The sequence below is a fragment of the Roseateles sp. DAIF2 genome, assembly GCF_015624425.1.
GTDB lineage: Bacteria > Pseudomonadota > Gammaproteobacteria > Burkholderiales > Burkholderiaceae_C > Kinneretia.
In genome coordinates this window covers 3,797,060-3,852,252 of record NZ_CP049919.1, presented here as the reverse complement: position 1 = coordinate 3,852,252, position 55,193 = coordinate 3,797,060, and the positions used below count along the sequence as shown (strand labels likewise).

At 70.1% G+C, this 55,193-nt stretch carries 54 protein-coding genes (2 of these 54 running past the window's edge); 26 read left to right on the top strand and 28 right to left on the bottom strand.

Annotated elements, in window-relative coordinates:
• From G8A07_RS17950 to G8A07_RS17915, 8 genes are all read left to right on the top strand, one after another.
• Positions 1–411, top strand: partial view of an AMP-binding protein gene (locus tag G8A07_RS17950; RefSeq protein ID WP_195793369.1) — the 3' portion only. The gene continues 1,221 nt to the left of window position 1, outside the view; only the last 411 of its 1,632 coding nucleotides appear in the window; its start codon lies beyond the left edge, outside the window; the stop codon is at positions 409–411.
• Between the two features lie 56 nt (positions 412–467).
• Positions 468–1,667, top strand: a complete 1,200-nt coding sequence (locus tag G8A07_RS17945; protein WP_195793368.1) for an ABC transporter substrate-binding protein — start codon at positions 468–470, stop codon at positions 1,665–1,667.
• A gap of 10 nt (positions 1,668–1,677) precedes the next feature.
• Positions 1,678–2,598 carry a branched-chain amino acid ABC transporter permease gene (locus tag G8A07_RS17940; RefSeq protein ID WP_195793367.1) on the top strand — a complete coding sequence of 307 codons (921 nt, stop codon included), beginning with the start codon at positions 1,678–1,680 and terminating at the stop codon, positions 2,596–2,598.
• Between the two features lie 2 nt (positions 2,599–2,600).
• Positions 2,601–3,557: a branched-chain amino acid ABC transporter permease gene (locus G8A07_RS17935; protein WP_195797836.1), complete on the top strand. Its 957-nt coding sequence runs from the start codon at positions 2,601–2,603 to the stop codon at positions 3,555–3,557.
• On the top strand, positions 3,550–4,326 hold the full coding sequence (locus tag G8A07_RS17930; protein WP_195793366.1) for an ABC transporter ATP-binding protein: 777 nt from the start codon (positions 3,550–3,552) through the stop codon (positions 4,324–4,326). Before G8A07_RS17935 ends, G8A07_RS17930 begins: the two co-directional genes overlap by 8 nt.
• A gap of 82 nt (positions 4,327–4,408) precedes the next feature.
• A complete protein-coding gene (locus G8A07_RS17925; protein WP_371816379.1) occupies positions 4,409–5,116 on the top strand; it encodes an ABC transporter ATP-binding protein in 708 nt (235 codons plus the stop codon).
• Between the two features lie 4 nt (positions 5,117–5,120).
• Positions 5,121–5,555, top strand: coding sequence for a thioesterase family protein (locus G8A07_RS17920; RefSeq protein ID WP_195793365.1), 435 nt, complete (start codon positions 5,121–5,123; stop codon positions 5,553–5,555).
• Between the two features lie 18 nt (positions 5,556–5,573).
• Positions 5,574–5,981 (top strand): RidA family protein, encoded by a 408-nt coding sequence (locus G8A07_RS17915; protein ID WP_195793364.1) that lies wholly within the window; start codon positions 5,574–5,576, stop codon positions 5,979–5,981.
• Between the two features lie 7 nt (positions 5,982–5,988).
• Here G8A07_RS17915 and G8A07_RS17910 read toward each other — a convergent pair whose 3' ends face one another.
• Positions 5,989–6,879, bottom strand: a complete 891-nt coding sequence (locus G8A07_RS17910; protein ID WP_195797834.1) for a LysR family transcriptional regulator — start codon at positions 6,877–6,879, stop codon at positions 5,989–5,991.
• 146 nt (positions 6,880–7,025) lie between these two features.
• On the opposite strand from G8A07_RS17910, the gene G8A07_RS17905 reads away from it, so the two are divergent.
• Together G8A07_RS17905 and G8A07_RS17900 are read left to right on the top strand one after the other, a co-directional pair.
• On the top strand, positions 7,026–8,210 hold the full coding sequence (locus G8A07_RS17905; protein ID WP_195793363.1) for an acyl-CoA dehydrogenase: 1,185 nt from the start codon (positions 7,026–7,028) through the stop codon (positions 8,208–8,210).
• Between the two features lie 142 nt (positions 8,211–8,352).
• The gene (locus tag G8A07_RS17900) at positions 8,353–8,814 is read left to right on the top strand and encodes a GNAT family N-acetyltransferase (protein ID WP_195793362.1); all 462 of its coding nucleotides are present in this window, start codon (positions 8,353–8,355) and stop codon (positions 8,812–8,814) included.
• Here the strand turns inward: G8A07_RS17900 and G8A07_RS17895 are convergent.
• Positions 8,811–9,086 (bottom strand): helix-turn-helix domain-containing protein, encoded by a 276-nt coding sequence (locus G8A07_RS17895; RefSeq protein WP_195797833.1) that lies wholly within the window; start codon positions 9,084–9,086, stop codon positions 8,811–8,813. The two genes, G8A07_RS17900 and G8A07_RS17895, sit on opposite strands and share 4 nt — an antisense overlap.
• Before the next feature lie 145 nt (positions 9,087–9,231).
• Between G8A07_RS17895 and G8A07_RS17890 the strand changes: the two genes are divergently transcribed.
• On the top strand, positions 9,232–9,780 hold the full coding sequence (locus G8A07_RS17890) for a carboxymuconolactone decarboxylase family protein (RefSeq protein ID WP_195793361.1): 549 nt from the start codon (positions 9,232–9,234) through the stop codon (positions 9,778–9,780).
• 19 nt (positions 9,781–9,799) lie between these two features.
• Here G8A07_RS17890 and G8A07_RS17885 read toward each other — a convergent pair whose 3' ends face one another.
• Positions 9,800–10,414, bottom strand: a complete 615-nt coding sequence (locus G8A07_RS17885) for a C40 family peptidase (RefSeq protein WP_371816378.1) — start codon at positions 10,412–10,414, stop codon at positions 9,800–9,802.
• 424 nt (positions 10,415–10,838) lie between these two features.
• Here G8A07_RS17885 and G8A07_RS17880 point away from each other — a divergent pair, with 424 nt between their 5' ends.
• The 3 genes from G8A07_RS17880 to G8A07_RS17870 all read left to right on the top strand — a co-directional run bounded on the left by G8A07_RS17880 (position 10,839) and on the right by G8A07_RS17870 (position 14,874).
• Positions 10,839–12,821, top strand: coding sequence for a M3 family metallopeptidase (locus G8A07_RS17880; RefSeq protein WP_249937041.1), 1,983 nt, complete (start codon positions 10,839–10,841; stop codon positions 12,819–12,821).
• A gap of 115 nt (positions 12,822–12,936) precedes the next feature.
• The gene (gene mdtD, locus G8A07_RS17875; RefSeq protein WP_195793359.1) at positions 12,937–14,373 is read left to right on the top strand and encodes a multidrug transporter subunit MdtD; all 1,437 of its coding nucleotides are present in this window, start codon (positions 12,937–12,939) and stop codon (positions 14,371–14,373) included.
• 57 nt (positions 14,374–14,430) lie between these two features.
• Positions 14,431–14,874, top strand: a complete 444-nt coding sequence (locus tag G8A07_RS17870) for a YidB family protein (protein ID WP_195793358.1) — start codon at positions 14,431–14,433, stop codon at positions 14,872–14,874.
• 9 nt (positions 14,875–14,883) lie between these two features.
• Here G8A07_RS17870 and G8A07_RS17865 read toward each other — a convergent pair whose 3' ends face one another.
• From G8A07_RS17865 to G8A07_RS17850, 4 genes are all read right to left on the bottom strand, one after another.
• The gene (locus tag G8A07_RS17865; RefSeq protein ID WP_195793357.1) at positions 14,884–15,723 is read right to left on the bottom strand and encodes an HAD family hydrolase; all 840 of its coding nucleotides are present in this window, start codon (positions 15,721–15,723) and stop codon (positions 14,884–14,886) included.
• A 4-nt stretch (positions 15,724–15,727) separates the two neighbouring features.
• Entirely contained in the window at positions 15,728–17,440 is a 1,713-nt protein-coding gene (locus G8A07_RS17860) for a PhoH family protein (protein ID WP_195793356.1), read from the bottom strand.
• 282 nt (positions 17,441–17,722) lie between these two features.
• Positions 17,723–18,202 carry a peroxiredoxin gene (locus G8A07_RS17855; protein ID WP_195793355.1) on the bottom strand — a complete coding sequence of 160 codons (480 nt, stop codon included), beginning with the start codon at positions 18,200–18,202 and terminating at the stop codon, positions 17,723–17,725.
• 117 nt (positions 18,203–18,319) lie between these two features.
• Complete coding sequence (locus tag G8A07_RS17850) at positions 18,320–18,697, bottom strand: Mth938-like domain-containing protein (protein WP_195793354.1); 378 nt, start codon at positions 18,695–18,697, stop codon at positions 18,320–18,322.
• Positions 18,698–18,796: 99 nt separating this feature from the next.
• Between G8A07_RS17850 and G8A07_RS17845 the strand changes: the two genes are divergently transcribed.
• The 6 genes from G8A07_RS17845 (at position 18,797) to speD (ending at position 24,712) form a co-directional block, all read left to right on the top strand.
• Positions 18,797–20,023, top strand: a complete 1,227-nt coding sequence (locus tag G8A07_RS17845) for a pyridoxal phosphate-dependent aminotransferase (protein ID WP_195793353.1) — start codon at positions 18,797–18,799, stop codon at positions 20,021–20,023.
• Positions 20,024–20,054: 31 nt separating this feature from the next.
• Positions 20,055–21,365: a homoserine dehydrogenase gene (locus tag G8A07_RS17840; RefSeq protein ID WP_195793352.1), complete on the top strand. Its 1,311-nt coding sequence runs from the start codon at positions 20,055–20,057 to the stop codon at positions 21,363–21,365.
• Between the two features lie 73 nt (positions 21,366–21,438).
• Positions 21,439–22,833, top strand: coding sequence for a threonine synthase (gene thrC, locus G8A07_RS17835; protein WP_195793351.1), 1,395 nt, complete (start codon positions 21,439–21,441; stop codon positions 22,831–22,833).
• The gene (gene glp, locus G8A07_RS17830) at positions 22,826–24,046 is read left to right on the top strand and encodes a gephyrin-like molybdotransferase Glp (protein WP_195793350.1); all 1,221 of its coding nucleotides are present in this window, start codon (positions 22,826–22,828) and stop codon (positions 24,044–24,046) included. Before thrC ends, glp begins: the two co-directional genes overlap by 8 nt.
• Positions 24,043–24,300, top strand: coding sequence for a MoaD/ThiS family protein (locus tag G8A07_RS17825; RefSeq protein ID WP_195793349.1), 258 nt, complete (start codon positions 24,043–24,045; stop codon positions 24,298–24,300). Before glp ends, G8A07_RS17825 begins: the two co-directional genes overlap by 4 nt.
• A 13-nt stretch (positions 24,301–24,313) precedes the next feature.
• Positions 24,314–24,712: an adenosylmethionine decarboxylase gene (speD, locus tag G8A07_RS17820; protein WP_195793348.1), complete on the top strand. Its 399-nt coding sequence runs from the start codon at positions 24,314–24,316 to the stop codon at positions 24,710–24,712.
• On the opposite strand, the gene G8A07_RS17815 is transcribed toward speD, so the two are convergent.
• From G8A07_RS17815 to G8A07_RS17780, 8 genes are all read right to left on the bottom strand, one after another.
• Complete coding sequence (locus G8A07_RS17815) at positions 24,660–26,276, bottom strand: FAD-dependent oxidoreductase (protein ID WP_195793347.1); 1,617 nt, start codon at positions 26,274–26,276, stop codon at positions 24,660–24,662. The genes speD and G8A07_RS17815 overlap by 53 nt on opposite strands.
• A gap of 4 nt (positions 26,277–26,280) precedes the next feature.
• Entirely contained in the window at positions 26,281–27,879 is a 1,599-nt protein-coding gene (locus G8A07_RS17810) for a polyamine aminopropyltransferase (RefSeq protein ID WP_195793346.1), read from the bottom strand.
• 42 nt (positions 27,880–27,921) lie between these two features.
• Positions 27,922–28,899 carry a DUF3014 domain-containing protein gene (locus G8A07_RS17805; RefSeq protein WP_195793345.1) on the bottom strand — a complete coding sequence of 326 codons (978 nt, stop codon included), beginning with the start codon at positions 28,897–28,899 and terminating at the stop codon, positions 27,922–27,924.
• A gap of 127 nt (positions 28,900–29,026) precedes the next feature.
• On the bottom strand, positions 29,027–29,998 hold the full coding sequence (locus G8A07_RS17800) for a PA2778 family cysteine peptidase (protein ID WP_195793344.1): 972 nt from the start codon (positions 29,996–29,998) through the stop codon (positions 29,027–29,029).
• Positions 29,995–30,426 carry a PA2779 family protein gene (locus G8A07_RS17795; RefSeq protein ID WP_195793343.1) on the bottom strand — a complete coding sequence of 144 codons (432 nt, stop codon included), beginning with the start codon at positions 30,424–30,426 and terminating at the stop codon, positions 29,995–29,997. The genes G8A07_RS17800 and G8A07_RS17795 overlap by 4 nt, the downstream gene beginning before the upstream one ends.
• 201 nt (positions 30,427–30,627) lie before the next feature.
• Positions 30,628–30,849 (bottom strand): DUF350 domain-containing protein, encoded by a 222-nt coding sequence (locus G8A07_RS17790; RefSeq protein WP_195793342.1) that lies wholly within the window; start codon positions 30,847–30,849, stop codon positions 30,628–30,630.
• Between the two features lie 135 nt (positions 30,850–30,984).
• Positions 30,985–32,583: a DUF4178 domain-containing protein gene (locus G8A07_RS17785; RefSeq protein ID WP_195793341.1), complete on the bottom strand. Its 1,599-nt coding sequence runs from the start codon at positions 32,581–32,583 to the stop codon at positions 30,985–30,987.
• 143 nt (positions 32,584–32,726) lie between these two features.
• A complete protein-coding gene (locus G8A07_RS17780) occupies positions 32,727–33,767 on the bottom strand; it encodes an SPFH domain-containing protein (protein ID WP_195793340.1) in 1,041 nt (346 codons plus the stop codon).
• Between the two features lie 128 nt (positions 33,768–33,895).
• Between G8A07_RS17780 and G8A07_RS28290 the strand changes: the two genes are divergently transcribed.
• Positions 33,896–34,807: a DUF6265 family protein gene (locus tag G8A07_RS28290; protein ID WP_371816377.1), complete on the top strand. Its 912-nt coding sequence runs from the start codon at positions 33,896–33,898 to the stop codon at positions 34,805–34,807.
• Positions 34,808–34,966: 159 nt separating this feature from the next.
• On the opposite strand, the gene G8A07_RS17770 is transcribed toward G8A07_RS28290, so the two are convergent.
• The 5 genes from G8A07_RS17770 to G8A07_RS17750 form a co-directional block, all read right to left on the bottom strand.
• The gene (locus tag G8A07_RS17770; RefSeq protein WP_195793339.1) at positions 34,967–35,884 is read right to left on the bottom strand and encodes a Fe-Mn family superoxide dismutase; all 918 of its coding nucleotides are present in this window, start codon (positions 35,882–35,884) and stop codon (positions 34,967–34,969) included.
• Between the two features lie 11 nt (positions 35,885–35,895).
• Positions 35,896–37,257, bottom strand: coding sequence for a chromate efflux transporter (chrA, locus tag G8A07_RS17765; RefSeq protein ID WP_195793338.1), 1,362 nt, complete (start codon positions 37,255–37,257; stop codon positions 35,896–35,898).
• Entirely contained in the window at positions 37,254–38,189 is a 936-nt protein-coding gene (locus G8A07_RS17760; protein ID WP_195793337.1) for a chromate resistance protein ChrB domain-containing protein, read from the bottom strand. Before G8A07_RS17760 ends, chrA begins: the two co-directional genes overlap by 4 nt.
• 104 nt (positions 38,190–38,293) lie before the next feature.
• The gene (locus tag G8A07_RS17755; RefSeq protein WP_195793336.1) at positions 38,294–39,424 is read right to left on the bottom strand and encodes an MFS transporter; all 1,131 of its coding nucleotides are present in this window, start codon (positions 39,422–39,424) and stop codon (positions 38,294–38,296) included.
• An 87-nt stretch (positions 39,425–39,511) separates the two neighbouring features.
• Positions 39,512–40,087 (bottom strand): GGDEF domain-containing protein, encoded by a 576-nt coding sequence (locus G8A07_RS17750; RefSeq protein WP_195793335.1) that lies wholly within the window; start codon positions 40,085–40,087, stop codon positions 39,512–39,514.
• A 146-nt stretch (positions 40,088–40,233) separates the two neighbouring features.
• Here G8A07_RS17750 and G8A07_RS17745 point away from each other — a divergent pair, with 146 nt between their 5' ends.
• Both G8A07_RS17745 and glk read left to right on the top strand, forming a co-directional pair.
• A complete protein-coding gene (locus tag G8A07_RS17745) occupies positions 40,234–41,376 on the top strand; it encodes a TIGR03364 family FAD-dependent oxidoreductase (protein ID WP_195793334.1) in 1,143 nt (380 codons plus the stop codon).
• An 81-nt stretch (positions 41,377–41,457) separates the two neighbouring features.
• Positions 41,458–42,456 (top strand): glucokinase, encoded by a 999-nt coding sequence (gene glk / locus G8A07_RS17740; RefSeq protein WP_195793333.1) that lies wholly within the window; start codon positions 41,458–41,460, stop codon positions 42,454–42,456.
• Here the strand turns inward: glk and G8A07_RS17735 are convergent.
• From G8A07_RS17735 to G8A07_RS17710, 6 genes are all read right to left on the bottom strand, one after another.
• A complete protein-coding gene (locus tag G8A07_RS17735; RefSeq protein WP_195793332.1) occupies positions 42,453–43,394 on the bottom strand; it encodes a glycosyl hydrolase family 43 in 942 nt (313 codons plus the stop codon). The genes glk and G8A07_RS17735 overlap by 4 nt on opposite strands.
• Positions 43,387–44,451, bottom strand: coding sequence for a glycosyltransferase (locus G8A07_RS17730; protein ID WP_195793331.1), 1,065 nt, complete (start codon positions 44,449–44,451; stop codon positions 43,387–43,389). The genes G8A07_RS17735 and G8A07_RS17730 overlap by 8 nt, the downstream gene beginning before the upstream one ends.
• Positions 44,452–44,502: 51 nt before the next feature.
• Positions 44,503–45,753 carry a sterol desaturase family protein gene (locus tag G8A07_RS17725; protein ID WP_213086172.1) on the bottom strand — a complete coding sequence of 417 codons (1,251 nt, stop codon included), beginning with the start codon at positions 45,751–45,753 and terminating at the stop codon, positions 44,503–44,505.
• A 78-nt stretch (positions 45,754–45,831) separates the two neighbouring features.
• Positions 45,832–46,836, bottom strand: coding sequence for a tripartite tricarboxylate transporter substrate binding protein (locus G8A07_RS17720; RefSeq protein WP_195793330.1), 1,005 nt, complete (start codon positions 46,834–46,836; stop codon positions 45,832–45,834).
• Between the two features lie 42 nt (positions 46,837–46,878).
• The gene (locus tag G8A07_RS17715; protein ID WP_195793329.1) at positions 46,879–47,625 is read right to left on the bottom strand and encodes a fumarylacetoacetate hydrolase family protein; all 747 of its coding nucleotides are present in this window, start codon (positions 47,623–47,625) and stop codon (positions 46,879–46,881) included.
• Positions 47,626–47,628: 3 nt separating this feature from the next.
• On the bottom strand, positions 47,629–48,870 hold the full coding sequence (locus G8A07_RS17710) for an alanine--glyoxylate aminotransferase family protein (RefSeq protein WP_195793328.1): 1,242 nt from the start codon (positions 48,868–48,870) through the stop codon (positions 47,629–47,631).
• Positions 48,871–49,010: 140 nt separating this feature from the next.
• Between G8A07_RS17710 and G8A07_RS17705 the strand changes: the two genes are divergently transcribed.
• From G8A07_RS17705 to G8A07_RS17695, 3 genes are all read left to right on the top strand, one after another.
• Positions 49,011–49,706 carry a GntR family transcriptional regulator gene (locus tag G8A07_RS17705; protein ID WP_195793327.1) on the top strand — a complete coding sequence of 232 codons (696 nt, stop codon included), beginning with the start codon at positions 49,011–49,013 and terminating at the stop codon, positions 49,704–49,706.
• 5 nt (positions 49,707–49,711) lie between these two features.
• Positions 49,712–52,705 (top strand): FAD-binding and (Fe-S)-binding domain-containing protein, encoded by a 2,994-nt coding sequence (locus G8A07_RS17700; protein WP_195793326.1) that lies wholly within the window; start codon positions 49,712–49,714, stop codon positions 52,703–52,705.
• Positions 52,706–52,830: 125 nt separating this feature from the next.
• On the top strand, positions 52,831–54,027 hold the full coding sequence (locus G8A07_RS17695) for a hypothetical protein (RefSeq protein WP_195793325.1): 1,197 nt from the start codon (positions 52,831–52,833) through the stop codon (positions 54,025–54,027).
• Positions 54,028–54,030: 3 nt separating this feature from the next.
• Here the strand turns inward: G8A07_RS17695 and G8A07_RS17690 are convergent, their stop codons facing one another.
• Both G8A07_RS17690 and G8A07_RS17685 read right to left on the bottom strand, forming a co-directional pair.
• Entirely contained in the window at positions 54,031–54,366 is a 336-nt protein-coding gene (locus G8A07_RS17690) for a YkgJ family cysteine cluster protein (RefSeq protein ID WP_195793324.1), read from the bottom strand.
• Positions 54,367–54,400: 34 nt separating this feature from the next.
• Positions 54,401–55,193, bottom strand: partial view of a bifunctional serine/threonine-protein kinase/universal stress protein gene (locus G8A07_RS17685; RefSeq protein ID WP_195793323.1) — the 3' portion only. The gene runs 656 nt beyond the window's last position; only the last 793 of its 1,449 coding nucleotides appear in the window; its start codon lies beyond the right edge, outside the window — the gene reads right to left on this strand; the stop codon is at positions 54,401–54,403.

The window sequence follows — 55,193 nt, the reverse complement described above, 5'->3', positions numbered from 1 at the left end:
GCCGGCTATGTGAAGAACGGCTGGAATCTGACCGGCGACGCCTATCTGGTCGACGAGCAGGGCTACTACGTCTACCAGGCCCGTACCGACGACATGATCATCTCCGGCGGCTACAACATCGCCGGCCCCGAGGTGGAGAGCGCGCTGCTGGCCCATCCGAAGGTGGCGGAATGCGGCGTGGTCGGCGTGGCCGACGCCGAGCGCGGCCAGATCGTCAAGGCCTTCGTCGTGCTGCGCGAGGGCGTGCAGCCGCAGCTGGCGCAAGACCCGACCCTGATCCGGGAGCTGCAGGACCATGTGAAGGCGACGATCGCGCCCTACAAGTACCCGCGTGCGATAGAGTTCCGCGCCAGCCTGCCGCGCACCGAAACCGGCAAGCTGCAGCGCTTCCGCCTGCGCCGGCCGGACTGATGGCCCCCGCGCCGGCTTTCCTCCCCACAAGAACCCCGAACCCCATTGGAGAAGGTATGAAGAAGAACCCCGCCGTTCTGTGTGCCGCGATGTTGTTGTTGGGAATGGCCGCCACCGGCCAGCAGGCCTGGGCGGCCGACAAGGTCAAGGTCGGCATGCTGTCGACCCTGTCCGGCCCCGGTGCGGGTCTGGGCGTGGACATCCGCGACGGCTTCGCGCTGGGCGTCAAGCATCTGGGTGGCAAGTTCGGCGGTCTGCCGGTCGAGGTGGTCACGGCGGACGACCAGCAGAATCCCGATGTCGCCAAGCAGAGCGCGGATCGCCTGCTCAAGCGCGACAAGGTCGACTTCATGACCGGCATCGTGTTCTCCAACATCATGCTGGCGGTCGGCCCCAGCGTGTTCGACGCCAAGGTGCCCTATATCAGCGCCAACGCCGGCCCCTCGCAGTACGCCGGCGAGCAGTGCAACCCGTATTTCTTCAACATCGCCTGGCAGAACGACACCCTGCACGAGGTGGTCGGCAAGACGGTGATGGACAAGGGCTTCAAGAAGGTGGTGGTGCTGGCGCCCAACTACCCAGCCGGCAAGGATGCGATCACCGGCTTCAAGCGCTTCTACAAGGGCGCCAATGCCACGATTGCCGACGAGATCTACACCAAGCTGGGGCAGTTGGACTACTCGGCCGAGCTGGCCCAGGCGCGCGCCGCCAAGCCCGACGCGATGTACATCTTCCTGCCGGGCGGCATGGGCATCAACTTCATCAAGCAGTTCGTCGGCGCCGGCCTGTCCAAGGACATCACCCTGTTCGGCCCCGGCTTCTCGGCCGACGAGGACGTGATCAAGGCGGTCGGCGAGCCGATGCTGGGCATGTTCAACAGCTCGCAATGGGCGCATGACATGGACAACGCGGTCAACAAGAAGTTCGTCGCCGACTTCCAGAAGGACTATGGCCGCCTGCCTTCGCTGTACGCCAGCCAGGGCTATGACGCGGCGCTGTCGATGGCCGCCGCGGTGCGCGACGTCAAGGGCAAGATCGAGGACAGGCCGGCGCTGCTGAAGGCGCTGAAGGCCGCCAAGTTCGACTCGGTGCGCGGCGCCTTCAAGTACAACAACAACCAGTACCCGGTGCAGGACTATTACCTGCGCGTGATCACCAAGGACTCGCAGGGCCGCGTCACCAACAAGACCCTCTCCAAGGTCTTCAGCAACCATGCCGACGCCTATGCCGCGTCGTGCAAGATGAAGGCCAGCTGAGCCCGCGCGGATGGACTGGATCCTCGTTGCCGAGCAGGCCCTGAACGGCCTGCAGTTCGGGCTGATGCTGTTCCTGCTGGCCGCCGGGCTGACCCTGGTGTTCGGCATCATGGACATGATCAACCTGGCCCATGGCTCGCTGTACATGGTGGGGGCCTACCTGGCCGCGGCCGTGATGGCGGCGACCGGCTCCTTCCTGCTGGCGATCGGCGCGGCCCTGGTCGGCACCGCGGCCTTCGGCATGCTGCTGGAGACCACCCTGCTGCGGCGCCTGTACCAGCGCGACCACCTGAGCCAGGTGCTGGCGACCTTCGCGCTGATCCTGATCATCAACGAGGGCGTGCGCATGATCTGGGGCGCGCAGCCGGTGATGCTGAACACGCCGGCCGCGCTGTCGGGCCCGGTGGAGCTGCTGCCGGGGCTGATGTATCCGGCCTACCGGCTGCTGATCATCGGCGTGGGCCTGGCGGTGGCGGTGCTGCTCTATCTGCTGGTGACCCGCACCCGCTGGGGCATGTGGGTGCGCGCCGGCGCGTCGAACCGGGCGATGGCCACCGCGATGGGGGTGAACATCCGCTGGCTCTTCACCGCGGTGTTCGGCTTTGGTGCGGCGCTGTGCGCGCTGGCCGGCTCGCTGCTGGGGCCGCTCCTGGCGGTGCAGGTGGGCATGGGCGAGAGCATCCTGATCCTGGCCTTCGTCGTGATCGTGATCGGCGGCATCGGCTCGATCCGCGGCGCCCTGGTCGGCGCGCTGCTGGTGGGTCTGGTCGACACCTGCAGCCGCACCCTGCTGCCGGCGCTGCTGCGCCAGCTGGCCTCGCCCGAGGTGGCCTCGAACCTGGGGCCGGCGCTGGCCTCGATCCTGATCTATGTGCTGATGGCGGCCGTGCTGTTCTGGAAGCCCCAAGGCCTGTTCCCCGCGCGAGGCTGATGATGAGAACAAGCCTGCTTCACCATCGCGGCGCCGGCCGCTGGATCTGGCCGCTGCTCGCGCTGCTGGCGGCCCTGCCGCCGCTGCTGGCCGCCTTCGGCCTGGAGTTCTATGTCGGCGTCGCGAGCCGCATCCTGATCTTCGCGATCGCGGCCTCCAGCCTGAACCTGATCCTGGGCTTCGGCGGCCTGGTCAGCTTCGGCCATGCGGCCTTCGTCGGCCTGGGCGCCTACACGGTGGGCATCCTGATGGACGCGGGCGTGAGCTCGGCCTTCATCGCCTGGCCGGCCGCGATGCTGGTGTCGGGTCTTGCCGCCGCGCTGATCGGCGCGGTCAGCCTGCGCACCCGCGGCGTCTACTTCATCATGATCACCCTGGCCTTCGCCCAGATGTTCTATTACCTGATGGTGTCGCTGAAGGCTTATGGCGGCGAGGACGGCCTGCCGCTGCCGGCGCGCTGGGCCCTGGCAGGGCTGGACCTGAAGGACGACGCCAGCTTCTACTGGGTCGCGCTGGCGCTGTTCGCCGCGGTGACCCTGGGCCTGCAGCGCCTGATCAACTCGCCCTTCGGCTGGCTGCTGCAGGGCGCGAAGGAGAACGAGACCCGCATCGCCGCGGTGGGCGGCCGGGTGTTCGCGGTGCAATGGCAGGCCTTCGTGCTGGCCGGCGCGATCGCGGGCCTGGCCGGCGCGCTGCTGGCCAATCTGAACGGCCTGGTGACGCCGCACCTGATGCATTGGTCGCAGTCGGGCCAGCTGATGGTGATGGTGATCATCGGCGGCGCCGGCGCGCTGTGGGGCGGGGCGCTGGGCGCTGCGGTGCTGCTGCTGCTGGAGGAGATCCTGTCCGGCTACACCCTGCATTGGCAGCTGGCGCTGGGCCTGGCGCTGCTGCTGGTGGTGCTGTTCGCGCCGCGCGGGCTGGCGGGCCTGTGGCGCCGGAGGGCGAGCCATGGCTGATGGGCAAGCCCTGCTGCGGGTCGAGCAACTGGTCAAGCGCTTCGGCGCGCTGGCCGCCACCGACGACGCCAGCTTCGCGGTGCGCGCCGGCGAGGTGCATGCGCTGATCGGCCCGAACGGCGCCGGCAAGACCACCCTGATCCACCAGATCTCAGGCGCGCTGGCGCCGGACTCGGGCCGCATCCTGTTCGACGGGCAAGACCTGACCCGCCTGGGCATGGCTGAGCGTGTGCAGGCCGGGCTGGTGCGTTCCTACCAGATCACCAGCATCTTCAAGCGCTTCTCGGTGCTGGACAACCTGGCGCTGGCGCTGCAGGCGCGGCGGCCCGAGCGGCCGTCCTGGTGGCGCGCGGCGCTGCGGGATGAGGCGGTGTACGCGCAGGCGGAAGCCCTGCTGGTGCGCATCGGCCTGGGTGCGCAGGCCGACCGCGAGGCCGGCGGCCTGGCCCATGGCGAGCAGCGCCAGCTGGAGGTGGGGCTGGCGCTGGCCGCCCAGCCGCGCCTGCTGCTGCTGGACGAGCCGATGGCCGGCATGGGCCCGGACGAATCGGAGCGCATGGTGGCGCTGCTGCAGGATCTGAAGGCGCAAGGCCTGACCCTGCTGCTGGTGGAACACGACATGGACGCGGTGTTCCGTCTGGCGGACCGCATCTCGACCCTGGTGTTCGGCCGGGTCATCGCCAGCGGCGCGCCGGACGAGATCCGCGCCCATCCGGAGGTCAAGAAGGCCTATCTGGGCGATGAAGAGGAACTGGAGGCGGCGCTGTGAAGGCCCGAGCGCCGGGCCGCCCCAAGCCGGGCCGCATCCCTTTGGGGGATCGGCCGATGCACTCATCGGACGAGGGGCCAACATGAGTTTGTTGGAGGTGACGGGCCTCGAAGCCTGCTACGGCCGCAGCCAGGTGCTGTTCGGCCTGGACCTGCGGATCGCCGAGGGTCAGGTCGTGACCCTGCTGGGCCGCAATGGCATGGGCAAGAGCACGACCCTGAAATGCCTGACCGGCTGGATGGCGCCCAGCAGCGGCCGCATCCGCTTCGCCGGCCAGGACGTGACCGGCTGGAGCGCCGACCGCATCGCGCGCCTGGGCCTTGCCATCGTGCCGGAGGGGCGCCAGGTGTTCCCGAACCTGACGGTGCGCGAGCATCTTGAGGCCTTCGCCGGCAACCGCTGCGGCGCCCGCGAGCCTTGGACCGTCGAGCGGGTGTTCGCGCTGTTCCCGCGCCTGGCCGAGCGCGCCGCCAATATGGGCAACCAGCTCTCGGGTGGTGAGCAGCAGATGCTGGCGATCGGCCGCGCGCTGGTGACGAATCCGCGCCTGATGATCCTGGACGAGGCCACCGAGGGCCTGGCGCCACTGATCCGCGAGGAGATCTGGCGCTGCCTGGACCGCCTGCGCGAGGCCGGCCAGACCATCCTGGTGGTGGACAAGTATGTGAAGCGCCTGATCCGCCTGGCCGATCACCACAGCATCGTCGAGCGCGGCCAGGTGGTCTGGGCCGGCGACTCGCCGGCGCTGGATGCGGACCATGGCCTGTGGCACCGCTACCTGGGGGTCTGATGCGATGAACGACGCCATTGTTTTCGAGCGCGAGGAACTGGTGCGCTTCGGTCATTGCGATCCGGCCGGCATCGTGTTCTACCCGCGCTATTTCGAGATGCTCAATGCGCTGGTGGAGGACTGGTTCACCCAGGGCCTGGACGTCGACTACGCGCAACTGCTGGGGCCGCGCAGGATCGGCATGCCGACCGTGCACCTGGCGACCGACTTCAAGCGCATCAGCCGCATGGGCGATCGGCTGACCCAGCGCATCCGCATCGTCAAACTGGGTCGCACCTCGCTGACCCTCGACATCGCATTCGACGGCCCGGACGGCCGGCGCGTGGCCTTCGAGCAGGTGCTGGTCTGCACCTCGCTGGACACGCACCAGCCCCAGCCCTTTCCCGACGATCTGCGGGCCGCGCTGGAGCGCCTGGCCCCGGCATCCCCTCAGCAGTAACAGGAGCGAAGCAAGCACATGACCTCGACCAAACAGATCCTGCAGCCCGCGGGCTGGGCCCCGCCGCGCGGCTATGCCAACGGCGTCGCGGCGACGGGCCGGGTGGTGTTCGTCGCCGGCCAGATCGGCTGGAACGGGCAATGCGAATTCGAGAGCGACGACCTGGTCGCCCAGGTGCGCCAGGCCCTCGCCAACATCAAGGCCGTGCTGGCCGAGGCCGGCGCCGGCCCGGAGCACATCACCCGCATGACCTGGTACCTGCTGGACAAGCGCGAATATGTGGCGCGCGGCCGCGAGGTGGGTCAGGCCTATCGCGAGGTGCTGGGCCAGGAGTATGCGATCGCGATGACCGCGGTGCAGGTGGCCGGCCTGGTCGAGGACCGGGCCAAGGTCGAGATCGAGGTCACGGCGGTGCTGCCCGCCTGAGATTGCCTCAGGAGCCGAACGGCGGCGCCAGCGCCAGGAACTGCTCGCGCAGCGCCGAGTCGTGATGCGCGCGCCAGGCGGCGAACATCTGCGAGGGCGGCACGGCCTCGGCCACCGGCCGGAACACCGCCCCCTGCAGCCCGGCGCGCTGCAGCGCCGCCGGCACCACCGAGACGCCCAGCCCCTGCGCCACCAGCGACACCACCGACAGCCAATGCCTGCCCTCATGCTGCAACCGCGGATAGAAGCCCAGCTCGCGGCACATCTCGACGATGCGCGCGTGGTAGTCCGGCGAGCCCTTGCGCGAGAACAGGATGAAGGGCTCATCGCGCAGGCTGGCCAGCGAGACCGCCTTGCCGCGTGCGCGCGGCAGGGCCGGGTGCGATTCGGGCAGGCAGCACATGAAGGGCTCGCTGTACAGCGGCCGGTGCGCCAGCGCCGGCGGCAGCCGGTCGGTGTGGATCAGGGCCAGGTCCAGCTCCTCCCGCAGCAGCGCGTCGATCTGGTCCTGCGAGTTCAGCTCCACCACCACCACCTCGGCCTTGGGGTAGCGCGCCTGGAAGGCCTGCAGCCAGCCGGCCAGGCCGTTCAGCAGCACCGAGCCGACGAAGCCCAGGCGCAGCCGGCCCACCTCGCCGGCCTGCACCTCGCGCGCCAGGGCGCAGGCATCCTCGGTCTGCTGCAGCAGCGCGCGGGCGCTGCCGCGAAAGGCCGCGCCGGCCGGCGTCAGGCGCACGCCCTTGCTGTCGCGGTCGAACAGCCGCGCGCCGACGCTGGCCTCCAGCTGCTGGATCGCCACCGACAGCGGCGGCTGCGAGATCGCCAGGCGCTGGGCGGCGCGGCCGTAATGCAGCTCCTCGGCCAGCACCAGGAAATAGCGCAGGTGCCGGAACTCCAGGCGCGGATCGGTGGTCATAGGTGATACGTATCGTCGAAGTGTTTTATTGAATTGGACACGAATCGTCGCCCGGCGAATACTGGGGCCTGAGGGCCGGGTGGCTCATGCAGTTGATGATTCACAAGCAAGCAATCAAGGAGATAGCGATGGCCAAGAGCACCAAGGCTCAATTCCAATGGGACGACCCGCTGCTGCTGGAACAGCAGCTCAGCGAGGACGAGCGCGCGGTGCGCGACGCGGCGCGCGCCTATTGCCAGGACCGCCTGGCGCCGCGCGTGCTGGAGGCCTTCCGCCACGAGAAGACCGACGCCGCGATCTTCCGCGAGATGGGCGAACTGGGCCTGCTGGGCCCGACGATCCCCGAGCAGTACGGCGGTGCCGGCCTGAACTATGTGGCCTATGGCCTGATCGCGCGCGAGGTGGAGCGCGTCGACTCCGGCTACCGCTCGATGATGAGCGTGCAGAGCTCGCTGGTGATGGTGCCGATCAACGAGTTCGGCAGCGAGGCCACCAAGCAGAAGTACCTGCCCAAGCTGGCCAGCGGCGAATGGATCGGCTGCTTCGGCCTGACCGAGCCCAACCATGGCTCCGACCCCGGCTCGATGATCACCCGCGCCAAGAAGGTCGACGGCGGCTACTCGCTGACCGGGTCCAAGATGTGGATCACCAACAGCCCGATCGCCGACGTCTTCGTCGTCTGGGCCAAGGACGAGGGCGGCCAGATCCGCGGCTTCGTGCTGGAGAAGGGCTGGAAGGGCCTCTCCGCCCCTGCCATCCACGGCAAGGTGGGCCTGCGCGCCTCGATCACCGGCGAGATCGTGATGGACGAGGTGTTCTGCCCCGAGGAAAACGCCTTCCCCGAGGTGCGTGGCCTGAAGGGACCGTTCACCTGCCTGAACAGCGCGCGCTACGGTATCGCCTGGGGCGCGCTCGGCGCGGCCGAGGACTGCTGGCACAAGGCCCGCCAGTACACGATGGACCGCAAGCAGTTCGGCAAGCCGCTGGCTGCGAATCAGCTGATCCAGAAGAAGCTGGCCGACATGCAGACCGAGATCACCCTGGGCCTGCAGGGCTGCCTGCGCCTGGGCCGCATGAAGGACGAGGGCACGGCCGCGGTCGAGATCACCTCGATCATGAAGCGCAACAGCTGCGGCAAGGCGCTGGACATCGCCCGCATGGCGCGCGACATGCTGGGCGGCAACGGCATCAGCGACGAGTTCGGCATCGCCCGCCATCTGGTCAACCTGGAGGTGGTCAACACCTACGAGGGAACGCATGACATCCATGCGCTGATCCTGGGGCGCGCGCAGACGGGAATCGCGGCGTTCTGAGCCGCGACCCGCATCGCGATCGAAGGCCGGGCGATGCCCGGCTTTTTTCTGGGCGCAACCCTCGCAGGAGCGATGGACGCGCCGGCGGGGCATGTTTCCAATGCGGCGTCTTGCTTCCTTCCATCCTTCCCGAGTCTTGCGCATGCACATTCGCCCTTATCAGCCCGCCGACTGGACCCGGATCTGCGAGATCCATGATGCGGCGCGTCGCTTCGAGCTGGCGGCCAGCGGCCTGTCCGACGCCTTCCTGAGCCTGGAAGAGACCGGCGAGTCCGAGGGCCTGTTCGAGGCCACCCTGCTGGTGGCCGAGGGCGCAGCGGGCGGGCCGGTGCTGGGCTTTGCCGGCTTCACCGACGAGGAGCTGACCTGGCTCTATGTCGATCCGCTGCAGTACCGCCGCGGCGTCGGCCGAGCCCTGCTGAAGGCCGTCGTGGAAGCCGCGGACGGGCCGCTGGCGCTGGACGTGCTGGTCGGCAATGAGGCGGCGCTGGCGCTGTACCTGAGCGAGGGCTTTCGCGTCGTCGAGACCATCAGCGGCAAGTTGGCCGGCAACGAGGCCTTTGCCGCGACGGCGCATGTGCTGCGCTTCGAGGGCAGGCCCTAATCCCGGCCATCCTGCGCCTCCCCCCAGCGCTTCGCCCATGCCGTCAGCGGCTGCAGCGCCGCGCTGAGCCGGCGGCCCTCGTCGGACAGGCGGTAGCCGCCGGGCAGATGCTCGACGAGGCCCGCCTCCTTCAGCTCTGTGAGCCGTGTGTTCAGGAGGCGCGTGTTGGTCTCGCAGGCCTCCTGCAGCGCGCGGAAGGTCAGCGGCTCGCCGCGCAGCTCCCACAGCACGCGCAGCGCGGTGCGCCGCCCCAGCAGGTCCAGCGCCACCATCAGCGGGCGGCCGCTGCTCGAGCCGCGGACCGGGCTGCCGATCAGGGGTGTCGTCTTCGATATGGGCATGCTTTACTTTATACAGCATGAAGCCTAGCATCGGCCGGCCTGGTTGCCGAACCGAGAGAAGAAAGGAAGCACCCGCATGACCGCTGCACGTCTCGCCCCCGCCTTGCCGCCCTTCGATCCGGAGGTGGCCGAACGCCTGGATTCGCTGATGCAGGGCCGGCCGCCGCTGCGGCTGTTCAGCACCCTGGCGCGCGACCCGCGCCTGTTCAAGCGCTTCTTCGCCGGCGGGCTGCTGGACCCGGGGCATCTGAGCCTGCGCCAGCGCGAGATCGTGATCGACCGCACCACCGCGCTGTGCGGCGCGGAGTATGAGTGGGGCGTGCATGTCGCGCTGTTCGGCCGGCGCGCGGCGCTGAGCGAGGAGCAGGTCCGCGCGACGGTGGCAGGGGCGCCAGATGCCGCCTGCTGGGATGCTTCGGAGCGCGTGCTGCTGCGCCTGTGCGATGCCCTGCATCGCGACTGCGACATCGACGACGGCCTGTGGGCCGAGCTGCGCGGCTTCTACAGCGAGGAGGCGGTCCTGGAGCTGCTGATGCTGGCCGGCTTCTACCGGACGGTCAGCTATCTGTGCAAGGGGTTGCGGCTGCCGCTGGAGGCGGGGATGCCTCGATTCCCCGCGGCTTGAGGCGAGGGGGCGGTGCGGCTCAGTTCAGCGCGGTGGCCGCGGCGCCGCTCTTGTCGGCCGCGTTCAGGTCGGCGCGGCGGGCGCCGGTGAAGCGCTTGGCCCAGTAGGCGTCGCGCATGTCCTCGACGCGCACCTTGCCGCCGGCGCGCGGCGAATGGATGAACTTGCCTTCGCCGACATAGATGCCGACATGCGAGAAGGTGCGGCGCATGGTGTTGAAGAACACCAGGTCGCCGGGCTTGAGCTCATCCTTCTTGATCGGCATCAGGCTGGACAGCTTGGCCTGCTCGTCGGCGCGGCGTGGCAGCACCAGGCCCACGCTCATCTCGAAGATATGGCGGGTGAAGCCCGAGCAGTCGAAGCCGTTCTCGGCCGTGTTGCCGCCGCGCTTGTAGGGCACGCCGAGGAAGTTCATCGAGGCCAGCACCAGCTCGGAGGCCTTGTCGCGCACCTGGCCCAGCAGGCCCTCGTGGGCGGCCTGGCCCAGGATGCCGCGCTCCATCAGAAAGCGGCTGACCGCGTCACCCGCCGCCTGCTGCGGACCGCCCTGGGTCTGCGAGGCCGCGGCCTGCGCGGGCAGGGCGGCGGTGGGCAGCTGCTGCGCCAGCACCGGGCCGCCGGCGAGAGCCAGCACCAGACCGCACGTTTGAATCAAACGATGCAGGCGGGGGGCTCTTTCAGCGGTGGGGGTGGTGGCGCGGCTGGCGTCGATCATGGTGGTCGGCGCGCAGCTTAGGCAAGGGTCACGGAGAGCGTCAAGCGAATCGGGCCGCTCCTGCGGGTAAGTCCGCAGGCCTTTTGGGCGAGTTCAGTACAAACCCCAGATTGGACCACAGCTTGCTTGGCAAGCCCCCTGTGCAGGGGCTTGAGACGGCGCAAAGATGTGTCAAACGGTTGGCGGGGCGTGAACAAAGTCGCAAGCCGGGTGGGTGAGGGCCGCCGCGCTTCGTGCCCCCGCATCGGTCGTCCGTCGCAAGAGCGGGGCGGGGCGTGCCGCCGGCGGCACAATCGGCGGCCATGCCGCACCACCTCCACGAGTCGCGGCGAGGAGCCTACCGATGATGAACAACACCAAGCATCGCCTGCTGGTCCTGGCCGGCCTGCTGGCCCTGCAGGCCGCGGCCCAGGCCAGCCAGCTGCCGGGGCCGGCCTTTCCCCAGTACAAGGATGCCGCCGCGGTCAAGGCGGCCTGCGACAGCGGGCTGAGCGCCGCCAAGCAGCGCCTGCAGACCCTGCAGTCGCGCCAAGTGGACGCCGGCTGGCTGGCCGCCTACGACGACTTCTACGCCTTCCAGGAAGACACCCAGTACCCGATCGAGTTCGTGCTGAACGTGCATCCGGACAAGGCGGTGCGCGACGCGGCCCAGGCCTGCTCGCTGCGCTGGGCCGATTTCTCGTCCAGCTTCAACCAGAACGAGAAGCTCTACAAGGCGCTGAAGCGCGCACCGGTCAAGGATGACATCGACCGCGAGCTGGTGCGCGTGGGCTCGGGCGTGTTCGAGGATGGCGGCGTCGCGCTGCCGCCGGCCAAGCGCAAGCGCGCCAAGCAGCTGGCCGACCAGCTGGCCGAGCTGACCCAGAAGTTCGAGAAGAACATCCGCGACGCCGGCATCAAGGTGAGCTTCACCGAAGCCGAGCTGAAGGGTGTGCCGGAGGGCGTCTGGAAGAAGGCGCCGCGCGATGCCGAGGGCAAGGTCGTGCTGGGCGTGGACTACCCGAGCTATGTGCCGGTGATCCAGGGCGCCGAGATCGAGGCGACGCGCGAGCGCATGTGGCGCGCCAAGGTCAACGAGGGCGGCCAGGCGAACCTGAAGCTGCTGGCCGAGATCGAGGCCAAGCGGCTCGAGTACGCCAAGCTGTTCGGCTTCAGCAACTATGTCGACTTCAACCTGCGCCGCCGCATGGCCAAGGATGGCGCCACCGCCTGGCGCTTCCTGAACGACGTCAAGAGCACGGTGACCGAGGGCGAGCGCGCCGACCTGGTCGAGCTGCGCCGCGCCAAGGCCGAGCATCTGGGCCAGTCGCTGGAGGCGACCCAGGTGCAGCGCTGGGATGCGACCTTCTACACCGAGCGCATCCGCAAGCAGCGCTTCAGCGTCGACCAGGAGGCCTTCCGCCCCTATTTCCCGCCGCAGGAAAGCCTGGCCTTCTCGATGCGCGTGATCGAGAAGCTGATGGGCGTGCGCTACACCCGCGTCGACGCGCCGCTGTGGCATCCCGAAGCGCAGGCCTATGCCGTCAGCGACGCCGCCAGCGGCAAGCCGCTCGCGACCATGTATGTCGACCTCTACCCGCGCGAGGGCAAGTACAACCATGCGGCGGTCTGGCCGCTGCGCAGCAGCAGCACCCGCATCGAGCGCACGCCGACCGCGGCCCTGGTGGTCAACTTCGACCGGCAAGGCCTGACCCTGGACGAGGTCGAGACCCTGCTGCACGAGCTGGGTCATGCGGTGCACAACAACCTGTCGAAGACGCGCTACGCCAGCCAGGGCGGCACCGCGGTGATGCACGACTTCGTCGAGGCGCCCTCGCAGATGCTGGAGGACTGGGTCTACGACAAGAAGGTGCTGAAGCTGATGCAGGAGGTCTGCGCCGCCTGCAAGCCGGTGCCGGACGCGATGGTCGACCAGGCGGTGGCCGCCAAGGAGTTCGCCAAGGGCAGCTTCTACGGCCGCCAGTACCTGTACGCCAGCTATGACCTGGCCTTGTTCGGTGCCGACAAGCCCGAGCCGCTGCCGCTGTGGGCCAAGCTGGAGGGCGCGACGCCGCTGGGCCATGTGCCGGGCTCGATGTTCCCGGCCGGCTTCGCGCATATCGCGGGCGGCTACGGCGCCGGCTACTACGGCTATCTGTGGAGCCTGGTGCTGGCGATGGACCTGCGCACCGCCTTCAAGGACGACAAGCTCAGCCCCGTGACCGGCCAGCGCTACCGCGACATCGTGCTGGGCAACGGCGGCCAGAAGCCGGCGCCCGAACTGGTGCGCGAGTTCCTGGGCCGCGAGTCCAACTCCAAGGCCTTCTTCGACTACCTGCGCAAGTAAAAAGAAACGGCAGGCGGGCACCGATCGGCGCCCGCGCCACACCCGCAGCACGCCCGCCCGGCTATCGCCCGGCGGGCGTTTTTCCGGGTGCCGGCGCCGCGATACTCGGGGCACGATGCCCCACACCGATTCCGAGCGCCCGCAGCTGGATGCGGCCACCCGCCGCTACCTGCCCTGGGTGGTGGCCCTGGCGTTCTTCATGCAGACGCTGGACACCACCATCCTCAACACCGCGCTGCCCGGCATGGCGCGCGACATGGGCGAGAACCCGCTGCGCATGCAGTCGGCCGTGGTCGCCTATCTGCTGACGGTGGCGATGCTGATCCCGGCCTCGGGCTGGCTGGCGGACCGCTTCGGCACCCGGCGCGTCTTCATCTGGGCCATCGTGCTGTTCAGCCTGGGCTCGCTGGCCTGCGCGCTGGCGCCCTCGCTGGCGGTGCTGGTGGCGGCGCGGGTGCTGCAGGGCGTCGGCGGCGCGCTGCTGGTGCCAGTGGGGCGGCTGGCGGTGCTGCGCGCCTTCCCGAAGGACGAGTTCCTGCCGGTGATGACCTTCATCGCGCTGCCCGGCCTGGTCGGCCCGCTGCTGGGGCCGGCACTGGGCGGCTTCCTGACCCAGTACGCCAGCTGGCACTGGATCTTCCTGATCAACCTGCCGGTGGGCCTGATCGGCGTGCTGGCCAGCCTGCGCTTTATGCCGCAGCTGAGCGACCCGGCGCCGCGCGCCTTCGACTGGGGCGGCTTCGCGCTGTTCAGCCTAGGGCTGATGCTGCTGTCGCTGGCGCTGCAGGGCTTCGGCGAGCATGTGATCGGCACCGCGGTCTGCATCGTGATGCTGGTCGCGGGCCTGGCCTGCATGATGGCCTACTGGCTGCATGCGGCGCGCGCGCCGGCGCCGCTGTTCGAGCGCGCGCTGTTCTCGATCCCGACCTACCGCATCGGCCTGATCGGCAATGTGTTCGCGCGCCTGGGCAGCGGCGCCACGCCCTTCCTGACGCCGATGTTCCTGCAGCTGGGCCTGGGCTTCTCGCCCAGCGTCGCGGGGCTGTCGATGATTCCCGCGGTGCTGGGCGCGATGCTGACCAAGACCCTGGCGATCAGGCTGATCCGTGCGGTGGGCTACCGTCGCGTGCTGGTCGCCAACACCCTGCTGCTGGGCCTGATGATCGCCAGCTTCGCGATCGTCGACCGCGACACCAGCCACACCTGGCTGGCGATCCACCTGGGCCTGTTCGGCATGGTCAACAGCCTGCAGTTCACCGCGATGAACACCCTGACCCTGGGCGACCTCGACGCGCGCACCGCCAGCAGCGGCAACAGCCTGCTGTCGGTCGTGATGCAGCTGTCGATGAGCCTGGGCGTGGCCACCTCCAGCGCCTTCCTGCTGCTGTTCTCCGGCGGTGCGCGCGGCGCCGATGGCGCGGTCCTGGTGCCGGCCTTCCACGCTACCTATCTGGCGATCGGCGCGATGGCAGCGCTCGCCGCCTTCATCTTCTACCAGCTGCGCCAGCATGAGGGCGCCGCCGATGCGCGGGACACCATGGCGCAGGATTAGCAGTTCACAATCGGCAGGGCGGCGGTGGCAGGCACCGCCCCTTACCGGAGCACGATCATGGGTTTGATGGATTCCTTGCTGGGCGCGGCCCAGCAGGCCCTGGGCGGCCAGGCGCAGCAGGGTGGCGGTGGCGTGGACTGGGTGCGGCTGATCGTCGGCCTGCTGCAGGATCAGGGCGGGCAGGGCGCCGCTGGCGGCGGTCTGGGCGGCCTGTTGCAGCAGCTGCAGCAGGCGGGGCTGGGCGAGCAGGTGCAGTCCTGGGTCTCGACCGGTGCGAACCAGCCGGTCTCGGGCGACCAACTCGGTGCGGCGCTGGGCGGCGATCTGCTGGAGCGCCTGGCCGGGCAGGCCGGCGTTTCCAGCCAGGAGGCCGGCGCGCAGCTGAGCCAATGGCTGCCCCAGGTGGTGGACCGGCTGACGCCGCAGGGCCAGCTGCCGCAGGAGGGGCCCGGCGGCCTGGACCTGGGCGGGCTGCTGGGCCAGCTGCTTCAGCAGCGCTGAGGCCGGGCTTCAGCGGCGCCAGTCGTCCTCGATGAAGCGCAGCACGCTGTCGTCGGCATGGTGGCCGATGACGGCGTGGGCCTGGCGCTTGATGTCCTCGATCGCATTGCCCATCGCGATGCCGCGGTGGGCGCTGCGGAACATGCCGATGTCGTTGACCTGGTCGCCGAACACGACGATCTCACGCTCGGCCAGGCCATAGCGCTGCGCCAGGGTGCGGATCGCCTGGTCCTTGGTGGCGCGGCGGTCATGCAGGGTCAGCCAGGGCCAGCCGGGGCGGTACAGGTCATCGGCCAGATGCATCTCGATCGTCTCTTCGCCGATCAGCTGGTGGATCTCGGCCATCAGCTCGCGCAGCAGCGCCTCGCGCTCGACCAGGATCATCGTGACGACCGGGTCGACCAGCTCCGCGCCCAGGTCCTCGGTATGCCGCAGGCGCGGGTCGCCGTTCTTCTGGCGCTGCTCGACGAAGTCCAGCTGGGCCTCGTTGTTCACCGACTGCCAGAACAGGCGGTCGCCGCGCGGGCCGTTCGTCGAGGCGAAGGGCATGAAGCCGCGCCGGCGCATCAGCGCGAAGATGGCCTGCGCGATCGCGGGGTCCATCGCGTTGACCATCTCGTGGCGGCCGGTCAGCATCTCGCTGATGTAGGCGCCATTGGCCGAGATCACCGGCAGCCGCAGCGGCAGGCCCTGCAGGATACGCGCGATCGAGGACACATGGCGCGCGCTGGCCACGGTGAAGGACAGGCCCTCGTCCAGCAGCCGGGTCAGGCCGGCGCGGGTGACGGTGGAGAGCTGGGCCTCGCGGTCCAGCAGGGTGCCGTCGAGGTCGGACACATACAAGGTCATCGCGTCACAGCACCTCGGAGGCGAAATCCGCCAGGCGCGAACGCTCGCCGCGCGCCAGGGTGATGTGGCCGCTGTGGGCCCAGCCCTTGAAGCGGTCCACCGCGAAGGTCAGGCCCGAGCTGCCCTCGGTCAGGTAGGGCGTGTCGATCTGCGCCAGGTTGCCCAGGCAGACGATCTTGGTGCCGGGGCCGGCGCGGGTGATCAGGGTCTTCATCTGCTTGGGCGTCAGGTTCTGCGCCTCGTCGATGATGACGAACTTGTTCAGGAAGGTGCGCCCGCGCATGAAGTTCAGGCTCTTGATCTTGATCTTGCTGCGCACTAAGTCGTTGGTGGCGGCACGGCCCCATTCGCCGGCGCTGCTGTCGCCGCGTGCCAGCACCTCCAGGTTGTCGTCCAGCGCGCCCATCCAGGGGCCCATCTTCTCTTCCTCGGTGCCGGGCAGGAAGCCGATGTCCTCGCCGACCGGCACGGTGACGCGGGTCACGATGATCTCGCTGTAGCGGCGCTCGTCCAGCACCTGCGACAGGCCGGCGGCCAGGGTCATCAGGGTCTTGCCGGTGCCGGCGGTGCCGGTCAGGGTGATGAAGTCGCAGTCCGGGTCCATCAGCAGGTTCAGCGCGAAGTTCTGCTCGCGGTTGCGCGCGGTAACGCCCCAGACGGCGTTCTTCTGGTGGCCGTAGTCCTTCAGAGTGCGCAGCACCGCGGTCTTGCCGGTGATCTCGGTGACCTTGGCGTAGAGCGGCGCGGCGCCCGGCGCCTCCAGGTAGACGAACTCGTTGACCAGCAGCGAGGGCACCAGCGGGCCGCTGATGCGGTAGAAGGTGATACCGCCCTGCTGCCAGCTCTCCATGGTCTTGCCATGGCGGTCCCAGAAGTCGGCGGGCAAGGCCTGCACGCCCGTGTAGAGCAGGTCGCTGTCCTCCAGCGTCTTGTCGTTGCGGTAGTCCTCGGCGGCCAGGCCCAGCGCGCGGGCCTTGATGCGCATATTGATGTCCTTGGACACCAGCACCACCTCGCGGCCCGGCTGCTGCGCCTTCAGTGCCTGCACCACGCCCAGGATCTGGTTGTCGGCCTTGCCCTGCGGCAGGCCCTGGGGCAGCGGCGTGTCCAGCAGCTGGGTCTGGAAGAACAGCTTGCCGCCGGCCTCGCGGTGGCCGGTGAGGTCCAGCGCCAGGCCCTGGGCCATTTCCTCCAGGGTGTGGTGCTGCAGGCCGGCGGCCAGCGCGTCCAGGTCGCGGCTGACCTGGCGCACATTGCGCGCCACCTCGGTCATGCCCTTCTTGTGGCCGTCCAGCTCCTCCAGCGTGATCATCGGCAGATAGATGTCGTGTTCCTCGAAGCGGAATAGCGACATCGGGTCATGCATCAGCACATTGGTGTCGAGCACGAATAGCTTGGGCTTGCCGGCGCCGCGCGGCTTGGCCGCGGGCTTGCTGCGCGCCGCGGGTTTGGGCGCGGCGGCCGGGGCGGCGGGGCTGACCAGGGCCAGGGTGGGGCTGACGGCCGCCGGCGCGGCGACCGGCGCGGCCGCCACCTTGGGTGCGACCATCTCTTTACCGCGCGCGGCGGGGCGTTCGGCCGGGGCCAACGCAGCGGCAGGCGCCGCGGCCGGGGTGATTTTCGGTTTGGGGGGGGCTTTGCTGACCGCCAGCGTGGCGGCAAAGGCGGAGGGCTCGAGGAGGCTGGCGCGCTTGGTCGGGGGCTTGGGCAGTGGCATGAGGTGCTATGCAGGCCGTGGGCTCACGGACTGAAGGTCAAAGGCAAAAGATAGATGCCGGGCGTGAAAAAGCAAAAAGCCGCACAGCGGGCTGTACGGCTTTCTTCTTCGCTTGCGGATTCGGTTTCACGGCACCAGGGCATGGGCCGATTATGCACAAAGCCCATGACGCTCCGGCGTCAACGGGGCGCTGCGGCTTGCTGGCAACAAAGCCGGCGCGGCGAGGCTGCCGGGCCGGCTTTGCGGGGATACTGGCCAGCTTGCACCGGCGAAGGCCTGGGATCAGGCGGCTTCCTTCTGCAGCGACTTGACGGCCTTCAGGACCTCGTCCACATGGCCCGCCACCTTGATGCCGCGCCATTCCTCGCGCAGCACGCCGCCGGCATCGATCAGGAAGGTCGAGCGCTCGATGCCCTTGACCTTCTTGCCGTACATGATCTTGTTCTTGACCACGCCGAACATGTGGCAGAGTTTCTCTTCGGTGTCGGCGATCAGCTCGAAGGGCAGTTCCAGGTTCTGCTTGAACTTGTCGTGCGAGGCCATGTTGTCGCGCGACACGCCGAGCACCACGGCGCCGGCCTTCACGAAGTCCTTGTGGCGATCGCGAAACTGCATGGCTTCGGTGGTGCAACCCGGCGTGTTGTCCTTGGGGTAGAAGTACAGCACCACAACTCGACCGAGGAAGGCCTGCGGGGTGAACTTCACGCCGCCGGTTGCGAGAGCTTCAATTTCCGGGAGGGGTTTGTTGAGCGCTGGCGTCATGTGGCGTTCTGTAGTGAGTGTGCCCGGAAGGGCATAGCCGCCAATTATACGTTGAATGGCAAGTCCCGCCCGCCGGGGCTCTTGTCGCCATTGCGGGGGATTGCGGACGCCCGGCGCTCAGGCCTTCTCGATCAGCAGCGCCGCCAGCACGCTGCGGCCCTCGCTGGCCAGCACGTTGTAGGTGCGGCAGGCGGCCGCCAGGTCCATGGTTTCGACGCCGATGCGGGCCTCGATCAGGCCGCGGTACAGGGCCGGGCGGGCAAAACGCAGTTTGGCGCCGCTGCCGAACACGACCAGCTCCGGCTTGAGCGACAGGATCTGCTCGAAATGGGCCTCGCCCAGGTCTTCGAAGCGCTCGGCGCCCCAGGCCAGCACCTCGCCACGCCAGGGCACCAGCAGGCTGTGTTGGTGAGCCCGGCCGTTGACCCAGACGCTGGCGCCGTCGTGCCGTGAAATGCTGTTGCCGCCTTGCTGCTCGTCGAGTTGGAACTTCATGCTGTGCTGCTGCGGGTTCGGCCCGGGAACGGGGCAAACCCTGTGTTTAAATCGCGGGTCTTCTCTGTCCGATCCCATCCGCCATCAGGAGCGCCCGTCTTGAAGCCCATCGCCAAGTCCAGCAAGCTGGCCAATGTCTGTTACGACATCCGCGGGCCCGTGCTCGACAAGGCGCGCCAGATGGAGGAAGAGGGCCAGAAGATCATCAAGCTGAACATCGGCAACATTGCCGCCTTCGGCCTGGAGCCCCCGGACGAGATCGTGCAGGACATGATACGCAACCTGCCGGCCGCCGCGGGTTACACCGATTCCAAGGGCCTGTTCGCGCCGCGCAAATCGGTGGTGCATTACTGCCAGGAAAAGAACATCCGCGGCGTCACCGTCGACGACGTCTATCTGGGCAACGGCGCCTCCGAGCTGATCGTGATGGCGCTCAACGCGCTGCTGGACAACGGCGACGAGGTGTTGCTGCCCGCGCCCGACTATCCGCTTTACACCGCCGCGGTGGCGCTGTCGGGCGGCAACCCGGTGCATTACATCTGCGACGAGAGCAGCGACTGGTTCCCGGACATCGCCGACATCAAGGCCAAGATCACCCCGAACACCAAGGTCATCGTCGTCATCAACCCGAACAACCCGACCGGCGCGCTCTATCCGGAGAGCCTGCTGCGGGAAATCGTCGAGCTCGCGCGTCAGCACCAGCTGATCATCATGGCCGACGAGATCTACGACAAGACGCTCTACGACGGCCATGTTCACACCAGCATTGCCTCGCTGGCCGACGATGTGCTGGTGCTGACCTTCAACGGCCTGTCCAAGAACTACCGCAGCTGCGGCTACCGCGCCGGCTGGATGGTGGTCTCGGGCGAGAAGCGCCATGCCAAGGACTACATCACCGGCCTTAACATGCTGGCCTCGATGCGCTTGTGCGCCAATACGCCGGGCCAGCTGGCGATCCAGACCGCCCTGGGCGGCTACCAGAGCATCAAGGACCTGGTGGCGCCCGGCGGCCGGCTGTGCCGCCAGCGCGACCTCGCGTATGAACTGCTGAGCCAGATCCCCGGCGTCAGCGTGGTCAAGCCGAAAGCGGCGCTGTACATGTTCCCCCGCCTGGACCCCAAGATCTATCCGATCGAGGACGACCAGCAGTTCGCCTACGAACTGCTGGCCGAGGAAAAGGTGCTGATCGTGCAAGGGACGGGCTTCAACTGGAAGGCTCCCGATCATTTCCGCCTCGTGTTCCTGCCCAACTCCGACGATCTTCACGACGCGGTGGGCCGTATCGAACGCTTCCTCGCGCATTACCGCAAGCGCGCCGGACGTTGAAGAACCTAACCCAGACGAATTGAGACTCCAGATGAAAGCGATCAAAGTCGGCCTCTTGGGCATCGGCACCGTCGGCAGCGGCACCTTCCAGGTGCTGCGCCGCAACCAGGAAGAGATTCGCGGCCGCGCCGGCCGCGGCATCGAGATCGCGATGGTGGCCGACCTGGACGTGGCCCGCGCCAAGGGCATCGTCGGCGACGCCTGCGAGGTGGTCGACGACGCGCGCAAGGTCATCGCCAATCCCGAGATCGACATCGTCGTCGAGCTGATCGGCGGCTACGGCGTGGCCAAGACCCTGGTGCTGGAGGCGATTGCCGCCGGCAAGCATGTGGTCACTGCCAACAAGGCCCTGCTGGCCGTGCATGGCACCGAGATCTTCGCCGCGGCCCATGCCAAGGGCGTGATCGTGGCCTTCGAGGCCGCGGTGGCCGGCGGCATCCCGATCATCAAGGCGCTGCGCGAGGGCCTGACCGCCAACCGCATCGAATGGATCGCCGGCATCATCAACGGCACCACCAACTTCATCCTCTCGGAGATGCGCTCCAAGGGCCTGGACTTCGGCACCGTGCTGAAGGAGGCGCAGCGCCTGGGCTATGCCGAGGCGGATCCGACCTTCGACATCGAGGGCGTGGACGCCGCGCACAAGGCGACGATCATGAGCGCGATCGCCTTCGGCATCCCGGTGCAGTTCGACAAGGCCCATGTCGAGGGCATCACCAAGCTGCAGGCGGCCGACATCAAGTACGCCGAGCAGCTGGGCTATCGGATCAAGCTCTTGGGCATCGCGCGCCGCCGCGAGACCGGCATCGAGCTGCGCGTGCACCCGACCCTGATCCCGGCGCAGCGCCTGATCGCCAATGTCGAGGGCGCGATGAACGCGGTGCTGGTGCAGGCCGATGCGGTCGGCACCACGCTCTACTACGGCAAGGGTGCCGGCTCCGAGCCGACCGCCTCGGCCGTGGTCGCCGACCTGGTGGACATCACCCGTCTGCACACCGCCGATCCCGAGCACCGCGTGCCGCACCTGGCCTTCCGCCCCGACGCGATCAGCGACACGCCGATCCTGGCGATGGAGCAGGTCGCGACCAGCTTCTACCTGCGCCTGGTCGTCGCCGACCAGGCCGGCGTGCTGTCTCGCATCACCACCATCCTGGCCGAGAACGACATCTCCATCGATGCGGTGCTGCAGCGCGAGTCCGGCGAGGGCGAGAAGCAAACCGACCTGATCATCCTGACCCACGACACCGTCGAGGGGCGCATGAACAAGGCCCTGGCGCAGATGCAGGCGCTGGACACGGTGCTGGCCCCCATCGTCAAGCTGCGCAAGGAAGAACTGGCATGACTATGAGCCCCCACGCTTCGCTGCCCCCCGCGGGGGCGCGCATCTCCCTTGGGGCGGCCCGGCGGGAGATGCCATGAAGTACCTGAGCACCCGCGGCGACCGGACGGAGCGCCGCTTCTGCGAGATCCTGCTGGAAGGCCTGGCGCCGGACGGCGGGCTCTACCTGCCGGTCGCCTATCCGCAGATCGACGACGCGACCCTGACCAAGTGGCGCGGCCTCTCGTATGCCGACCTGGCCTTCGAGATCCTCAGCCTCTACATCGACGACATCCCGGCCGAGGACCTGCGTGCCATCGTGCGCCGCACCTACACGGCCGAGGTCTTCGGCACGCCGCAGATCACGCCGCTGAAGGTCCTGGAGCCCGGCCTGGCGCTGGAAGCCCTGTCCAACGGTCCCACGCTGGCCTTCAAGGACATGGCGATGCAGCTGCTGGGCCAGCTGTTCGAGTACGAGCTGGGCCGCCGCGGCGAGACGCTCAATATCCTGGGCGCCACCTCGGGCGACACCGGCAGCGCGGCCGAGTACGCGATGCGCGGCAAGCAGGGCGTCAATGTCTTCATGCTGAGCCCGAATGGCCGCATGAGCCCCTTCCAGCAGGCGCAGATGTTCAGCCTGCAGGACGCCAACATCCACAACCTCGCGGTCGAGGGCGTGTTCGACGACTGCCAGGACATCGTCAAGGCGGTCTCCAACGACCTGGACTTCAAGCGCAAGTACCGGATCGGCACCGTCAACTCGATCAACTGGGCGCGCCTCTTGGCCCAGGTCGTCTACTACTTCGCCGGCTATTTCCAGGCGACGAAGACCAACGGCGAGCAGGTCAGCTTCACCGTGCCCTCGGGCAACTTCGGCAATGTCTGCGCCGGCCATGTCGCGCGTTCGATGGGCCTGCCGATCGCGAAGCTGGTGGTCGCGACCAACGAGAACGATGTGCTGGACGAGTTCTTCCGCACTGGCGCCTACCGCCCGCGCGGGGCCGAGCACACGCACGAGACCTCCAGCCCCTCGATGGACATCTCCAAGGCCAGCAACTTCGAGCGCTTCATCGCCGACCTGCTGGGCCGCGACGGTGCGCGCGTGAAAGCCCTGTTCTCGCAGCCCGGCGGCTTCGTGCTGAGCGCGGACGAGAAGGCCCGCATCGCCGGCTTCGGTTTCGTCTCCGGCCGCTCCACCCATGCCGACCGCCTGGCGACGATCCGCCTGGCCCACCAAAAGTATGGCCAGCTGATCGACACCCACACGGCCGACGGCCTGAAGGTGGCGCTGGAGCAGCGCGAGGCCGGCACAACGATGCTAGTGCTGGAAACCGCGCTGCCGGCCAAGTTCGCCGCGACCATCCGCGAGGCGCTGGACCTCGAGCCGCCGCGCCCGGCCGGGCTGGAGCATATCGAGGCGCTGCCCAAGCGCGTCACGGTGCTGCCGGCCGACGTAAGCAAGGTCAAGGCCTTCATCGAAGCCCATGTCTGATTCGGCCGCCACGCGAGCACCGCTGCAAAGCCTCGACGAGGCGCTGCAGCGCCTCCTGGGCGCGGTGGCGTCGCTGGGCCGGGCCGAGACCGTCTCGACCTTCGACGCGCTGGGCCGCGTGCTGGCCGCCGACGTGATCTCGCAGCTGGACGTGCCGCCGGCCGACAACACTGCGATGGATGGCTATGCGCTGCGCGCGGCCGACGCCGCATTGGGCGAGCTGCCCGTCAGCCAGCGAGTGCCGGCCGGCAGCGTGCCCGGGCCGCTGCAGCCCGGCACCGCGGCGCGCATCTTCACCGGCGCGCAGATTCCGCCGGGCGCAGACTGCGTCGTGATGCAGGAGCTGTGCGAGGCCGTCGATGGCGGCGTGCGCATCAAGACCGAGCCCCAGCTCGGACAGCATATCCGCCGCCGCGGCGAGGATGTGGAGCAGGGCCGCCGGGTGCTGGCCGCCGGCCATCGGCTCGACGCCGCGGCGCTGGGCCTGGCGGCCTCGGTCGGCGCGGCCGTGCTGCAGGTGGCGGCGCGCCCGCGCGTGGCCCTGTTCTCCACCGGCGACGAGCTGGTGATGCCCGGCGAGCCATTGAAGCCCGGCGCGATCTACAACAGCAACCGCTTCACCCTGCGCGGCCTGCTGCAGGGCCTGGGCTGCGAAGTGGTCGACCTGGGCATCGTGCCCGACAGCCTGGACGCGACCCGCGCCGCGCTGCGCGAGGCGGCAGCCCGGGCCGACCTGATCATCACCTCCGGCGGCGTCTCGGTCGGCGAGGAGGACCATCTGCGCCCCGCGGTGCAGGCCGAGGGCCGGCTGGACCTGTGGCAGATCGCGCTGAAGCCCGGCAAGCCGCTGGCCTTCGGCCAGGTGCAGAACTCCTGGTTCATTGGCCTGCCCGGCAACCCGGTCTCCAGCTTCGTCACCTTCCTGCTGCTGGTGCGCCCGGTGATCCTGCGCCTGCAGGGCGCGACGGCGCTGGCGCCCAGGGGCTTCGCGCTGCGCGCCGATTTCGCCTGGCCCAAGCCCGACAAGCGCCGCGAGTTCCTGCGCGTGCGGCTCAACGAGGCCGGCGGCCTGGACCTGTTCCCGAACCAGAGCTCCGGCGTGCTGACCTCGGCGGTCTGGGGCGACGGGCTGGTGGACAACCCGCCGGGCCGGGCCATCGCGCCGGGCGATCCGGTGCGCTTCTTGCCCTTCAGCGAGCTGCTTGCCTCATGAGCCAGACGATCACCGTGCGCTACTTCGCCTCGCTGCGCGAGGCGCTGGGCCCCAGCGAGACCCTGCCGTGGCAGCAAGACCTGACCCTGGGCGCGCTGCGCGACCAGCTGCTGGCGCGCGGCGAGCCGCATGCCGCGGCGCTGGCGCGCGGCCGCGCGCTGCGCTGCGCGCTGAACCAGCAGCTCAGCAGCGAGGACGCACTGATCCCCGAGGGCGCCGAGGTAGCCTTCTTCCCGCCGGTGACCGGCGGCTGAGCGGGTTCTCGCCTTGCACGGCCTGCACCTGACCGCCGACCTGCGCGGCTGCGACCCCGCACTCGCGCCGATGCGCGATGCCCAGGCGCTGCGCGCGCTGTGCGTCGCTGCGGTGGCCGAGGCCGGGCTGGGCGCGGTGGCCGAGCTGTTCCACCGCTTCGCGCCGGCGCCGGGCCAGGAACAGAGCGGCGTCACCGGCGTTGTGCTGCTGGCCGAATCGCATCTGGCGATCCATACCTGGCCCGAGCTGGGCGGGGTGACGCTGGACGTCTATGTCTGCAATATGGGCGCGGACAACAGCGCCCGGGCCGAGGCGCTGATGGCGCGTCTGGTCGAGGCCTTCGCGCCGGCGGGCGAGGTCAGCCGGCAGGCCTGGCGGCGCGGGGCGCCCCCTTCAGCTCCCGGGCGATAGCGCTCGCCACCGTCACGCCGCGCGTGTAGGCCTCCTCGAACACCGAGTAGGCGGCCAGGTCGCTGTGCGCGAACCACAGCCCGCCGGGCTGCGGCTCGTGCAGCGCGGCCAGCGCCGGCGCGCCGCGCAGGCCCGGCACCGGGATGCTCATCGCATGGCCCCAGCGCATCAGGTCCACCCGCTCGAGCTGCCCGCCCAGGTCGGCATGGGTCGCCTGCAACTCATGCACCACCCGCTCGGCCCAGGTCGACCAGCTGTCGCTCAGCAGCGCGCCGCGCTGCGCGCGCGGCAGCGCACGGTAGGCGGTCAGCACCGTGGCGCCGGGGTCGGGCCGCAGGCTCTGGTGCATCGCGTCGACATAGCCCAGCGCGCTGCTGCCGTAGACCACGTTGTCCCAGGCTGCCGGCACGCCCAGGCGCGGCAGCAGCGGCCCCTTCAGCTGCAGGTTCGCGACCAGCCAGGGCGCGTACTGCAGGCGCGCGGCCGCCTCGCGCAGCGCCGGCGGCGGCGCCTCCAGCAGCCGGGCCGCGATAAACAGCGGCGTCGCCAGCACGACCCGGCGCGCGGCCCAGCGCTCCGGCGCATCGCTCGCCTCGTTCCAGACCGTCACCAGGCTCTCATGTCGGCCGGGGCTGACGCGCAGCACGCTGCGCCCGCCCAGCAGGCGCGCGGAGCCCAGGCCGGCGGCCAGGCGCTCGGCCAGCCAGGCATTGCCCTCGGGCCAGGTCAGCACCGCCTCGCGCTCGCCCTCGTGCTCGCCGGGGGCATGGAAGCCGTGGCGGCTGGCGAAGTAATGCAGGCCGGCCCAGGCCGAGACCTCATGGCTGTCGGCGCCGAAGTCATCGCGGCAGCAGTAGTCCAGGTACCAGCGCAGCGGCGCGGCATCGAGGCCGTGGCCGTCCAGCCAGGCGGCGAAGCTCTGCGCGTCGAGCCGCTCGTGGCCCGCGCTCCAGCGTGCGCGCCGCGTCGGCATCGCGAAGCTCAGCGTGCGGCCCGCCTCGTCGACCAGGGCCGCGAAGCGCCGGTACTGCGCCAGCACCGCGGCATCCTCGCTTGGCGGCAGCAGGCCCTCATGCCAGGCGCCCTGGTAGAACAAGCGCTCCTGCGGGCTGTGGCAGAGATGGCGCTCGTCCCAGACGGTGCGGCCCAGCTCGTGGCGCACCAGGCCCAGCTCGAACAGCAGCTCGGCCACCTCATGCGCCTCGCGGCCGGGCAGCGGCAGGTAATGCGCGCCCAGCGGGCAGGCCATGCCGGCCATGCGATGCGCGCGGCTGTTGCCGCCGGCCTGGTCCTCCAGCTCCAGCAGCGCGATGTCCTCGATGCCGGCCTGGATCAGCGCGCGGGCGCAAGCCAGGCCCGCGACGCCGCCACCGACGATCAGCACCTCGGTACGCCGCAGCGTGCCCTCGCCCGGCGCGGGCAGGGCGGCGCCGCCACGCAGGCGATGGCCGCGTTGATGCGAGGCGCCGACCCAGCCGCCTTGCAGCGGCGCCGTATCCTCGCGGCCGCAGCCTGCCAGCAGCAGGCCGCCGGCGGCACCCAGCAGAAGCTCGCGACGTTTCATCGGCTTAATGAATCTTGCCCCACTCGGCCTCGAATTCCTGGACGAGCACCTGATTCGACAGCCGGTTCACCTCGGTCGGCACGCGCGCCATGTCGGGCGGGAAGTCCAGCAGCGCGGGCAGGCCGGCGAGGCTGAGGAAGCGCAGGCCCTCGGGCAGCGCGCGCGGCGGCTGCCAGGGGCGGCGGCCGGCCAGCACGAAGCCCCATTCGCCGAAGCTGGGCACATGGGCATGGTAGGGCGTGGTCGTCAGGCCCGCGGCCTCGATCGTCGTCACCACGGTCCAGTAGCTGCGCCGCGCGATCAGCGGCGAGGTCGACTGCACGACCGCGTAGCCGCCGGCGCTCAGGTGCTGGTCGACCAGCTTGTAGAAGCTGGCGGTATAGAGCTTGCCCAGCGCGAAGTTGCTGGGGTCGGGGAAGTCGATCACGATCACGTCGAAGCGCTCCTCGCCATTGCGCTCCAGCCAGCCGAAGGCATCGGTGTTGACGACCTTCAACTTCGGCGAGCTCAGCGCCCCGCCATTGAGCCGGCGCAGCAGCGGTGTGTGCGCGAACAGGGCCGTCATCTGCGGGTCCAGCTCCACCAGCGTGACCCGCTCGACCGTCGGGTAGCGCAGCACCTCGCGCACCGCCATGCCGTCGCCGCCGCCCAGCACCAGCACCTTCTTGGGCGCGCCATGGGCCGCCATCGCCGGATGCACCAGGGCCTCGTGGTAGCGGTACTCGTCGCGCGAGTGGAACTGCAGATTGCCGTTCAGGAACAGCCGCGTGCCGGCACGGCCGTCGGTGACGACGATGCGCTGGTAGTCGCTGTGGTGCTTGAGCACGATGTGGTCGCCGTAGAAGCGGTCCTCGGCCCAGGTCGAGAGCCGCTCCGCCCCCAGCATCGCGGCGACCAGCACCGCCAGGCTTAGCAGGCAAGCCCAGACATGGCCGGCGAAGCCGCGCAGCTCGGTGCGGAACAGCCACAGCGCCCAGCAGGCCACCAGCACGTTCAGGATGCCGAAGAACACGCCGGTGCGCACCAGGCCCAGCTGCGGCACCAGCAGCAGCGGGAAGGCCAGCGCCACCAGCAGTGCGCCCAGGTAGTCGAAGGTCAGCACCTGCGAGACCAGCTCCTTGAGCGCATAGCGCTCGCTGAAGAAGCGCTTCAGGATGCGCATCACCAGCGGGATCTCCAGCCCGACCAGGGTGCCGACCAGCAGCACCAGCGCATACAGCAGCACGCGAAAGCCCAGCACCTGGTCCGGCGGCAGCAGGCTGTGCGCGGCGAACAGCCCGGCCGGCATCAGCCCGCCGATCACGCCGACCAGCAGCTCGATCCGCAGGAACTGCGCCACCAGCTGGCGCTCGACATAGCGGCTGAGCCAGGAGCCCAGGCCCATCGCGAACAGATAGGCGCCGATGATGGTGCTGAACTGCAGCACCGAATCGCCCAGCAGATAGCTGGCCAGCGCGCCGGCCGCCAGTTCGTAGACCAGGCCGCAGGCCGCGATCACGAACACGCTGGCCAGCAGCAGCAGCTCCTGCGGTGCGATGCGGGCGGTGGTTGGAGATGCAGCGGGCGTGGCGGAGGGCAGGGGCGCGGCGGGCTCAGTCGTCATGGGGCGCTAGCCTACCAGCGCCATGAGCTCTTCCAGGGCAAATCAGCGCGGCCGATCCAGCTTCACTAATCCGGCACGCAAGGCCTTGAGTTTGAGCTTCAGGCGCTGCGCGTGCTGCGGGCCCATGCGCAGCAGGACCTTCTGGCCGGTGCTCAACGCTTCGAGCGCCGGGTCTGCGAACTCGTAGCGCGGCACGGGCGGCGTGCTGCTGCCGGCACTGGCGGCGCGCGCCGGCGCGGGCTTCAGGCGCAGCGGCCCGCGCGGGCTGGGCGTGGCCAGCAGCTGGTCGATCACCTCGACGACGCGGTCGTTGAAGTGGCCGTCGGCATGGCCGGCCTCGATCCAAGCCTGTTGCAGCATCGGATAGAAGCGCCGGTACAGGCGCAGGGTCGCGGCGGTGTCGAGGCCCTCGACCCAGCGCACGAAGGGCCGGTAGCGCTCGGCGTTGGCCGTGGCCAGCCGGTCCTTGGCCGCATTGGTCTTCAGTGCGCCGGGCGTCGGCCGCAGCAGCCACAGGGTGGTCGGCGCCGGTTGCTGGCCCAGGCCGTCGACGGTCGCGACGATGCGCCGCGCCAGTGGATCGAAATAGAAAAAACGGCCGGTGGCGCGCTGGCCCAGGGCCTGGCGCGTCGCCGCCACCGCCTCCTGCGGCAGCAGGGGCGGGGCCGCCGCGGCCGCGCGGCCGCGCGTCGCGACCGGGTACTTGGGCGTGGTCGAGGCGCCGCTCGGTGCCTTGCGCTCCGGTGTCGCGGCGGCGGCTGGCGGTGTCGGAGCGGGCGCGGTGACCGCAGCCGCCGAGGCCGCAGCGGGCGGCGTGGTCGTCGGGGCGGCGGTTGTAGCCACTGGCGGCGGCGGGAGCGCGGGGCCGGGCCGGGTGACGACGCCCGAATCGCGGCTGCTGTCGCCGGCCGCTGTTTTACTGCCGTCACTGCTGCTGCTCATGCCGCCGCGCGTGGCCAGCTGCCAGGTGATCAGGCCGGCGGCCAGCAGCAGGGCGGCGCCGGCGGCGGCGACAAGCAAGGGTCGCGAAGAATTCTTCATCGCCAATGGCTGGACCATCGAACATGCTCCTGCAGGCCCCAGGGCCTGCCCGCAAAATACCATGCGCCGGGCGCGGCGCGGTGGCTCTCGGCGCGCGGTGTTGCGTTCAGCGCAGCGGTGCTGAGGATGGCGGCGCCGCGTCGAGCCGCTGCGCAAAGGCCTGGTACAGGGCCAGGCGCGGCCCGCCCAGCTCCAGCGCCCGCTGCAGCGCGGCCCGCGCCTCGACGGGGCGGCCCTGGTCCAGCAGGACCTGGGCCAGGTTGTTCCAGCCATCGGCCAGCTTCGGCTCGGTGCTCAGCGCGGCGCGGTAGGCCTGCTCGGCCGCCGCCAGGTCGGCCGCGGCATAGGCGCTGTTGCCGGCGCCCAGCAGCAGGGTCGGCTGCGCGGGCCAGCGCCGCAGCGCATGGGCATAGGCTTTACGGGCGGCCTGCTTGTCGCTGCGCTCCAGTGCGGCGATCGCCACCGCCATCGGCGCGGCCTCGGCGGTGGTCGGCAGCGTGTCGGGCGGCAGGGCCACCATGGCCCAATGGCCGCCGCGCTCCCAGGTGCGCTCGAAGGTGGCCAGCGGCATGGTCTGGTGTGCGTGGCGGCCGGAATGCAGGATCAGCTCGCCGCGCTCGCGGTCGAAGCCGATCGCCAGCGCGTAGTGCCAGACCGGGGCCACAGGCAGCGAGAGGTTCTGGAACACCAGCACCGGATGGCCGGCGGCCAGCTCCCGCAGCAGGGTCTCGAGGCGTGGCGCCAGGCGGTAGGCCACCAGGCCCTGACGCCGGCTGGCCGCCAGCAACTCCTGCTGCAGCGAGCCCTGGCGGCCCGGCAGATAGACCTGCGGCACCAGTTGCTCGGGCGTCAGCTTCAGGCCGGCGGTGCTCATCAGCATCGCCAGCGCGGCCGGCCCGCATTCATAGTCTTCCTGCGGATAGAAGCTGACGCGCGCCTCGTCCAGCAGGGCGCGCTGCGGCAGCGCGGCCGGCCAGTCCTGGCGCAGGCTCGCGGTCTGCGGCGGCAGGCTGGCGCAGCCGCCCAGCAGCAGCAAGGCCGTCAGCAGCGCCGCGCTAGCGCCGCGTGGGTAACTCACCGGATCGAGCGGGTGAAGGGGAAGACCTTGGTGAAGCCCAGGATGTCGGTCACCAGCAGGATCACGAAGACGGTGAAGATCAGGCCCAGCACCTCGCCGCCGGCGGGGGCGCTGTCGATGCGGCCGGCCAGTTCGGCCACCTCGGCCTCGGACATCGCGTCGACCCGGGCCAGCGCGGCCTCGGCGCTGACGCCCTGGCCCACCAGGGCCTGGCGCACATCGTCGCGAGCCAGGAAGCCGGCGACGCGCGCGCGTGCATCGGCGGCGGCATCGGCCGGTGCGGCGGCGGCCAGCGCCTCGGCGGCCACGGTCTCGGTCGGCACGATCACCGCATGGGCCTGCAGCGGGGCCAGGCCCATCAGGCTGCAGGACAGGCTCAGCGTCGAGGCGATGATCAGGCGGGACGGGGCGCGGCGGACGGCTTGCATGGCGTTGCGGGTGTGGAGAAAAAGGTCGGGCAGTGTAGGCACGACAAATGACCTCCCGCACCCTTCGGCGCCAAGCTTTACCGGGCTTACCTTTTGTGACCAGGGCGGCATGGCCGCCGTTCCAATCAGCCGGCCCATGCAAGACATGGGCCGTCCTTCGCAAGGCGTCGTCGAGCCCTCAGGGTTCGACTCGGTCCTTGCTCAGCCTTTGATGGCCGCCGCGACGATCATGCCGATCGAGATGCACATCGAGCCGACGACGATGGCCAGGGCCAGGTTCTTGTGCTCGACGAGCTCTTCCCAGAGCTTGTAGGGCGTGAGCTTGTCGACGATGACGAAGCTGACCCAGAACACCACGACGCCGATGATGGCGTAGAGGAAGGAACCCAGCACCACGGCGGGCTTCAGCCATTCAAGGTCCATATCAATTCCTTTTCAGATCGTTGATTACACCGCGTGGCGAAGCCCACGCGACATCCAGCGGAGCCCGAGGATCCGGCTTTGCCGGGCCTGCGGGCTCGCCCCCTTGAGGGGGCGCGCGAAGCGCGTAGGGGGTGGTCATTTATGGCTCCCGCCACCGCTGCTGAAGCCGCCGTAGGAGCCGCCCGAGCCGGTGCGCACGCCGGACCCGCTGCTGCTGCGCTTGCATTGCTGGTACTCGGCGCTGCTCTCGCCGTAGCTGCTCTTGTAGGCCTCGCAATCATCGTCGTCGCAGGAGCGCAGCAGCGCGAACAGGAAGGCGATCAGGAACAGCCCGATCACGATATTGCGCAGGGTGGTGCCGCTGTCGCTGAGGGCTGCGGTGTCGCGCTTGAGCGCGGCGCGCATCTCGGGCGCCAGCTTGAAGGCCTTCAGCACCTCGGCGGCGTCGAGCTGGCGGCCATGGCTCCAGGTCAGCTCGTTGCCGGTCTGCTCGCGGCTCAGCAGCTCGGCGCGCACGCCGGGGCCCTCGTAGTCGGTGACGCGCACGCGCTCCTCGCGCTGGATGCGCCAGTAGAACTCGCCCAGCACATAGGTGGCCTTGGCGTCGTAGCTCCAGCGCTGCTTGAACACCTTGCCCTGCCACTGCATCGAGCCGCCGGCACCGGGCCGCGGCGCGCCGGTCAGCGGCCGCACCAGGCTCCAGCCCTCGGCGGTGTCGACCAGGAAGGCGAAGCCCTCGAGCCGGTTGTAGAGCAGGTATTCGCGCCAGAAGCTCTGCTCGTCCTCGCCGCTGTCCGGCAGGTCGCAGCGCTCCAGATAGCCGACCACCTGCCAGGGCAGTGGCTTGCCGCCGGCCAGCAGCGCCAGCTGGCCCTCGCTGCCCAGGCGCAGCTGCGGCTCCATGCCGTTGGCCTGCGCGTAATGGGCCAGGTCGGCACCGGCGCCCTGCGAGATGTCGACCACCGCATGGCATTGGCCGCAGACGATCGAGCGGGTGTTCTCCAGCCGCGGCTCCAGCGCCGCGCCGCAGCTGGGGCAGGGCAGGGCTTTCGAGGCCAGAGTCTTGCTGCTCTCGGCGCGCAGGCCCGTCAGCGCCAGCTCGGCCAGCGGCACCGAGCGGCCGATGGACCAGGCCACCGCGGCCGGATCGCCATAGTCCAGAGTCGCGACCTCGCCCTGGGCATTGCGCAGATCGGCGACCCAGAAGGCGCGCGCCGGCAGGCCGGGCGGGCGCGGCAGCTCGCCCTCGGCCGCCAGCAGGCTGGCCTGCACCTTGGACGCCACTTGCCAGGGCCGGCCGGCCAGCACCTGCTGGGCGCCGACCTTCAGCTCGTCGGCGCTCGGTGCGCGCTCCTGCAGCGGGGCATCGAAGGCCAGCACGAAGGCGCCGTTGTCCTCCGAGAGCCAGCCGCTGCGCGGCCCGTCGGGCCCGCCGTCGAACAGCAGATGCCATTCGTTCCAGGAGCCTTCCGGATAGCCGATCTGCAGCCGGCCGACGACCGTGAAGGCCGCGCCGGCATAGCGCCCGGCCGCGCCGAGCTGCAGCGGCGAATAGTCTTCGAACAGCTCGGCGCTCTGGCCGATCTTGCGCAGCGCCTCGCCCTCGCGCAGCAGGGTGGAGCGGCAGAAGCTGCAGACCGCGCTGGCGCTGGCCGGCGAGGCGAACTCGACCGGCCCGCCGCAATTCGGGCAGGCCGCCTGCCAGCGGCGCTGGGGGTTGTTAGGGGTGACCAATCGCTGTCGTGACCGGAAGAGGAGGGAGCGGCGCGAGCATCAGTGGTGAATTACCCAGCGACGTCCGGGGATCCGGCCTTGCCGGTCCCGCGGACGTGCCCCCTTGAGGGGGCGCGCGCAGCGCGTAGGGGGTGGACCAAGACTCAGGCGAGCTTCTTCAGCAGTTCGGCCTTCTTGGCGGCGAACTCCTCGTCGGTCAGGATGCCCTTGGCCTTCAGCTCGCCCAGCTTCTCCAGCAGGGCCATGATCTCGTCGGCGCTCTGCGCCGGAGCGGTAGCGGCCGCTGCCGGCGCGTTGGCGCCGGCCAGGCCCTGGCCCAGCTGCTGCGCCAGCACCTGGCCCATGGCAAGACCTGCCCCCAGACCCATCGCGTCGCCGGCCACGCCACCGCCGCCGCCCTGGCCCACGCCCTCGGCCAGCTTCGGGATCGCCTGCGCGGTCTGGTACTGCATGAACTGGCCCATGTTCTGGCCGATCATGCCCATGCCGATCTTCTGGTCCAGGATCTTCTGCAGCTCCTCGGGCAGCGAGACGTTCTGCAGGGTCACGGCCTCCAGCTTCAGGCCCAGCGCCGCGAAGGCGGGCGCGGTGGCCTCCTGCAGGGCCTTGGCGAACTCGATCTGGTTGGCCGCCAGGTCCAGGAAGGGGATGCCGCTTTGCGCCACCGCGTCGCTGATGTGCTGCAGCATCAGGCCGCGCAGCTGGCCGTCCAGGTCCTGCGCCGTGTAGCGCTCGCGGGTGCCGGAGATCTCGGTATGGAACAGCTTGGGATCGACGACGCGGTAGGCGTAGTTGCCGAAGGCGCGCAGGCGCACCGCGCCGAAGTCCTTGTCGCGGATCGTCACCGGCTGCTGGGTGCCCCAGCGCTGGTCGATCTGCTGGCGGGTGCTGAAGAAATAGACGTCGCTCTTGAACGGGGATTCGAACAGCTTGTCCCAGTTCTTCAGATAGGTCAGCACCGGCAGGGTCTGGGTGCTGAGCTTGTACATGCCGGGGCCGAACACATCGGCCACCTTGCCCTCGTTGACGAACACGGCCATCTGCGACTCGCGCACGGTCAGCGAGGCGCCGTACTGGATTTCCATCTCGGCCATCGGGAAGCGCCAGGCCAAGGTGCCGTCGCCATCCTCGGTCCACTGCAGGATGTCGATGAACTGTTTCTTGATGAAATCCATCAGGCCCATGGCAAGGTCTCCACGATCGGTTGACTAACTAACAACTACACACACGGCCGGGCTGGCCGCAAGCCGGAGTATCCGCCAGGGGCGGGGGCCTGTCCTTCCCCCTGGGGTGTGAGCAACAATCGCAGCCCATGAAACCGCATCGAATCCTGCGCCGGCTGAGCATTGCCACCCTGCTGTCCGCCGCCGGTCTGGCCGCGGCCCAGGGCCTGGAGCGGGCGGCCTGGCTGGCCGGCTGCTGGGCGCTCGAGGGGGCCGAGCCCGGCTCGGTCGAGCAATGGACGGCGCCGGCCGGCGGCACGATGCTGGGCCTGTCGCGCACCGTCAAGAACGGCCGCATGGTGGCGCATGAGTTCCTGCAGATCCGCGAGCGCGGCGACGGGCGCCTGGTCTACATCGCCCGACCCTCGGGTCAGGCCGAGGCGCAGTTCCCGCTGGCGAGCAGCGGCGAGGGCGAGCTGCTGTTCGAGAACCCGGCGCATGATTTCCCGCAGCGCATCGCCTACCAGCGTCGGGTCGATGGCCGCTTGCTGGCGCGCATCGAGGGCCGGCGCCCAGGCGGCGAGACGCGCAGCGTGGATTTCCCGATGCGCCGCGCCGACTGCCTGGCCGAGGCCGGTGCGCCGCCGCCGCAACGTGCGCAGGGCGAGTTCGAGGTCAAGATGACGCCGCAGTCGGTGGCCGGAGGGACTCCATCCCCCGACCGCATGCTGCTGGACAAGCGCTTCTTCGGCGGGCCGCTGGAGGGCACGAGCCAGGGCCAGATGCTGGCGCACCGCAGCGCCGTCCAGGGCTCGGCCGGCTATGTCGCGATGGAGCGGTTCCAGGGCAGCCTGGGCGGCCGGCGCGGCAGCTTCGTGCTGCAGCACAGCGGCACGATGACGCGCGGCGCGCCGGGCCTGGCGATCGGCATCGTGCCGGACTCCGGCACGGCCGAGCTGGCGGGCATCACCGGCACGATGGGCATCCGCATCGAGGGCGGCAAGCATTTCTACGAGCTGGACTACACGCTGCCGGCGCTCAAGCGGGCAGGCGCGCCTTGACGGCAGCAACGCGTGTTGCCCGCGCTGCTGACACCGATCCGGGATCCGCCAACTGAGCGCTTGCCCATTCTCGAATGGCCACAAGCAGCGCCAACTCGCGCGCTCGGTGCGGCCGCCATAGGCGGTGCCTTTCGCATTCCCGCCGCGGCGAATGTCATATCAGGCGGCGCCCTTGACCTGCAGCGCGCGGCCATCGCGGGTCCAGCGATCGATGCCGCCCAGCAGGAAGCGCGCCTGGACGCCCTGGGACCGCAGCCGCAAGGCGGTGGCGCGACCGACCTCATGGCCGTAGATGCAATAGACCAGCACCTCCGGCCCTTTGGGCAACGCGCCGGCCCATTCGCCGACCTTGGCCGGATCGCACCAGCGCGCGCCGGGCAGCACCGCGGAGGCCTGCTCGTAGATGGCGGCACGGCGCACGTCGAGCACGGTGAGCCGCGCCGGATCGATCTCGGCGGGTTCGGCGGCGCAGCCCTCACTCGCCGCATGCACCGCCTGCTGGTAGCGTTCGTAGACCTTGGCCCAGTCGATATTGGTCATGAAGGCATCGACATAGTCGCCGGCCTGGGTGCCATGATCCAGGTGGTAGGCATGCTCGTACATGTCCAGTGCCAGAATGGGCGTGGCGCCGGCCAGGGTCTGCGTATGGTCGGCGGCCCATTGGTTGACGAGACGAGCTTCGCGCGGCAGCCAGCTCAGCAGCACCCAGCCGGACCCGCCGCCCAGGGCCTTGCCCATCGCGACGAATTCCTCGCGCCAGCGCGCGACGCCGCCGAAGCTGGCGCACAGGGCCAGGGCCATCGCCGGCGCCATCTCGGCGCCAGCGCCGCCCAGGCTGTCGAAGTAGAGCTCGTGCAGCAGCATCGAATTGGTGGCGATCAGCTCCTCGCGCTTCAGGCCGTTGAGCAGGAAGCCGGGCGTATCAGTGAACGGCAGCGCGGCCAGCTGCCGGCGGATCGCGGCGAGCCGCTTGACCGCGCCGCCGTAGTTGTTCTGGTGATGGCTGTGTAGCAGCCGCTCGGAAAGACCCGGGGTCAGCGCCGGGTCGAATCCCAGATCGCGCATCGGAACATCCATGGAAACCTCCGTCAATGAAACAGGTCCGGCAAGGCGGTAAGCGCCAGACCGATCAGGGCACAGGCCGCCAGCAGCGGCATCACGCCCAGCTTGAAGCGGAACAGGGCCAGGGCCGCGCCCAGCGTGATCAGCGCCGAGACCGCGTCGAAGCGCCCGGCGAAGCCCTGCGGCCAGAGCACGTGATAGGCGAAGAACAGCGCCAGGTTCAGGATCACACCAACCACGGCCGCGGTGATGGCGCTCAGCGGCGCGGTGAACTTCAGCTGGCCATGGGTGGACTCGATCAGCGGGCCGCCGGCCAGGATGAAGATGAAGGAGGGCAGGAAGGTGAAGAAGGTCACCACCGCGGCGGCCGCGGCGCCGGCCAGGAACAGGGCGTCGGGGCCGAACAGCTGTTTCGCCCAGCCGCCGACGAAGCCGACGAAGGCCACCACCATGATCAGCGGCCCGGGCGTGGTCTCGCCCAGCGCGAGTCCGTCGATCATCTGCGTGCCGCTGAGCCATTGGTGCTGCTCGACTGCGCCCTGGTAGACATAGGGCAGCACGGCGTAGGCGCCGCCGAAGGTCAGCAGCGCGGCCTTGGTGAAGAACCAGCCCATCTGGGTCAGCGCCCCGTCCAGGCCATGGCTCAGCACCAGGCCGCCCATCGCCGCCAGCCACAGGCCCAGGCCGACGGCCAGCACGCGGACCGGGCGGCCGCGCCGCCAGCGCGCATGGGGCGGGACCGGCGTGTCATCGTCGATCAGCGCTGGGCCATAGCCAGGCTGGGCCGCGCCATGGCCACCGCCGAGGGCGAAGACCTGCGGCGCGAACCGCGCGCCGACGGCGCCCACCAGCGCGGCGACCAGCACGATCAGCGGAAACGGCGCGTCAAGCGCGAAGATGGCGACGAAGGCCGCCGCGGCGATGCCCCACATCCAGCCATTCTTCAGCGCCCGGCCGCCGATGCGATGCGCGGCATGCAGCACCAGGGCGGTCACGGCGGGCTTGATGCCGTAGAACAGGCCGGCCACCAGCGGCTGCTGGCCGAAGGCCACATAGACCCAGGACAGCGCGATCAGGATGAACAGCGAGGGCAGCACGAACAGGGCGCCCGCGACGATGCCGCCCCAGCTGCGGTGCATCAGCCAGCCGATGTAGGTGGCCAGCTGCTGCGCCTCCGGCCCCGGCAGCAGCATGCAGTAGTTCAGCGCATGCAGAAAGCGCCGTTCGCTGATCCAGCGGCGCCGCTCGACCAGTTCGGCATGCATGATCGCGATCTGGCCGGCCGGCCCGCCGAAACTGATGAAGCCCAGCTTGAGCCAGAAGCGCAAGGCTTGCCAGAAGCCGACCGGTGCGGGCCGTCCCAACCCCGGGGTGGTGGTGCCGTTCATGGGCCGCCCTCCTTGGTAAAGGCAATCAGCAGGCCCTCGAACACGCCGGCGGCGGTGTGCAGCAGCAGGTCATCGTCCTCGATGGCCTCGCGCATGCCAGCCAGCACGCGCTCCACCCCGACGGCCTCGGGCGGCTGCACGCCGCCAGCATCCAGGCTGTGCACCAGCAGGCCCAGGCGCAACAGCGGCGGGGTCTCCAGGCCGAAGCTGGCCAGCAGGGTCTCGAAGGTGACGCGCGCACCCTGATGGCTGAAGGTCGCGCCGTCGAAGTCGAAGCCCAGGGCCTTCTTCGGACAGTCGGCCGGCGACTTCAGCCAGAGAAAGCGCGCCTCGGGGTCGATGCAGCGCCGGATCAGCCAGGCACTGGCGAGGCGGTCCACCCAGGGGCGCCGGCGCGTGGCCCAGAGACGGCCACGGAAGTCTTCGACCCGCAGTCGGGCGATCTCGCCGTTGGCGGCCGCCATCGGCTCGTCGGGCGACAGCGCCCGCTGGGCGGCCAGCTCCAGCGCCAGCAGGGCGGCCTCGGCCTGGCGCTGCGCCTCGCCCGCAAAGAAGTCGGTGGCGGCCAGTTGCTCAAAGCTACGCCGTAGCTTGCGGCCCTGCTTGAGGCCGTCCATCGCGTTGCCTCCGTTCAGGGCGCCGCGTAGCTCGGCGATCTGGGCCAGCAGGGCCGCGAATTCCTCGGTCCGGTCGAACAGGGGCGCGAACGCCTGCTCCGGGCCCTGCGTCGGCAGCAGGAAGGCAGAGCCTTCGTTCTGCCGGGCCTCGTCGGCGATCGCGGCCAGGGCGTCATGCCGGGCCTCGCCTTGCGGCAGCAGATAGACGCCATCGCGCAGCACGGCCGCGCCGCAGGCCTTCAGCGCGCGCCAGCAGCGCATGCGGGCGGTGGAGTTCTGCGTCGGCAGGCTCAGGATCAACAGATGCCAGTTCATTTGTTGCGATTTAAACATGTTTGTTTGAATAACAACAAATATTTATGGGCAACCCACAGCGCAGCTCACCGCGTCTGCGGTGCAGCAAGGTCTGGTAGGGGGCGTCAGCGCCGCCGGGCGAATACGCTGCCGCCCAGCATCATCGCGGCCATGCCCCAGAACAGCGGGGCGACGCCCAGCGCCGCGCCCATCGCGCCGAACAGCAGCGGCATCACGGTCTGGCTGGTGTTGATCATCGTGGTGCGCAGGCCCAGGGCCTCGGCGGCGCGGCCGGCCGGGGCGCTCTGGTGCAAGAGGGTCAGCACGGTCGGCTGCGGCGCGCCCAGGCCCAGGCCCAGCACGAAGGTGATCGCCATCAACAGGCCGACGCTGTGCGTGAAGGGCATCGCGACATAGGCGACGCCGGCCAGCAGCAGCGAGACGGTCAGGAGCGACCAGGGCTCGGCGCGATGCGCGATGAAGGGCATCGCCAGGCGCACCGCGAAGGTGGCGGCCGCGAAGGCCCCCATCACGATGCCGATCTGCGAGGGCGACAGGCCGATCTGCGCGCCATAGACGGGGATCGCGAAGTTGTAGATGTCCCAGCCGACGGTCAGGATTGCCATCGCGATGAACAGGCGCCGCACCTCGCGGTCGCGCAGCAGCTCGAACACATGGCCGCGCGGGCCCAGCTCCTTGCGCTCGGGGCGCGGCTGCTCGGGCAGCAGCTTGCCCCACAGCGCCAGCAGCGGCAGCACGGTGAACAGGGACAGGATCAGGAAGGCGGCGCGGTAGCCCAGGCTGTCGATCGAGACGCCGGTCAGCATCGGCGCGACGAAGGTGGAGGTCGAGAAGCCCAAGGCGACATAGCTGAAGTTGACCGTGCGCTCCTCGGGCGCGCTCATCTCGCCGACCGCGTGGTAGGCCGAGACATTGATCAGCATGAAGGCCAGGCCCACCAGCACCGCGGTGAAGTAGAGGGTGCCGATCTCGGGCAGCAGGAAGGGCGCCAGGGTGCCCAGACCGACGCCGGCGGTGCCAATCAGCATCGGCTTGTTGACGCCGCCGCGGTCGATCCAGCGCCCGGCAGTGACCGACAGCAGGGCCGGCAGCAGCGCATAGACCGCCATCAGGCTGCCGACGGTCAGGGTCGACGCGCCCTGCTTGATCGCGAACAGCGCGACCGCGATGCGGCTGCCGTTGAAGGCCACGTGGTTCAGCACCAGCAGGATGACGATCAGGGGCAGGGGGCGCATCGCGTTTGATTCTAGGCAAGAGCGCTGCGCGAGCCGTGCCGTGCGGCACGCTGTGCGCACGCACCCCGCGGCGCAGTCCGCGCGGCGCTACAGGCTGGGCCAGGCCTCGGCCGGCAGGGCCAGGCGCGCCTGCCAGTCCGAGGGCAGCACGCCGGCCCAGGCCTGGTTGCGGTGCGGCGGCAGGCGGCGCTTCGCGAAGGTCATGCGCGCATCGGCCAGCGCCAGCAGGCCCTCGGCCAGCCAGTCGCGGCCCGGCGGGCTGGCGGCCACGCCCAGGGTCGCGGTCAGCGGCGGCTGGCGGTTCAGCAGGGCCAGGGCCTCGGCGATGCGCTGGCGCAGGCGCTCGGCCAGCGCATGGGCCTGGGCCAGGCTGGTGTCGGGCAGGATCAGCACGAACTCGTCGGCGCCCAGATAGGCCAGGGTCGCGGCCGACGGTTTCAGCTGCTCCAGCAGCAGGCCCAGCTGGCCCAGCACCTGCTGGGCGCTGGCCTCGCCGGCCTGGTCCTGGTAGTCCTTGAACTGGTCGATATCCAGGGTCAGCAGCGCCAGCGAATGGCCGCTGGCGCGGGCGGCCTCGGCGGCGGCCTGCAGCGCCGGCCGCAGGGCCTCGCGTTGCAGCACGCCCGGCAGGAAGCGCAGATCGGCCTGTACCACAGCGGTCATGAGAGCGCCTTTCGTTGGGGTGACGCCCCGATGCTATGCAGGCCGCCGCACCGCCGGCATGCTCCATTACCCGGGGGCGCCGTGCCGATTGACGCAGGCCTGACATATGACAGCGCTAGAGTGCGCGGCTTTGGCCGGGCCCCGCGATGCAGCAGCAGACCATTCCCCAGGACAACCATTGCGACCTGCTGGTCGTCGGCGCCGGCATCGTCGGCCTGGCCCATGCCTGGCAGGGCGCCAAACGCGGCCTGCGCGTGATCGTGCTGGAGCGCGACGCGGCCTGCGTCGGCGCCTCGATCCGCAACTTCGGCTTCGTCACCGTGACCGGGCAGAAGGCCGGCGCCAGCTGGGCGCGCGCGGCGCGCTCGCGCGAGGTCTGGGCCGAGCTGGCGCCGCGGGCCGGCATCGCGATCGAGCAGCGCGGCCTGTGGGTGGCGGCGCGCCGGCCCGAGGCCGCGGCGGTGCTGGAGGCGTTCATGGCCACCGAGATGGCGGCCGACTGCTCGCTGCTGACGCCGACCGAGGCCCAGGCGCGCCATCCGGCGCTGCGCGGCGAGGACCTGAGCGCGGTGCTGCTGAGCCCGGGCGAGCTGCGCGTCGAATCGCGCGACGCGATCCCGCGGCTGGCGGCCTGGCTGGCCGAGGCCCATGGGGTGGATTTCCGTTTCGGCGAGGCGGTGCTGGCGGTCGAGGCGCCGCGGGTGCTGAGCGCGCGCGCCGAGTACCGGGCCGAGCGGGTCGTGGTCTGCGGCGGCGCGGAGCTGAACGGCCTGTTCGCGCCGCTGTGGGCGCCGCATGGACTGCACCTGTGCCAGCTGCAGATGCTGCGCGTGCGGCCGCAGCCGGGATTCCGGTTGGCCGGCGCGGTGATGGGCGACCTGAGCCTGGTGCGCTACGAGGGCTATGCGGCCCTGCCCGAGGCTCAGGCGCTGCGCGCGCGGCTGCGGGCCGAGGAGGGCGAGAGCCTGGACCATGGCATCCACCTGATCGTCGTGCAGAGCGCCGACGGCAGCCTGGTGGTCGGCGATTCGCACCATTACGGGCCGGTGCTGCCGCCCTTCGCCTCGGAGGCGGTCGACGCGCTGATCCTGCGCCATCTGCGCGAGGCGTTGCACCTGGAGCATTGCGAGGTGCTGGAGCGCTGGGTGGGGACCTATCCCTCCTCGCCCCAGGTGCCCTGCCTCGCGCTGGCGCCGGATGCGGCGACGCGCGTCGTCACCGTCACCAGCGGCACCGGTGCCAGCACCGCCTTCGGCCTGGCCGAGGAGGTGTTCGCGGCCTGGGGCTGACGGGGCAGGAATGAGGTTAGAGTCGGCGGCAGCGGCTTCGCCGCGATCCTCCTCAAGACCTGACCCTCGCGAGCACCGATCATGCAGAGCCTCCATTCCCCGGCCGGTCTGGTGGCCGATATCGGCGGCACCAATGCCCGCTTCGGTTGGGTGGCGCCGGGCGGCTCGAGCGTCGAGCAGGTGCACACCCTGCCGGTGGCCGCGCATGCCGGCCCGGCCGAAGCGGTGCTGGCCTATCTGGCGCTGCTGCGCCCGGCGCTGGGCGAGCGTTATGCCGCGCCGCGCCGCGCCGCGTTCGCGCTGGCCACGGTGGTGGACGGCGACCGGGTCGAGATGACCAACAGCCATTGGCGCTTTTCCCGCGCGGAGCTGCGGGCGATGCTGGGGCTGGAGCGCCTGTTGCTGCTGAACGACTTCGAGGCCCTGGCCTTGGCCCTGCCGCGGCTGCAGGCGCCGCAGCTGCGCGCCTGGGACGGCGCGGCGCCCCCGGCGCGGCCGGCCGGCACCCTGGCGGTGATCGGCCCCGGCACCGGGCTGGGCGTGGCGGGCGTGACCCGGGCCGGCGCCGGCTGGCTGGCGCTGCCGGGCGAGGGCGGGCACATGACCCTGGCGGCGATGGACGATTTCGAGGAGGCGCTGCTGGGCTTTGTGCGCCGGCAGCGCTACCCGCATGTCTCGGCCGAGCGCCTGCTGTCGGGCATGGGCCTGCCGCTGCTGCATGAGGCGGTGGCCGCGGTGCTGGGCCGGGCGCAGGCGCCGCTCACCGCCGCCGCGATCGTCGAGGCCGGGCTGGGCGGCGGGGACGCGGTGGCCGAGCGCACCCTGGACAGCTTCTGCGCGCTGCTGGGCGGCTTTGCCGGCAATGTGGCGCTGACCCTGGGCGCGCGCGGCGGCGTCTATATCGGCGGCGGCATCGTGCCGCGCCTGGGCGAGTATTTCTTCAGGAGCCGCTTTCGCGAGCGCTTCGAGGCCAAGGGGCGCTTCGGCAGCTATCTGGCGCCGATCCCGACCCTGCTGATCCTCGACACCCTGGTCGCGCTGGGCGGCGCGGCGCTGGCGCTGGAACAGGACCGGGCCTAGATCGTCGGCAGCGCGCGCGGGCGCCCCACCAGCCGGCGCAGGCGGCGCTTCAGGTCCAGCCATTGCTTGCTGCGCGAGCGGTCGATCCGCTTGACGTCGATCAGGCTCAGCGGCCCGCAGCCGGACAGGGTGTGCAGGCCGGCGACATGGTCGTCGGACACCAGGTCGCCGGTCAGGCGCAGCGGCAGCAGCGCGCACTCCACCGCGTCGACCGCCAGGCGCTCGAAGCGCAGCAGGCGCAGCGCGCTGCCGTAGCCGGCGCTGGAGTCCTGCACCGGCACATGCACGCGACCGTCCGCGCCGACGAAGGGCTGGCCCGCGGGGCGCGCGCCGCCCAGGTTGATATGCACCGGGTTGCGGTGATGGAACTGCCAGGGGCCGGTCAGCGCCGGCGCATGGGCCAGATGCAGCTCGCGGCGGTCGCGCCCGCCCGGGCCCACCAGCGCGAAGAACATCCACCAGCGGCCCTCATGCTCCAGCACCGAGGCGTCGGCCACCGGCAGGCCGCCCAGCAGCACATGCGCGCGCTGCCAGCGGTCCAGGCTGGCGTCGGTCGCGCGGTACAGCGCGACCTCGCCGGCCTGGTTGCTCTCCGGCATCATGAAGGTCTCGCCCTGATGCTCGAACACCATCGGGTAGGAGAGGTGGAAGGGGCGCGCCAGCACGGTGCGGGCGCCGCGCCACTGCAGGGTCGCGGCATCGAGCTCGTGGCGCTCGATCGTGCCATGCTTGGTGCGGTAGTCGAAGGCCTCGACGAAGACATGCAGCGCATCGCCGCGGCGCAGCGCGAAGGGGTCGGCCAGGTAGCGCCAGGGCCCAGCATCGGGCAGCCAGGTGATGCGCTCGCGCAGCGCGCGCAGGCGCTGCGCGTCGATCGTCTCGATCGGCGCCGGCACGATGCCGACCGCCCAGAAATCGGTGCGGGGGCGCTTAAACATGGTGGCTGCTCCCGCCGTTCGTCAGGTCGATCAGCTCGCGGTAGAAGTCCAGGATCTGCGCGACCGACTGCCGGCGGTCGTAGCGCGAGAGCTCATAGGCCACCGGCCGGCGCTGCTCGCGCGGCACCGCGCGGATGCGCTCGAGCTGCTCGCGGATCGCGCGGCCCAGGGCCTCGACATCCTCGATCGGCACCAGGGTCGCGGGCTGCTGGTCCAGCATCTCGGTCGGGCCCTGGGTCTGGGTCGAGATCACCGGCACGCCGGCGCGCATCGCCTCCAGGATGGCCAGCGGGAAGGCTTCCTCGCGCGAGGCCGAGACGAACAGGTCCAGCGAGCGCAGCGCCGCGTCGACATCGGTGCGAAAGCCCAGCAGGCGGATGCGCGGATCGGCCGCGGCCAGCGGCTCCAGCTCCTCGCGCTGCTTGCCCTCGCCCAGGATGGCCAGCACCGCGTCCGCCGGCGCCTGGGCCGAGAAGGCGAGCATCAGCAGGTCGAAGCCCTTGGCCGGATGCAGGCGGCCGACCGAGCCGACCAGCAACTGCTCCGGCCGCAGGCCCAGCTCCTGGCGCAGGCCCGGGCCGCTGGCTTGTGAGGCCTGGGTGGGCTCGGGGGCCCAGTTGTAGACGACGCGGTGGCGCCCGCGGTAGGCGCTCAGGCGCTGCCGCTGGGCCTGGTTGACGCAGATCACGCCGTCCAGCTTGGCGTGGTGATGTTCCTTGTAGCCCACATGCAGGGTGCCGACGCGGGCCACCTCGGGGCCGAGGGTCGCGGTCGCCTTGCAGGCCGGGCCCAGATGCGCATGGCAGACCTGGGCGCCGAGCCGGCGCACGACCCGGCGAAGCCGCCAGCCGCGCAGCAGCGGCAGGGCCAGGCCGTGGTACCGCACGCCCGGCGCGACCGCGCCGGCCAGGGCCGAGCGGCGCGGGCCGACCACATGCACCTTGTGTCCCAGCGCGGCCTGGGCCTCGGCCAGGTCCAGGCAATGGCGCTCCCCGCCGGCGACGCGCGAGGAGAAGACCACATGGACGATGGTGAGCGGCGAGGGGGCGGAGGTCATCTTGGGGCAGGCGCGCGTCGGGGCGCGGCAAATCGCGACGGAGGGCAAATTCTACGGAAGCGCGCGGCCGGTCTGGCCCGCCGCGCTACTTGGCCGGGCCAGCCAGAGCAGGCCGGCCAGCGCGGCCGCCAGGCACAGCACCCACAGCCAGGGGCCGGCGCCGAGCAAGGCCTGACCCCGCCAGAGCTGCGCGCCGGCCCAGGCGCCCAGCGCCAGCAGGCGCAGGCCCTCGCCCAGGCGGCTGTTGCCCTCCAGCAGGCGGCTCAGCAGCACCAGCTGCAGCAGCAGGGCCAGGGCCGCGCCCAGCGCGAGCGGCGGCGCCAGCCGCGGCTGCACCGCGAGGAAATAGACGCCCAGCAGCAGCAGCGGGCCGAGCTGCAGCAGGCCATAGGCGGCCATGCCCGGGGCCAGCGCCGGTGCATAGCGCTGGAAGCGGCTCAGGTCGGGCCGCGGCTTGGGCAGCGCGCGCAGCGCCGCGGCCGGACGCCAGTTGGGCGAGCGCCACCAGATCGTCAGCCGGTCCGCCCAGTTGTCGGCCAGCCGGGCGTCGCGCCAGAGGTCGGCGTAGCTGCGCAGGTTCGCGGTCCAGGGGTTCCAGCTCTTCAGCTGGCCCCGCACGCCGTAGACGATGGGCTCGCCGTCGCGCTCCTCGACGAAGCTGCCGAACAGCCGGTCCCACAGGATCAGGATGCCGCCGTAGTTGCGGTCCAGGCAGTAGTCGTTCTGGCCATGGTGCACGCGGTGGTTGGAGGGCGAGACGAAGACGCGGTCGAACCAGCCCAGCCTGCCGACCAGGCGGGTGTGGACCCAGAACTGGTAGAGCAGGTCGATCAGGCCGACGACGACGAACATCAGCGGCGGCACGCCCAAGAGGGCCATCGGCAGGTAGAACACCCAGCCGAGCAGAAAGTCGCTGCCGGTCTGGCGCAGCGCGGTGCTGAGGTTGTATTCCTCGCTGCTGTGGTGCACCACATGGGCGGCCCACAGGACCGCGACCTCATGGCCCAGCCGGTGCTTCCAGTAGTAGAGGAAGTCGTAGATCAGCAGCGCGCCGGCCCAGGCCCAGGGCGAGCCGAGCGACCATTCGGGCAGCAGCGCGGCGTGCTGCCACAGCCAGCCGTAGATGCCCAGCATCAGCAGCTGGGTGAAGACCGCGACCAACTGGCTGATGATGCCCAGCGACAGGCTGGAGACGGTGTCGGCCGCGCGGTAGACGGTCTCGCCGCGCCGCCGGCTCCAGGCGAACTCCAGCAGCATCAGCAGCAGGAAGACCGGGACCGCGTAGACGATGGGGTTCAGCATGGCGGCAGTCTAGGCCTGCCGCCCCGGCATGCGGCGCGGGGCAAACCCGTCTTTAGAGTCCCGGCTCCAGGTCGGGCCTCAGCTGTCGACCGTGACCTTGCCGTCCTTCACGACCTTGGCCCATTTGGCGGTCTCGCTCTCGATGAAGCGCTTGAACTTGTCGGCCGAGCCGCCGCCGTCCTCGGCGCCGTACTGGTCCAGCTTTTCCTGCACATCGGGCATCGCCAGCACGGTGTTGACGTCGCGGTTGATCTTCTGCACCACGGCCGGCGGCAGCTTGCCGGGGCCGGCCAGACCGTACCAGGTGGTGGCCTCGAAGCCGGGGAAGCCCTGCTCGGCCATGGTCGGCACATTGGGGTAGCTCTTGGCGCGCTTGGTGCGCGTCTGCGCGATCGCCACCACCTTGCCGCCCTTCACATGCGGCGTCGCGGCGGTCATGGTCTCGAACACATACTGGATCTGGCCGCCCATCAGGTCGGTCAGCGCCGGGGCGCTGCCCTTGTAGGGGATGTGCAGCGCATCGACCTTGGCCTGCTGCTTGAACATCTCCAGCGCCAGATGCTGGGCCGAGCCCTGGCCGGCCGAGCCGAAGCTGATCTTGCCGGGTTCGGCCTTGCACTGGGCGACGATGTCCTTGACGTTTTTGGCCGGGGCGCCGGCCTGCGCGATCAGCAGATTGGGCGTGACGCCGACCAGCACGATGGGTGTGAAGTCGCGCTCGATGCTGTAGCGCAGCTTGGGCTGCAGGCTGGGCGCCAGCGCATGGCTGTTGATATGGGCCATCAGCAGCACGCTGCCATCGGCCGGCTGCTGGGCCACGTATTCGGCCGCCAGCACGCCGGCGACGCCGGCCTTGTTCTCGATCAGCACCTGCTGGTTCCACATCACCGACAGCTTCTGCCCGACGACCCGGGCCAGCGCATCGGTGCCACCACCGGGCGGGAAGCCGACGATGATGCGCACCGGGCCGCTCGGCCAGTCCTGCGCCAGCGCCGCGCGCGGCGCCGAGCCCAGCAGGCCGGCGGCCGCCGCGGCCCCTGCGGCCTGGATCACGCTCCTTCTTCTGATCTTGTGGGTCGTCATGCGCTTGTCTCCTCTGTGGTGGTGTGGCGAATGGAACTGCTACTACATCAGGATCAACTGGACGGGTGGCAGGCCGGCGATGCGGCCGATGGCGCTGCCGGGGCCTTCGGGCAGCACGGCGCCGGTGTAGGTACCGGTGGTGATCAGGACGCCGGGCTCGACCGGCACGCCCTGCGCGAGGCTGTGGTTGACGACCCAGGCCAGCAGGCGGCGCGGATCGCCGGCCGGGTTGGCCGGTTGGGGCGGTGCGATGTCGCGACCCTCGAACTGCCAGCTCAGCGCCGGCGCCGCGAAGGGCAGGGCGGGGTCATAGGGGACGCAGGCGCCGGCGATCAGCGCGCCATGGTTCTGCAGATCGGCCAGCTGGGCCCAGGCGCTCAGCGGCTCGGCGCCCAGGGCCTGGCGGCTGGCCACCAGCTCGATCGCGGCGCAGACCCCGTCGACACCAGCCAGCACCTCGTCCTGCGTGTAGGGCGTCGCGCGCGCCTCGAAGCGCCGACCGATGCGAAAGGCGATCTCCAGCTCCAGGCCGATGAAGCGGTCACGCCGCGCATAAGGCAGGCTGGCCGGGCTGGGCAACGCCGGCGGCAGCGGCGCGCCCTGGGCCGGGCCGTCGGCCGTCTTGGCGCCGACCTTCCAGGCGCCCAGGCGCCAGCCGCGCTCGGCCAGGGTCAGGTGTTGCGCGGCATGGGCGGCGCCGGCGTCGGGAGGCAGCAACGCCGCCGGCAGGGTGATCGGGGCGCTGTCCCAGGCGGCGGCCAGCCGGCGCGCCAAATCATGCGGGTCCAAATCTCAATCCTTGGTCTTCAATGCGGGGACCGGATGTTCGGCGAAAAACGCCATCGCCGCCGGCAGGCCGCTGTCCTTGAGCTTGACGCCGGCCAGCCGCAGGCCCATCTCGCAGCCGGCCAGGGTGGCGACCAGGGTCAGGTCGTTGCTGTCGCCGAGATGGCCGATGCGGAACATGCGGCCCTTCAGCTTGCCCAGGCCGGTGCCCAGCGAGAGGTCGAAGCGCTCGTAGATCAGCTTGCGCACCGCGTCGGCATCGACGCCGACCGGCATGATCACGCCGGTCAGCACCGGCGAATAGACCGCCGGGTCGGCGCACTGGATGGGCAGGCCCCAGGCGTTGACCGCGGCGCGCACGCCGGCGGCCCAGCGCTGGTGGCGCGCGAACACCGCGTCCAGCCCCTCCTCGCGCAGCATGGCCAGCGCCTCCGAGAGACCGTAGAGCAGGTTGGTGTTGGGCGTGCTGGGCCAGTAACCGTCCTTGTTCATCTCCAGCATCTCGTCCCAGGCCCAGTAGGCCTTGGGCAGCTTGGCGCTATTCGAGGCCTCGATCGCGCGCGCCGAGGGCACGTTGAAGCCGATGCCGGGCGGCATCATCAGGCCCTTCTGCGAGCCGCTGATCGTGACATCGACGCCCCATTCGTCATGGCGGTAGTCGGCGCTGCCCAGGCCCGAGATCGTGTCGACCAGCAGCAGGGCCGGATGGCCGGCCGCATCGATCGCGCGGCGCACCGCGGCGATGTCGGAGGTGACGCCGGTCGAGGTCTCGTTGTGCACGACGCAGACGGCCTTGATCTTCTTCTCGGTGTCCTTCTTCAGCCGCGCCTCGATCAGCTCGGCCTGCACGCCGCGACGCCAGCCGGGCGCATGCGGCAGATGCTCGTCCTCGCCGGCCCAGGTCAGGATCTCGGGCTGCAGGCCCAGGCGGGTCGCCAGCTTGGCCCACAGCGCGGCGAAATGGCCGGTCTCGTACATCAGCACCGCATCGCCGGGGCTCAGCACATTGGCCAGCGCGGCTTCCCAGGCGCCGGTGCCGGAGCCGGGATAGATCACGACCGGCTGCTGCGTCTTGAACAGCGGCCGGATCTCGGCCAGCAGGCGCCGACCCAGGGCGCCGAACTCGGGACCGCGGTGGTCGATGGTGGGCAGGCTCATCGCACGCAGGATGCGGTCCGGCACCGGGCTGGGGCCGGGGATCTGCAGGAAATGCCGGCCGGTGGGGTGGAAGTCGAGCTTCAGGGACATGGCAAAAACTCCGTGGCTTGCTGCGTTCTCGACCGAGTTTTGCATGCAAAACTCGGATTGCTCTGCTGGATAACCCTGTGAATCAAGCGATTTACTCGAGGTATTTTGCATGCAAAACTGTCACACAAGGAGTTGTACCGATGAGTGCCGAGATCGTCGAAATGTCCCGCCTGGCCCAGCATGAGCAGGTGGCCGCGCGGCTGCGCACCCTGCTGGTGGAGGGGCGCATCGCGCCGGGTGCCAAGCTCAACGAGCGCGAGCTGTGCGAGCAGCTGCACATCTCCTCGCGCACGCCGCTGCGCGAGGCGATCAAGCTGCTGGCGGCCGAGGGGCTGGTGGACCTGCTGCCGAATCGCGGCGCGGTGGCGGTGAAGCTGTCGGAGGACGATGTGCGGCATCTGTTCGAGCTGCTGGCCGAGCTGGAAGGCCTGTCCGGCGCGTTGGCGGCCGAGCGCATCACCGATGCCGACATCGCCGAGCTGCGCGCGCTGCATTACGAGATGATGGCCTGCCATGCGCGGCGCGACCTCTCCGGCTACTACCGGCTCAACGCGCAGATCCATTCGGCCATCAATGCCGCGGCCGGCAATCCGGTGCTGGCCCAGACCTACGCGCGGCTGAATGCGCGGGTGCAGTCGCTGCGCTTTCGCACCAACCAGGACGAGGCCAAATGGGCCCGCGCGCTGGCCGAGCATGAGCAGATGGTCGAGGCGCTGGGCGCTCGCGATGGCGCGCGGCTGCGCGCGATCCTGATCGCCCATGTGCAGGCCAAGCGCGACACGGTGCTGGCGCTGATGCGCGCCGGCGAGATCTATCCGAACGCCAGGCAAGGCTGATTTCCATGCTCAAAGCCACCGATACCAGCGTGCTGCTGGAAAGCCGCCTGCGCGCCGAGACCGAAGGCGAGGTGCGCTTCGACGCCGGCTCGCGCGGGCGCTATGCCACCGACGCCTCGATCTACCAGCAGATGCCGGTGGGCGTGTTCGTGCCCACGCAGGAGCGCGACATCGCGCTGGCCATCGACATCGCGCGCGATCTGAAGGTGCCGGTGCTGGCGCGCGGCGGCGGCACCAGCCAGTGCGGCCAGACCGTCGGCGCGGCCCTGGTGATCGACAACAGTAAGCATTTCCGCCGCGTGCTGGACGTCGACCTGGCGCAGCGCCGCGCCACCGTCGAGCCGGGCCTGGTGCTGGACCATCTGAATGCGCAGCTGAGGAAACATGGGCTCTGGTATCCGGTCGACGTCTCGACCAGCGCGCAGGCGACCCTGGGCGGCATGGCCGGCAACAACAGCTGCGGTTCGCGCTCGATCGCCTACGGCAATATGGTGCACAACGTCGTCGGCGCCAGCGCCTGGCTGTCCAGCGGCGAGCTGCTGGAGTTCGGGCCGGTGTCGGGTCTTGCCGGGCGCGCGGCCGGCATCGCGGACTTCGTGCGCGGCCTGGCCGAATCGCATCGCGAGGAACTGCGCGCGCATTGGCCCAAGGTGCTGCGCCGGGTGGCCGGCTACAACCTGGATATCTTCGACTGCCAGAACGAGCGGCCCTACACCACGGACGGCAGCGTGAATCTGGCGCATCTGCTGATCGGCTCCGAGGGCACCTTGGCCTATACGCGCAGCCTGACCCTGCAGCTCGCGGAGCTGCCGCGCGCCAAGGTGCTGGGCGTCGTCAACTTCGAGAGCTTCCACGCGGCGATGGACGCGGCCCAGCACATTGTCAAGCTCGGCCCCAGCGCGGTGGAGCTGGTCGACCGCACGATGATCGAGCTGAGCCTGGCCAACCCGGCCTTCAAGCCGACGATCGAGACCGCGCTGATCGGCCGCCCGGCGGCGATCCTGCTGGTGGAGTTCTCCGGCGCCGAGAAGGGGCCGCTGCTGAAGCGGCTGGCCGACTTGATGGCGCTGATGGGCGACCTGGGCCTGCCGGGCACGGTGGTCGAGATGCCCCATGAATCGCCGCAGAAGAACCTCTGGGAGGTGCGCAAGGCCGGGCTCAACATCATGATGAGCCTGAAGGGCGACGGCAAGCCGGTTTCCTTCATCGAGGACTGCGCGGTGCCGCTGGCCCATCTGGCCGAGTACACCGACGCGCTGACCGAGGTGTTTGCCAAGCATGGCAGCCGCGGCACCTGGTATGCCCATGCCTCGGTCGGGACCCTGCATGTGCGGCCGATCCTGGACATGCGGCGCGACGGTGCGGCCAAGATGCGTGCGATCGCCGAGGAGGCTTCGGCCCTGGTGCGCAAGTACAAGGGCGCCTACAGCGGCGAGCATGGCGACGGGTTGTGCCGCGGCGAATGGGTGCAATGGCAGTTCGGGCCCAGGCTCAACGAGGCGCTGCGCGCGATCAAGCAGGAGCTGGACCCGCTGAACCTGTTCGCGCCGAACCGCATCATCGACCCGCCGAAGATGGACGATGGCGCGCTGTTCCGCTTCCCGCCGGCCTCGGCGCCCAGGCCCTACCGCACCATCGCGCTGCAGCCGGTGCTGGACTGGTCGGCCTGGGATGTGCAGAACGACCCGGTCACCGAGCAGACCACCGCGCCCGGCACAGGCGGCGACACGACCGGCGGCTTCGCCAAGGCGGTCGAGATGTGCAACAACAACGGCCATTGCCGCAAGTTCGACGCCGGCACCATGTGCCCCAGCTACCGCGTCACCCGCGACGAGCAGCACCTGACCCGCGGCCGCGCCAACACCCTGCGCCTGGCACTTTCCGGTCAGTTGGGCGAGGGCGCCTTCACCAGCGAGGCGATGGCAGAAACGATGGAGCTCTGCGTCGGCTGCAAGGGATGCAAGCGCGACTGCCCGACCGGCGTGGACATGGCGCGCATGAAGATCGAGTTCACGGCGCATTACAAGCAGCGCCATGGCTGGACCCTGAAGGACAAGCTGGTCGCCGCGCTGCCCGACTATGCGCGCTGGGGCGCGCGCCTGCCCTGGCTGTTCAATCTGCGTGCGCCGGCGCTGATGGAATGGGCGCTGGGTTTTTCGGCCAAGCGCAGCCTGCCGCGCTGGCGGGCCGACAGCTTCTTCGCCCGGCATGCGGGGGACGCCGCGCTGTTCTCGGATCTGCCGACCACCCTGGCCGCGGCGCCGAAGGCGGCCGTGCTCTTCGTCGACACCTTCAACGGCAGCTTCGAGACGGAGAACGCGCTGGCCGCCGCACGCGTGCTGAAGGCCGCCGGCTACACCCTGCACCTGCTGCGCAAGGATAAGGATGGCGGCCATCACTGCTGCGGCCGCACCCATCTGGTCAGCGGCCAGGTCGACGCGGCGCGGGCCAAGCTGCGCGCGCTGGTCGATGCGGCGCTGCCGCTGGCCGAGGCCGGCGTGGCGATCGTCGGCCTGGAGCCGTCCTGCCTCCTGACCCTGCGCGACGAGGCCCTGGTGCTGGGCCTGGGCGAGCCGGCCGAGCGGGTGGCCCAGCAGGCCCTGCTGTTCGAGGAATTCCTGGCCCGCGAGGCCAAGGCCGGCCGCTTTGCGCCCCGGCTGAAGCCCGCCGAGGCACCGATTCTCTTGCACGGCCATTGCCACCAGAAGGCCTTCGGCGCGGTGGCGCCGGTGCTGGAGGTGCTGAAGCTGATCCCGGGCGCCGAGCCCGCGCTGATCGAGAGCAGCTGCTGCGGCATGGCGGGCAGCTTCGGCTACGAGGCGAAGCATTACCGGGTCTCGATGCAGATGGCCGAGCTGAGCCTGCTGCCGGCGATCCGCGCCCAGCCCGACGCCATCGTCGTGGCCGACGGCACCAGCTGCCGGCACCAGATCCAGGACGGCGCGGGCCGCGAGGCGATCCATGTCGCGCGCCTGCTGGAGCGCCAACTGCTGGCCTGATCTCCCAGGCCCCGAGCCGAGGGGAGGCATCCCCGACGGGACTGGCCGGCGGGCGCTTTCGGTGCTAGCTTCTCCCTCAGGAGACAAGACCTAAACAAATAGATCACCGCACCCGGAGGTGCCTCATGAGAAAGTCCTCACTGACCCTGCTGGCCCTGGTCCTGGCCGGCCTGCTGAGCGGCTGCGCCACCCAGGTGCCGCAGCAGCAGGAACCGGAGCCGTCCGTCCTGTTCCATGACGAGTTGTTCCGGCCCGAGGCCCGGCCCGAGCAGGCCGACGCGGTGTTCGCGCTGACGCCGGAGATGCAGGCCTATCTGGAGCGCGAGATCGCCCAGCATGCGCGCAGCAAGGGCGGCCGCCAGGGCCTGCTGGACGCGCTCTACAACAAGAGCATGCTGCAGCTGGAGTACGACGCCGCCGTCACGCGCAACGCGGCCGAGGCCTTCGGCGCGCGGCGCGGCAACTGCCTGTCGCTGGTGCTGATGACCTCGGCCTTCGCGAAGGCGATGAACCTGCCGGTGCGCTTCAACAGCGTCTATGTCGAGGATCTGTGGAGCCGCAGCGGCGACCTCTATGTGCTGTCCGGCCATGTGAACCTGAGCCTGGGCCGGCCGATGATGGAGCATGCGGCCGGCCGCGTGTTCGAGTCCGAGCTGCTGACGATCGACTTCCTCCCGCCCGAACAGCTGCGCGGCCAGCGCAGCCGGGTGATCGAGGAGCACACGGTGGTGGCGATGTTCCTGAACAACCGCGCGGCGGAGGAATTGCAGCTGGGCCATACCGATGCGGCCTACTGGTGGGCGCGCGCCGCGGTGGCCAAGGATCCGCGCTTCATGGCGGCGTACAACACCCTGGGCGTGGTGTATCGCCGCGCCGGCCGGGCCGAGTTTGCCGAGCAGGTGTTCCGCAACGTGATGGCGCAGGAGCCGGGCAATGCGCAGACCCTGTCCAACCTGGTGCTGGTGCTGCGCGACCGCGGCCGTGGCGCCGAGGCCGAGCTGCTGGCGGCCAAGCTGCGCGACCTGCAGCCGGACCCGCCGTTCAAGTTCTACGACCAGGGCATCCTGGCGATGAAGCGCGGCGAGTTCCAGGAGGCCAAGCGCCTGTTCACCCGCGAGATCGAGCGCTCGGCCTACTACCATGAGTTCCATTTCTGGCTGGCCCTGGCCAACTACGGCCTGGGCGAAATGGGCGAGGTGCGCAAGCACCTGGCGCTGGCGCGCGACAACAGCACGACGGTCAAGGACCGCCAGCGCTATGCGGCCAAGCTGGAGAGCATCCGCAGCAGCACCGTGCGCGTCAGCGACCGCCGGCCGGGTTGATCGCTACAGAGGGGGGAGCCCATGCCGGGCGCGGGCCCGGCTGCAGGCCTCGTCGCCCAGGCCCAGCGGCGCGCGCAGGCCGAATTCGCGGCAGGGTGAGGGGCGCCATTCATAGATGCCGCAGCCGGCCTTGACGCCGACCTGGCCGGTCAGCGCGGCGCAGCGCGGGCGCGCATGGTCGGTGCCGCGCATGCGCACCAGGGTGTCGGTCAGCTCCACCGTCAGGCCGTCCGGCACGCAGCCGCCCTCGCTGAGCAGCTCGGCGCGCGCGAAGTCGACGCGAAAGCTGGCGCAGCAGGCGCCGCATTCGATGCAGGGGTTGGAGGCTTGGAAACTCATGATGGCGCCGCCAGTGTAAGTGTCGCCGCCGCGCTCAGGCCGGCGCGCGCACCACGGTGACGCTGCATTCGGCCTCGGCCACCACCTCGGCCGAGACGGATCCGAGATAGCGCCGCAGCGCCGAGTTGGCGCGGGCGCCCATCACGATATGGTCGACCCCGGCCTTGGCCGCGAACTCGATCAGGGCCTGAGCGGTGTCCGGTGCCTCCAGCACATGGAAGGTCAGCCGCGCGTCCTCCAGCGCCAGCGCGCGGCAGATCGGCCGCGCCCAATGCTTGAGCGCGATCAGCTGCTTCACATGCAGGCTGCGGCCGTCGCTGTCGGTCAGCTCGTCCATGCCGATGCGCGCGGTCTTCATCACGCTGACGCAGGCCAGGCGCGCGCCGGGCTCGGCCTGCACCAGGCGGCGCGCGGCCTCCTGCAGCCGCTCCAGCAGGGCCGGCGTGGCGGACTGGGTGTCGACCGCGGCCATGATGATGGGGCTACGCGACAGCTGCTCGTCCACCGTGGCCTCGCGCCGCGGCTCGCTGCCCAGCGCGAAGAACCAGCGCTTGAAGGCGGTCAGCAGGCCGCTGCGCTGCAGCTTGTGGGCGCGCGCGCTCAGCGCCATGCATTGTGGGCGCTGCAGGTCCAGCGCCAGCTGGGCGGCGCTCTGGTAGCGGCGCTCGGGCTTGACCTCCAGGCAATGCAGGATGATCTCCTGCAGCCAGGGCGGCAGCTCGGGCCGCAGCGCGCGCGGCGGGATCGGCTCGATATAGAGCCGCCGGCGCAGCCCGCGCACCGAGCTGGGCTGGCCGAAGGGGCGCTCGCCGGTGGCCAGGTGGTAG

Bases quoted from the DNA above. Each gene is read 5' to 3' on its own strand.
- G8A07_RS17695 (WP_195793325.1), top strand. From the start codon at position 52,831: ATGAGAAAGTCCTCACTGACCCTGCTGGCCCTGGTCCTGGCCGGCCTG.
- thrC (WP_195793351.1), top strand. From the start codon at position 21,439: ATGAAGTACCTGAGCACCCGCGGCGACCGGACGGAGCGCCGCTTCTGC.
- G8A07_RS17880 (WP_249937041.1), top strand. From the start codon at position 10,839: ATGATGAACAACACCAAGCATCGCCTGCTGGTCCTGGCCGGCCTGCTG.
- G8A07_RS17945 (WP_195793368.1), top strand. From the start codon at position 468: ATGAAGAAGAACCCCGCCGTTCTGTGTGCCGCGATGTTGTTGTTGGGA.
- G8A07_RS17840 (WP_195793352.1), top strand. From the start codon at position 20,055: ATGAAAGCGATCAAAGTCGGCCTCTTGGGCATCGGCACCGTCGGCAGC.
- G8A07_RS17895 (WP_195797833.1), bottom strand. From the start codon at position 9,086: ATGGTGGCGCTGGACCTGCTGGGGCGGCGCACCGCGCTGCGCGTGCTG.
- G8A07_RS17825 (WP_195793349.1), top strand. From the start codon at position 24,043: ATGAGCCAGACGATCACCGTGCGCTACTTCGCCTCGCTGCGCGAGGCG.
- G8A07_RS17890 (WP_195793361.1), top strand. From the start codon at position 9,232: ATGACCGCTGCACGTCTCGCCCCCGCCTTGCCGCCCTTCGATCCGGAG.
- G8A07_RS17935 (WP_195797836.1), top strand. From the start codon at position 2,601: ATGAGAACAAGCCTGCTTCACCATCGCGGCGCCGGCCGCTGGATCTGG.
- G8A07_RS17905 (WP_195793363.1), top strand. From the start codon at position 7,026: ATGGCCAAGAGCACCAAGGCTCAATTCCAATGGGACGACCCGCTGCTG.
- G8A07_RS17745 (WP_195793334.1), top strand. From the start codon at position 40,234: ATGCAGCAGCAGACCATTCCCCAGGACAACCATTGCGACCTGCTGGTC.
- G8A07_RS17755 (WP_195793336.1), bottom strand. From the start codon at position 39,424: ATGCGCCCCCTGCCCCTGATCGTCATCCTGCTGGTGCTGAACCACGTG.
- G8A07_RS17795 (WP_195793343.1), bottom strand. From the start codon at position 30,426: ATGCAAGCCGTCCGCCGCGCCCCGTCCCGCCTGATCATCGCCTCGACG.
- G8A07_RS17690 (WP_195793324.1), bottom strand. From the start codon at position 54,366: ATGAGTTTCCAAGCCTCCAACCCCTGCATCGAATGCGGCGCCTGCTGC.
- G8A07_RS17735 (WP_195793332.1), bottom strand. From the start codon at position 43,394: ATGTTTAAGCGCCCCCGCACCGATTTCTGGGCGGTCGGCATCGTGCCG.
- G8A07_RS17865 (WP_195793357.1), bottom strand. From the start codon at position 15,723: ATGACCTTGTATGTGTCCGACCTCGACGGCACCCTGCTGGACCGCGAG.
- glk (WP_195793333.1), top strand. From the start codon at position 41,458: ATGCAGAGCCTCCATTCCCCGGCCGGTCTGGTGGCCGATATCGGCGGC.
- G8A07_RS17850 (WP_195793354.1), bottom strand. From the start codon at position 18,697: ATGAAGTTCCAACTCGACGAGCAGCAAGGCGGCAACAGCATTTCACGG.
- G8A07_RS17860 (WP_195793356.1), bottom strand. From the start codon at position 17,440: ATGCCACTGCCCAAGCCCCCGACCAAGCGCGCCAGCCTCCTCGAGCCC.
- G8A07_RS17870 (WP_195793358.1), top strand. From the start codon at position 14,431: ATGGGTTTGATGGATTCCTTGCTGGGCGCGGCCCAGCAGGCCCTGGGC.
- G8A07_RS28290 (WP_371816377.1), top strand. From the start codon at position 33,896: ATGAAACCGCATCGAATCCTGCGCCGGCTGAGCATTGCCACCCTGCTG.
- G8A07_RS17710 (WP_195793328.1), bottom strand. From the start codon at position 48,870: ATGTCCCTGAAGCTCGACTTCCACCCCACCGGCCGGCATTTCCTGCAG.
- G8A07_RS17940 (WP_195793367.1), top strand. From the start codon at position 1,678: ATGGACTGGATCCTCGTTGCCGAGCAGGCCCTGAACGGCCTGCAGTTC.
- G8A07_RS17900 (WP_195793362.1), top strand. From the start codon at position 8,353: ATGCACATTCGCCCTTATCAGCCCGCCGACTGGACCCGGATCTGCGAG.
- G8A07_RS17815 (WP_195793347.1), bottom strand. From the start codon at position 26,276: ATGAAACGTCGCGAGCTTCTGCTGGGTGCCGCCGGCGGCCTGCTGCTG.
- glp (WP_195793350.1), top strand. From the start codon at position 22,826: ATGTCTGATTCGGCCGCCACGCGAGCACCGCTGCAAAGCCTCGACGAG.
- G8A07_RS17790 (WP_195793342.1), bottom strand. From the start codon at position 30,849: ATGGACCTTGAATGGCTGAAGCCCGCCGTGGTGCTGGGTTCCTTCCTC.
- G8A07_RS17810 (WP_195793346.1), bottom strand. From the start codon at position 27,879: ATGACGACTGAGCCCGCCGCGCCCCTGCCCTCCGCCACGCCCGCTGCA.
- mdtD (WP_195793359.1), top strand. From the start codon at position 12,937: ATGCCCCACACCGATTCCGAGCGCCCGCAGCTGGATGCGGCCACCCGC.
- G8A07_RS17915 (WP_195793364.1), top strand. From the start codon at position 5,574: ATGACCTCGACCAAACAGATCCTGCAGCCCGCGGGCTGGGCCCCGCCG.
- G8A07_RS17920 (WP_195793365.1), top strand. From the start codon at position 5,121: ATGAACGACGCCATTGTTTTCGAGCGCGAGGAACTGGTGCGCTTCGGT.
- G8A07_RS17930 (WP_195793366.1), top strand. From the start codon at position 3,550: ATGGCTGATGGGCAAGCCCTGCTGCGGGTCGAGCAACTGGTCAAGCGC.
- G8A07_RS17855 (WP_195793355.1), bottom strand. From the start codon at position 18,202: ATGACGCCAGCGCTCAACAAACCCCTCCCGGAAATTGAAGCTCTCGCA.
- G8A07_RS17705 (WP_195793327.1), top strand. From the start codon at position 49,011: ATGAGTGCCGAGATCGTCGAAATGTCCCGCCTGGCCCAGCATGAGCAG.
- G8A07_RS17725 (WP_213086172.1), bottom strand. From the start codon at position 45,753: ATGCTGAACCCCATCGTCTACGCGGTCCCGGTCTTCCTGCTGCTGATG.
- G8A07_RS17780 (WP_195793340.1), bottom strand. From the start codon at position 33,767: ATGGGCCTGATGGATTTCATCAAGAAACAGTTCATCGACATCCTGCAG.
- G8A07_RS17730 (WP_195793331.1), bottom strand. From the start codon at position 44,451: ATGACCTCCGCCCCCTCGCCGCTCACCATCGTCCATGTGGTCTTCTCC.
- G8A07_RS17760 (WP_195793337.1), bottom strand. From the start codon at position 38,189: ATGAACTGGCATCTGTTGATCCTGAGCCTGCCGACGCAGAACTCCACC.
- G8A07_RS17700 (WP_195793326.1), top strand. From the start codon at position 49,712: ATGCTCAAAGCCACCGATACCAGCGTGCTGCTGGAAAGCCGCCTGCGC.
- G8A07_RS17770 (WP_195793339.1), bottom strand. From the start codon at position 35,884: ATGGATGTTCCGATGCGCGATCTGGGATTCGACCCGGCGCTGACCCCG.
- G8A07_RS17925 (WP_371816379.1), top strand. From the start codon at position 4,409: ATGAGTTTGTTGGAGGTGACGGGCCTCGAAGCCTGCTACGGCCGCAGC.
- chrA (WP_195793338.1), bottom strand. From the start codon at position 37,257: ATGAACGGCACCACCACCCCGGGGTTGGGACGGCCCGCACCGGTCGGC.
- G8A07_RS17720 (WP_195793330.1), bottom strand. From the start codon at position 46,836: ATGACGACCCACAAGATCAGAAGAAGGAGCGTGATCCAGGCCGCAGGG.
- G8A07_RS17750 (WP_195793335.1), bottom strand. From the start codon at position 40,087: ATGACCGCTGTGGTACAGGCCGATCTGCGCTTCCTGCCGGGCGTGCTG.